We start from the raw sequence: 57,671 nt of genomic DNA on the forward strand, positions 1-57,671 counted from the left end.
ATGGTCGGGTCTTCGGCGTGCGCGGCGCTGCGTCAGGCTCGGTGAGGGTTGCGCTCATGGCTGCTCCTCGAATGTGTCGCGGGGGGAATCGCGGAGATGACTGATGGTACGTCTCGGGCACGGCGGCGGTGGCGTGCCGGAGGGAGTCGTGGAAGCGGGGGCGGAGCTGTGTGGGACTCCGCCCCCGCGGGTCTCAACGGGCTAGCTGTTGAGGATCTCCTCGATCTGCGCGTCGAGGTCGGCTGCGATCGACGCCACGTCGCCACCCTGGGCGATCTTCACGAGCGCCTCCTGGATGATCTGCGCGGCCTCGACCTCGGCCCACTTCGGCGTCGTCGGGGTGACCTTCGAGTTCTCGAGCGCGACGGCCTGGGCCTTCGCGATCTCGGTGTCGGGCAGCGAAGCCGCCGCCGCCGTGAGGCCCGGGGTCAGGCCGCCCTCGGCGAGAAGCGTCTGGTAGCCCTCGCCCGCCATGATGTCGAGCGCGGCGCGAGCCTGCTCGGGGTTGGCGCTCTTCGTCGCGACGGCGACGTTCGAGCCGCCGGCGAAGATCGGCGCGGTCTCGCCGGCTTCGAGGCCCGGCAGCGCGAAGGCGCGCAGGTCGGAGCCGTAGGTGTCGGGGCAACCCGGCGCCTCGGCGTCGGCCGGAGCCGTGATCGACCACTGCACCCACGCGGGAGCCGAGAGGAAGACGTCTTCACCGGCGCAGAAGGGAACCTGCGGGTCGGTCTCGTCGCCGTCCTTGGCCGCGTTGGAGGCGTTCAGGTAGACGTCCTGCAGCTGCGTCAGGCCCTCGACGCCGCCCTCGCTCGAGAAGCCGGCCTTCCACTCGTCGCCCTCCTGCTCGGCGATGAAGCCGCCGTACGCCCAGACGTAGGGCAGCGCGTTGTACCAGTCGCGACCCGGCGCCCAGATGCCCGAGCGGGTGTCGGTCCTCAGCGCCGTGCCCGTCGCCACGTACTCGTCGAGCGTGGTCGGAACCGGCGTCGCGCCGAGGATCTGCTCGCTGTAGAACACGATGCGGCCGCCGGCGTAGTACGGCGCGGCGTAGAGCTCGCCGTCGTACGTGGCGGATTCGACGAGGCCGGGCAGGTAGTCATCGGCCGGGAAGTCGGAGAGCGGCAGGAACAGGCCCTGGTCCGCGAAGCTCGCGGTCTGGGTGTTGCCGACCTCGACCACGTCGGGCGAGTCGTTCGACTGGAGCGCAGCTGCATAGGTGTCGCTCACGTCGGCCCAGGTCTTCTCCTCGACGGTGAGGGTCCAACCTTCGTTCTCCTCCTCGAAGGTGTCCTTGAGGTACGCGCGGGCGGTGTCGGGGGTGTCGCTGCCGACGACCCAGACGGTGATCTTGCCACCGTCGGCCGACTCGTTGCCACCACCGGCGCTACAACCGGCGAGGGTCAGGGCAGCAGCGGCGCCGAGCGCCACAATGCCGAGTTTCCTCATTTGTCGTTTCCTTTCATGGGGTGGGGGCGGCAGCGGGGGTTCGCTGTCACCCTTGGTGCGTGGAGTCCCTCACGAGACTCCGAGTTGTCCGGATAGGACCATGACGGCCGCGCCGCGCAAGACGATGTCCTGCGCCTGCTCGGTCATCCGGAGCCTCAGATCACGGTTGTGTTCCGCCATCGTCCGGGTCCGGAGCGTGTCGACGGTGGCCTCGTGCAGAGGTCCGTCAAGCAGTTCTGCCGGGCCGCTCAGCACGACCTCGGAGAGGTTCAGCGCACCGACCACGGGAGCGAGCACGATGCCGAGACGCCGGCCCGCCTCGCGGAGGATGTCGTCGCGAGCGGATGCCGCGCCGTCGTGATGCTCGTCGCGCTCGTCGAGCTCGTCGAGCTCGTCGAGCTGAGCGGTCAGCCGCGGAACCGCGAGCCAGGCTTCGAGGCATCCGTCTTTGCCGCAGGCGCAGCGGGGGCCGCCGTCGGTGCCGACGACGACGTGCCCGATCTCACCGGCGGCGAAGCCGCCGCCGATCACGGGCCGGCCGCCGATGATGAGGCCCGCGCCGACACCGTGACCGATCTTGATCAGGAGCAGGTCGTCGTGGTGGGAGGAGCCGTGCTCGGCGAGCACGCCGACGTTCGCGTCGTTGGCGACGTGCACGGGCAGCGCGAACCTCGTGGCGATGCGCTCCTGCAGCGCGATGTCGCTCCAGCCGAGGTTGGGGGCCGATCGTACGACGCCGTGCGGGTCGACGACGCCGGGCGAACCGATGCCGATGCCGAGCACGGGGGTCGTGGTGCGGTCGAGGAGCTTCGCGACGAGGCGCTCGACGAGCACGACCGCGGCCTCGCCAGTGGCGCCGTCGCGGGCGATCTCGTCACGGTCGAGGATCTGACCGTCGAGGTCGACGACTGCGCCCCGGAAGACCTCGTGCTCGGAGAGGTCGACGCCGATGATGTGGAAGGCCTCGCGGTCGACGTCGATGAGGGTCGCCGGCTTGCCGGGGCGGGCGTCTTCGCGCTGCCCGAGCTCGACGACGAGCCCTTCGGCGATGAGCGCGGCGACGAGGTCGGAGACCGTGACCCTCGTGAGCCCGGTCTCGCGGGCGACATCCGCCCGGCTCTGCGCGCCTTCCGTGTAGAGGGTCTGCAGCACGAGTGCGCGGTTGTGCGTGCGGGCGTGCTCCGGCAGCACCTTGCCGGTCGGGCGGAGGGCTCGGGAGCGGCCGAAGATGACTGCGCCGGATGCGGCGGCCGGCAACGATGCGGATGCCACCGTCGAAGCGGCAGACGTCACCGTCGAAACGCCGGATGCCACCGTCGAAGCGGCAGACGCCACCGTCGAGGTGGGGGGCGTCGGCTCCGTCGTGACCGGGCCTCGCTGCGCATCCGTTGCAGTCACGTTTGTTAGTAAACCTTACGAACAAACCTGCCGCAAGGGATCGATCGCACTTCGCGCGGACGTTACCGAGTTGTGACCGGGCACTCCGCCCGGTGCATCCGTCGTCTCAGCCGGTCGTCGCCGTCACCCGCTCGACCGAGGCTGACGCAGGCGACGAGGCCCCCGCGTCGAGACGACCGCCGATCGCGCGGAGCGCCGCGAGGATCGTGACGAGGTCGACCACCTCCTGCAACAGCGCGCCCACCGTCGCCGGGATCACCCCGAACGCCGCGACGAGCATCAGCCCGACGCTCACGACGATGCCGAGCCAGATGCTCTGCAGCGCGATGCGCACGGTGTCGCGGCCGATCTCGACCGCCTTCGCCGTGCGCGAGATGTCATCGACCAGGATCACGGCCGAGGCCGACTCGCTCGCCGCTGTGGCGCCCCTCGCCCCCATCGCGATGCCCACCTCTGCGGCCGCGAGCACCGGCGCGTCGTTCACCCCGTCGCCGACCATGATCACCGGTCGCTCGGCGATGCCGGCGACCTCCTGCACCTTGTCGGCCGGAAGGCAGTCGGCGCGCACCCTGGTGATGCCGAGTTCGGCGGCGATGTGACCGGCGGTCGCCGCGGCGTCGCCCGTGAGCATCATGGTGTGGTGCACGCCGAGTTCGTCGAGACGCTCGAGCGTCGCCTTCGCGTTCTCGCGCAGCCGGTCGCTCGCGAGCAGCGCCCCCGCGAAGCGGCCGTCGACGGCGACGTAGATCGCCAGCTCCCCCGGCGCGATCTCGGTTCGCTTCGCCTCGGGCGCATGCTCGCGCACGAACGCGAACTTGCCGACGACGACCTCGCGCCCGCCGACCTTCGCGGTCACGCCGTTCGTCGCCGCCTCGCGCGCCCACTCGGCCTCGGTCAGCGGCAGCCCGCGGTCCTTCGCCGCTTGGATCATCGAGGTCGCGAGCACGTGCGAGGAGTACTGCTCTGCCGAGGCGACGACCCCGAGCAGCTCGGTCTCATCGAAGCCGTGCTCGGGCCGGATCGCGACGAGCGTCGGCGAGCCGTGCGTGAGCGTGCCGGTCTTGTCGAACACGGCCGTCTTGGCGGCGGAGAGCTGCTCGAGCACTCCCCCGCCCTTGACGATGACGCCGTTCTTCGCGGCTCGGCTCATGCCCCCGATGAAGGCCACCGGGGCGGCGATGAGCAGCGGGCACGGGGTTGCGAGCACGAGCACCTCGGCGAACCGCACGGGGTCGCCCGAGATCCACCAGGCCACCGCGGCGAGCGCGAGCGAGAACACCGTGAACGGCACGGCGTAGCGGTCGGCCAGGCGAACGACGGGCGCCTTCGACGCGGCCGCCTCGGTGACGAGCGCCACGATCTGCTGGTACTGGCTGTTCGCCGCGGATGCCTCGGCGACGACCTCGACCGCCGCCTGGCCGTTGACCGAACCGCTCAGCACCCGGTCGCCGGCGCGCTTCTCGACCGGCACCGACTCCCCCGTGATCGACGACTCGTCCATCGTCGTCTCGCGGGAGCGCAGGGTCGCGTCGACCGGCACGATCTCGCTCGGTCGCACGAGCAGCACGTCGCCGATCTTCACCTGGTCGGCCGTGACCTCGACGATCTCGTCGCCGTCGATGCGGTGCGCGTGTTGCGGCGAGCGGGTGAGCAGGGCATCGAGTTCGCGCTTGGCGCGGCGGTTCGCGTAGTCCTCGAGCGCGGCCCCGCCCGTGAGCATGAGCACCACGACGAGCGCGGCGATGTACTCGCCGACGAGCACGGTCGCGACGATGGCGGTGACCGCGAGGATGTCGAGCCCCCAGTGCCCGCGCAGGATGTCGCGCACCATGCCGACCGCCTGCCAGGCCGCCACGGCGAGGGCGTAGCCGCTGAAGATCCACTGCACGGCGGCGCCCGCTCCGCTGAGGGCGAGCACGATGCCGAGCAGCCCGATGCCGATCGTGAGCGTGACGAGCCAGTACCTGCGAGCGAGCTTCAGGACGCGTGCCATGCCCCCATCCTCCCGCGTGGAGCGAGATTCAGGAGGTATTCGCGCCGGCCGAATCCGCTGGCGACCGCAGGTGCGAACGGCGGAGACGAACGGCGGAGACGAACGGCGGAGACGAACGAGGGGCGGATGCCGCAGCATCCGCCCCTCGACTACACGACGCCGACTAGGCCAGGCGCGTCTTCAGGTTGTCGGCCAGGGTCGCGAGGAACTCCTCGGTCGTCTGGTAGCCCTGCTCGGGGCCGACGAGGAGTGCGAGGTCCTTCGTCATGGCGCCCGACTCGACGGTCGTGATCACGACGTCTTCGAGCGTTGCGGCGAAGTCGATGAGCGCCTGGTTGTCGTCGAGCTTGCCGCGGTGCGCGAGGCCGCGCGTCCAGGCGAAGATCGAGGCGATCGGGTTCGTCGAGGTCGGCTTGCCGGCCTGGTGCTGACGGTAGTGCCGGGTCACGGTGCCGTGCGCCGCCTCGGCCTCGACGACCTTGCCGTCGGGAGTGGCGAGCACCGAGGTCATCAGGCCGAGCGAGCCGAAGCCCTGCGCGACGGTGTCGGACTGCACGTCGCCGTCGTAGTTCTTGCAGGCCCAGACGTAGCCGCCCTCCCACTTCATGGCCGAGGCGACCATGTCGTCGATGAGGCGGTGCTCGTAGGTGAGGCCTGCCTCGTCGAACGCTGCCTTGAACTCGGTGTCGAAGATCTCCTGGAAGATGTCCTTGAAGCGGCCGTCGTAGGCCTTCAGGATCGTGTTCTTCGTCGAGAGGTAGACGGGGTAGTTGCGCGAGAGGCCGTAGTTCAGCGAAGCGCGGGCGAAGTCGCGGATCGAGGCGTCGAGGTTGTACTGCACCTGCGCGATGCCGTCGCCCGGCGACTGGTAGACCTCGAACTGCTGCGGCTCGCCGCCGTCTTTCGGAGTGAACGAGACCGAGAGGGTGCCCTCGCCCTTGAAGAGGAAGTCGGTGGCGCGGTACTGGTCGCCGAAGGCGTGACGGCCGATGATGATGGGCTTGTTCCAGCCCGGCACGAGACGCGGGATGTTCGAGATGATGATGGGCTCGCGGAAGATGACGCCGCCGAGGATGTTGCGGATCGTGCCGTTCGGCGACTTCCACATCTTCTTCAGGCCGAACTCCTCGACGCGCGCCTCGTCGGGCGTGATCGTCGCGCACTTGACGCCGACGCCGTGCTTCTGGATCGCGTGGGCCGCGTCGATCGTGATCTGATCGTCGGTCTCGTCGCGCTTCTGGATCGAGAGGTCGTAGTACTCGAGGTTCACGTCGAGGTACGGGTGGATCAGCGTGTCTTTAATGGCCTGCCAGATGATGCGCGTCATCTCGTCGCCGTCGAGCTCGACGACGGTACCGGCAACCTTGATCTTCGACAAAGTGGATGTCTCCTTGATTGTGTGGGGGAAACGGGGAGCTTTCGGGGCGGTCGGACACGCCGCCTGCCAGCTTACCGTCTCGACCGAATATCTCGACATCGAGACAAACTGGCCGACGGGATGTGGCGGCTCGGCTATCGACACGGCCGCCGCACGGGTTAGCCTTGGCAGCATGGCTGAGCTCAGACTGGAAGACCTGTCGGCGTCGAACATCGTGGCGGCGAACTCGCTGTCGCTCAAGCCGGGCCAAGAGCAGTTCATCGCCCCGGTCACCTACTCCGCCGAGTCCTCGGTCGTCGATCCGGCCACCGCATGGCAGCGCGTCGCCCTCCTCGACGACCGCGTCGTCGGGTTCATCCACGGCAACTTCGATCCCGAGAACGAGCACGAGGAGTTCCGGGCGTGCATCTGGCGCATCAACGTCGACGCCGAGGTGCAGGGCAAGGGTGTCGGCCGATTCCTCGCCACGGCCCTCGCCGAAGAGGCCAAGCGCCGCGGCTTCGACCGCATCACCGTGCTGTGGGAGCCGGGCGAAGAGGGCCCTGAGGCGTTCTTCCACCGCATCGGCTTCACCGATATCGGCGAGACCGCGTACGGCGATGTCATCGGCGCGCTCGCGCTCTGACCCGGGTCATCCGATCGTCGATCGCGCCGGGCGGATGCCGCAGGGGCCCGCCGACGGCTTCGTCGAGGCCGTGCTCGTGGTGGTCGCCGACATCCCGCCCGGTCGGGTCGCCACCTACGGCGACATCGCGGCGCTGCTCGGCTCGCGCGGCGCGCGCGCGGTCGGGCAGGTGATGGCACGCTACGGGGCGGACTCCCCGTGGTGGCGAGTCGTGCGGGCGGGCGGGCGGCCGCCCGCCGGGCATGCGGAGCGCGCTCGACAGCACTACGACGCCGAGGGCACTCCGCTCCGTGCGAGCGCCGACGAAGACGGGTACCGCATCGAGCTCGCCGCCTGCCGCTGGCGGGCCTGAGCGCCCTCGCGAGACCGGGCTCACGACAGCTCCTGCCGCACGGGTCAGTGCGCCGCGAGGCCACCGAGCGGAATGCACACGGTGATCGTCGTGCCGGCGCCGGCCGGGCTCACCACGACCACCCGCCCGCCCACGGCGTCGACCCGGTCGACGAGGCCGAGCATGCCGGTGCCGGCGTCGACGGAAGCGCCGCCGACGCCGTTGTCGCGGATGACGAGCTCGAGTTCGCCGTCGACGACGCGCGCGCGCACCCAACCGCGGGTCGCCTGCGCATGCTTCGCGATGTTCGCGAGCGCCTCGGAGACGACGAAGTACGCCGTCGACTCGACGACCTCCGAGAGCCGGCCCTCGGGCTGCACCTCGATCTCGATCGGCACCGGGCACCGGCCGGCGAGCTCGGGCACCGCGAGTGCGAGCCCGCCCGACGAGAGCAGCGACGGGTGGATGCCGTGCGCGAGTTCGCGCAATTCTCTGAGCGCCTGGTTCAGCACTGCGATCGTGCCGTCGAGTTCGGCCTCGAGCGGCTCGACGCCGCGATCCCGGGCCTGGTTCGCCGCGAGCCGCAGGCGCATGCCGAGCGAGACGAGCTGCTGCTGGGCGCCGTCGTGCAGGTCGCGCTCGATGCGGCGCCTCGCCTCGTCGCCGGCCTCGACGATGCGGCTGCGCGACTGGCGAACCTGTTCGAGGGTGCGCTCGATCTCCGACCGCAGCCGTCCGTTGTCGACCGAGAGCCGCAACGCGCTCGAGACGCCGTCGAGCAGGCGCATGTTGTCGGTGAGCACCCGGTCGTGCCGGATGACCGCGATGGGCATGCCGGTGGGCGAGGTGACCGGGAGCAGCCCGTGATCGCCGTGCCGGTCGGGGGGATCCTGGTCGAGCGGCTCCCCCGCGGCATCCGCATACCTGCCCCGCTCCTCGTCCCACCAGAAGACGCGCACCGAGGCGTCGCGGAGCGTCCGTGCGAGCGACTCCGCCCACAGCCCGCGGTCGGCGCCCTCACGGGTGATGCGCATCAGGTCGGCGACCCGGGCGCGCATGTTGCGCGCGTGCGAGATGCCCGCGACGAAGCTGACGGGGATCGAGGCGATCGCCACGAGCGAGACGGTGTCGAGCACGAGGCCGGCCCTGCCCGAGACGGCGTAGGCCGCCGCCTGGGCCGCGAGCGTGACCACCCAGGCGAACAGGGCGACCGGCATGAGGAAGGCCACGGCGCGTGCCGGAACGCTGCCGCGGATCCAGCGCACGAGCAGGCGGCCGGCGATGACGAGCGCGAGCACGACGCCGACGAGGCGGTACCCGACGTCGATCACCGCGAACAGCCCGGGGGCGTCGGCGACGCGGTACGGATTCGGCGCGCAGTCGCAGACCCCCGGTGCCGGCTGGCCGAGCAGGAGCACGCTCACCAGGTAGCCGATCGAGGCGACGAACGCGATGCCGGCGATCCAGCGGTCGACCGTGTCGACGAGCCAGCCGCGCGGGTAGACGAGCACGAGGATGCCGGTGAGCACCGCCCACCACAGGTGGAGGCCGTAGACGAACGGCCAGAGCCAGGCGACGTCCTCGATGACGCGGAGGAACGAGAGCGGAATCCATACCAAGGGGAAGGCGACCATGAGCCGCGCCGGCACCCGCGACGGCCCGATCGCCCACGCCACGCCCGCGCACGCCGCGAACACGAGCGGCACGATCGCATGCATGGTCGTCCACGACATCTCGGGGCGCGCAGCCTCGGGGGTCGCGAGGTATCCCGTCACCTCCATCACGAGGCTCGCCGCCACGACCAGGGCGACGACGATGCTGCGTCTGATGATCCGGCCCTTGCGGCCGGGGGCCATCACCTCGCGCCGAGGAGCGTCAGCACCGCGAGCACCCTCCGGTGATGCTCCGGCGACTCCTCGAGGTCGAGCTTCTGCAGGATGGAGCGCACGTGCGTCTCGACGGTCTTCAGGCCGAGGAAGAGGGCCTGTGCGATGCCGCCGTTGGAGTAACCCTGCGCCATGAGCTCGAGCACCGAGCGCTCACGCTCGGTCAGGCGCGAGAGCGGGTCGTCGGCGCGCGTGCGCTGCACGAGCTGCTCCACGACCTCGGGGTCGACGACCGAACCTCCGGAGGCGACCGTCTCGACGGCGCGGACGAGGGTCTGCGGCTCGGAGACGCGCTCCTTCAGCAGGTAGCCGGTGCCGCTGCCGGTGCCCATGACCCGCAGGGCGTACTCGGGCGTCGCGTACATCGACAGCAGCAGCACCCCGATCGTCGAACCCTGCGCGCGCATCTCCTCGAGCGCGAGGATGCCCTCGTCGCGATAGCTCGGCGGCATGCGGATGTCGAGGACGGCCGCGTCGATGTCACCGCGGGCGGCGATCTCGACCAGTTCGGCGCCGGTGCCGACCGAGGCGACGAGCTCGAGGCCGCCGTCGACGAGCACCTTCGCGATGCCCTCGCGCAGGAGCAGGGCATCATCGGCGATCGCCACGCGCAGGGGACGCGGGTCCGTCTCCATCGCTCCTCCATTTCGAGGGCAGGCGCAACAGCACGGTCCGCCCGCTTGGCCGAGCGTAGCGCGAGATGGGAGTCGCCCGCGCGCCCCGTTCAGGGGGTACCCCGTTGCGTCCGACGGCCCGAACCGTCAAGCTGGACGATTCGGATGCCCCGGGCCGAGTGGTCGGCACGGGGCATCCGGGCGGCGCGCCTGCATCGTCGGGAGCGGCGCGTCCGCGTCGTCGGGTCAGACGAGCGAGTCCCGCCACGCGGCGTGCAGGGCGGCGAAGTGCCCGGTGCCGGCGATGAGCTCTGCCGGCGAGCCGTCTTCGACGATGCGCCCGTGCTCCATCACGAGCACGCGGTCGGCGATCGCGACCGTCGACAGCCGGTGCGCGATGATCACCGCGGTGCGGTCGGCGAGGAGTTTCGTGAGTCCCTCTTGCACGAGCCGCTCGCTCGGGATGTCGAGCGAGGAGGTCGCCTCGTCGAGGATCAGCACCGCCGGGTTCGCGAGGAACGCCCTGGCGAACGAGATCAGCTGCCGTTGACCGGCGCTGACCCGGCCGCCGCGCTTGTTCACGTCGGTGTCGTAGCCGTTCGGCAGCCCCTCGATGAACTCGTGCGCGCCGACCGCCATGGCCGCCCGCACGATCTCGTCGAACGACGCGTCGGGCTTGCCGAGGGCGATGTTGTCGGCCACGGAACCAGAGAAGAGGTACGCCTCCTGGGTGACCATGACGATCGCCCGCCGCAGGTCCTTCGGGTGCAGGTCGGCGAGCGAGATGTCGTCGAGCGTCACGACCCCGTCGCTCGGGTCGTAGAAGCGCGCGATGAGCTTGGCGAGCGTCGACTTGCCGGCGCCCGTCGACCCGACGAGGGCGATCGTCTGCCCCGCCGGGATCTCGAGGTCGAAGCGCGGCAGGATGACCCGGTCCTTCGTGTAGGCGAACTCGACGCTGTCGAAGCGCACGTGTCCTTCGGCGTTCCACAGGTCGACGGGCTTCACCGGGTCGGGCACGCTCGGCTCCTCTTCGAGCACGCCCGAGATCTTCTCGAGCGCGGAGGACGCGGACTGGTACCCGTTGTAGAACATCGCCATGTCCTCCATCGGGTCGAAGAAGCGCTTCGTGTAGAGCACGGCGGCCAGCAGCACGCCGACCCCGAGACTGCCGTCGACGACGCGGAACCCGCCGAGCACGAGCGTGACCGCGACCGCGGTGTTGCCGATGAGCGCCATGCCCGGGTTGTACACCGCGAACAGGCCGAGCACCTTCGCGTTGACGTCGCGGTAGTCCTCGACGAGGTCGCCGAACTCCGCCTCGTTGCGCTTCTGCTTGCGGAACGCCTGCACCGCGCGGATGCCCGTCATGGTCTCGACGAACTGCACGATGAGCTTCGCCGAGGCGACGCGCGAGCGCCGGAACAGCGACTGCGAGCGCACCTGGAACCACCGGGTGAGGATGCCGAGCGGCACGAGCGAGGCGAGCAGCACGAGCCCGGACGGAGCATCGACGATCACGAGCATGACCCCCGTGAACACCATGTACATGAGACCGCGCACGAGCATCGTCAGCCCCTCGTCCATGAGCTCGCGGATGGCATCGAGGTCGCTCGTCTGCCGCGAGATGATGCGGCCCGACGTGTACGACTCGTGGAACTCGAGCGAGAGCTTCTGCGTGTGCAGGAAGACCCGGGTGCGCAGGTCGATGAGCACGGCCTGGCTGATGCGGGCCGACAGGCGGATGTAGGCGGCGATGAGGAACGCGCCCGCGAGGCCCGTGAGCAGGTATGCGATACCCGCGAACGCCACCGGGAACCAGTCCTGCTTCATCAGCGCGGGGATGCCCTGGTCGATGCCGTACGCGATGAGCGCGGGCCCCGCGACCTGCGCGGCCGACGAGAGCACGATGGCCACCGCCGTGAGCCAGAGCTTCGGCTTGAGCGGGGAGAGCAGCGACCCGAGGAGTCGCCGCGACCGGGCGCGGATCTGCGCCGATTCGGCCTTCGAGTAGTCCTGGCGTTCTTCGCCCTGTACGCCGCTGACGCTCATGATGCCGCCTCCTCTCGGATCGTGGTCTCGACGTCGACGGCATCGACGCCGGTGTTCCTGCGCTCTTCGTCTTCGAGGCTCGTGATGACGAATCGGTAGTGCTCGCTCTCGCGCAGCAGCTGGGAGTGGGTGCCGACCGCGGTCACGCGGCCGTTCTCGAGCAGCGCGACCCGGTCGGCGAGCATGACCGTCGAGGGCCGGTGCGCGACGATGAGCGCCGTGGTCGAGGCGAGCACCGAGCGGAGCTCGGCCTCCACCCGCGCCTCGGTCGCGACGTCGAGCGCCGAGAGCGGGTCGTCGAGCACGAGCACGGCCGGCTTGGCCGCGACGGCACGCGCGAGCGCGAGACGTTGCCGCTGGCCGCCGGAGAGGCTCATGCCCTCTTCGCCGACCTTCGTGTCGAGCCCGTCGGGAAGCTCGTAGGCGAACCCCGCCTGGGCGATGCGCAGGGCCTCGTCGAGAACCCGATCGGCCTCGGCCCGCATCGCCGGGTCGCCGCCGGTGAGCTCGGGCCGGCCGAGCAGCACGTTGTCGCGCACCGAGGCGCTGAAGAGGGTCGCGTCTTCGAAGGCCATGGCGATGTGCGTGCGCAACTCGTCGCGGCTGAACGCGCGCACGTCGACGCCGTCGAGCGTGACCGATCCGCCGGTGACGTCGTAGAGACGCGTGGTGAGGGCCGTCATCGTGGTCTTGCCGCACCCGGTCAGTCCCACGAGCGCCATGGTCTCGCCGGGCTCGAGCACGAGGTCGACGCCGTCGAGCAGGTCTCCGAACCGCGCCGGCGAGTCCTGGTAGCGGAAGTGCACGTCGCTGAACGCGAGTTCGCCGCGCGGGCGTTCGAGGGTGCGCGGTTCGTCGGGGTCGACGATCGTGTTCTCGCTGTCGAGGATGTCGAAGAACCGGTCGGTCGCGGTGCGAGCGTCGAGCGCGAAGGCGAGCATGAAGCCGATCGACTCGATCGGCCACGCGAGCACCGTCGCGGTCGCGAAGAACGCGACGAGCTCGCCCACCGTGAGCTGGCCCTGCGACGCGAGCCACACGCCGACCACGAGGCAGAGCGAGAGGGCGACGGCCGGCACGACCATGATCCACACCCAGATGTTGGCATCGAGGCGCGCCTTCTCGATCTCGGTGCTGCGCAACGACTCGGCCTGCGCGCGGAAGGTCGACAGCGCGTGCTTGCCCCGGCCGAACGCCTTGAGCACGCGGATGCCGTGCACCGATTCCTCGACCGCGGTCGCGAGGTCGCCCGCTTGGTCTTGGCTGAGCCGCGACATCTCGGAGTATCGGCCCTCGAAGCGCCAGCCCGCCCACCAGAGCGGCAGCGAGCAGACGAGGAAGATGAGCCCGAGGAGCCAGTTCATCGACATCAGGATGCCGACGCCCACCACGATGATGACGACGTTCGCGCCGGTCAGCACCAGGCCGAACGAGAGCCACCGGCGGATCAGGCCGAGGTCGCTCACCGCTCGAGAGAGCAGCTGGCCGCTCGGCCAGCGGTCGTGGAAGCTCACCGGCAGGTCTTGCAACTTCGCGTAGAGCGCGTTGCGCATGCGCGCCTCGACCCGGGTGCCCGGTCCGACGACGAGCCAGCGACGGATCGCGTAGAGGATCGCCTCGGCGGCGCCGAGCACGAAGACGAGCACTGCGAGCGGGATCACGGCATCGGGTTCGCGCTGCGCGAGCGGACCGTCGACGATCTGCTGCAGCACCTGCGGGATAGCCAGTGCGATCAGCTGGGCCACGAGTGCGGCGGCCATGCTTCCGGCGAATGCCGGCATCGCCGGTCCGGCGTACTCGCGAAGGCGCCAGAGTGCGCGGGGGGTGCTCAGCCGCTGGGTCGGGGTCGACTGCTCGGGGGCGTCGGGCGCAGGCGGAGTTTGGAGGGGAGCGGACACAGCCGGTTCCTATCAGGATCGAGGCGCCGAACGCCCGGAAGCGGGCCGGAACGGCGAATGGGGAAGATTCGAGTGACGCGGACCACGACGATGCGTGTCTGCGCAGGCAGGCTGAGCCTGCGGGAGGGCGAGGTGGTCTACCCGGCGAAGCCGAACGCGAGGGAGACCGGGCGCACAGCGCCGGAGACCGCGATCGTGCGGGCGTCGGTGTCTGTCTGCATGGTGTCCTCCTGCGTCGTCGTCTCGAACCCTCGAGGCCGGTCGGAACTCAGCCCCCGGCCAGCCCTACAGACTATGGGGTTCTCGCTGCGACGCGCAAGAGTCGAAGCCCGGTGACGGGCGGTGCGCTCAGCGCACCTGCACCGACAGGCACGTGACGCAGCCCTCGAGCTTCTCGAACTCGCCGATGTCGATGGTCACGACCCGGTAGCCGAGGCTCGCGATCATCGCGGCGGTCTCGGGCGCCGACGACGACATCAGCAGCGATCGGCGCGACAGCTCGAGCACTGCGACGCCCTCGGGCTCGGTCACGGGCAGGAACCGCGGGAAGAGGCTCGCGACGTCGAGCAGGGCCGGGTCGCCGATGATCGTGCCGTCGGGCAGCGCGGTCGCGGCGCTCTTCAGGTGCAGCGCCTTCGTGATCGGCACTGCGACGACCGTGTAGCGGTGCGGAGTGAGCAGGGCGCGCAACTGCCGGATGCCCTCGGCGTTCGTGCGCTCCGACGCGCCCACGTAGACCGTGGAGCCGACCTTCAGCACGTCGCCGCCGTCGAGCGTGCCCGGCAACGCGATGCGGGCGACCGTGAGGCCCGGCACGCTGCGCACGGCACGCTCGACCGCCTCGACCTCGGGCCGGCGCGACTCGGCGCCGGGGCTCGCGAGCACCGCGAGATCGCCGAACATCACGACCGTGTCCTCGACGAAGACGGAATCGGCGAGCTCGGGCGCCGCGTCGACCTCGATCGTCTCCCAGCCCTCGGCGACGAGGGCGGCGCAGTAGTTGTCCCATTGCTGGTCGGCGAGCGCCAGGTCGACGGGCTGCCGCTCGCGGTGCGTCACCAGGGCCTCGTCGAGATTCGACGCGGGGATGCGCACGAGTGCGAGGCGACGGTCGGCGGCGGGCGGCGCGTATTCGAGGATGCCGCGCAAGACCCGCGGGGCGAGCAGGATCTCGCCGACGACGATCGCGATGATGAAGATGAGGTTCAGGCTCACGAGCGAGCCGACCACGAAGAGGAGGATCGCGCCCGAGAACGGGTTGCCCGCGGCGCTGGCCGACGCGAACGTCGCAAGCAGCGCCGCGAGGCATCCCGATGCGAACCCCGTGATGAGCGTGAGGTACCACGCGCGGGTCGCGCCGACGGCGTTCGTCACCGAGAGCAGCACCCACGCGATGAAGGCGGCGAGCGCGAAGTGCCCGAACACCTGGCCGAGCACCTGCGGCGACTGCCCGCTGCCGATGAAGAACGCCAGGAGCGAGACCAGCATCGCCGCCGTCGCGACCGAGGCCGAGGAGGCGAGCACCGCAGCCACCCGCCGCCCCGGGGTGATCGCCGGGGTGAACCGGGCCGGGGCGGACGGCTGCATGGCGGGGGACGTCATGGCACGAGCCTACTGGCCGTACCGATGTCTCAACCGGCGGCGTCGAGTCGCGCTCGGGCGAGGCGCTCGGCGGATTCGAGCGTCGTCATGCCGTGGTCGCAGGCACTGCGCAGCACGGATGCCACGGTGTCGCCGATGCCCGCGATGCGGTCGTCGAGCGCCGCCTGGTCGACACCGGGTGCGCTCGCGACGTCGAGGTAGATGACCCCGCCCGCGTTGACCACGAAGTCGGGTGCCCAGACGACGCCGCGCTCCTGCAGAAGGGCCGCGACGTCTCGCGAGGCGAGCTGGTTGTTCGCGGCGCCGACGACGGCGCGCACGCGAAGCTCGCGCACCACCTCCGGGGTGAGCACGCCGCCGAGTCCGCACGGCACGAAGACGTCGGCCTCGACGAGGTGGGCGTCGGCGGGGTCGACCCAGGCCGCGCCGAGTTCGTCGGCCAGGGCGCGCTTGGCCTCCGCGACATCCGTCACGGTGAGCCGGGCACCCGATGACGCGAGGCTCCGAGCCAGGCGACCGCCGACCTGCCCGAGGCCCGCGATGACGAGGTGCCGTCCGGCCGGATCGTTCGAGCCGAAGACCTCGCCGAGCGTCGCGAGAATGGAGGCGTGCACGCCCGCGGCCGTGGCATCCGCCGGCTCGCCGACGCCGCCCTGCTCGGGCGGGAGCCCGCAGACGTGCTCGGTGCGCTCGTGCACGACGGCCATGAGCTCGGCGCTCGTGCCGACGTCTTCGGCGGTCATGTAGGCGCCGCCGAGCGACTCGACGGCATCGCCGAGATCGAGCATCGCGTCGTGGGTGGCGGCCGCGTCGAGAGTCGTGCCGACCGGGATCGCGATCACCGACTTGCCGCCGCCGCGGGCGAGCCCGGCTGCGGCGTTCTTCATGGTCATCGCCTGCGAGAGCCGCAGGGCGTCGGCGAGGGCGTCGGTCCAGTGCTCGTAGTGCCAGAGGCGAGCGCCGCCGAGTGCCTGGCCGAGTCGGGTGGAATGCACCGCCACGATGATCGTGAGCCCGGAACGGGCGCCGCGGGTGATGAGCACCCGTTCGTGGTCGGGGGCTTCTGCCGGCAGTGCCGCGCTGACGCCGGCTGCCGAGGTCGCCGGGGCGCGGGCCGCCGGCGGGTGGGTGATCGTCATCGATCGTTCTCCTTGAATCATCCGCTTCGTGGGCGGAACCTGGCCCCGCACCTCATGAGCGCGGGTCGATTCAAGGGTACCGCCGCTGCGCTCGAACGGGCGCCGCATCATCCGCCGCCCTGCGCCTGCGCCTGCGCCTTCTTTGCCCCTGCCCCGTCCTTCGGATTCGGGAGGCGGTGCGAGTCAGTGGAAGAAGTGGCGCTCGCCCGTGAAGTACATCGTGACGCCCGCTTCGCGCGCGGCCGCGACGACCTCTTCGTCGCGAACCGACCCGCCCGGCTGCACGACCGCGCGCACGCCCGCGTCGAGGAGGATCTGCAGGCCGTCGGCGAAGGGGAAGAAGGCATCGGATGCCGCGACCGAACCGGTGGCCCGCTCCCCCGCACGCTCGACCGCGAGCTTGCAGGAGTCGACCCGGTTGACCTGGCCCATGCCCACGCCCACCGAGGCACCGCCCGAGGCGAGCAGGATCGCGTTCGACTTCACGGCACGGCAGGCGGTCCACGCGAACTCGAGGTCGGCGAGGGTCGCCGCGTCGGCGGCGTCGCCCGCGGCGAGCGTCCACTCCGAGGCCGGCAGGAAGTGACGGTCGGCCTGCTGCAGCAGCAGCCCGCCCGAGACCTGGCGCAGCTCCACGGCCGTCGGCGTGAAGCCCTCGGGCAGCGTCAGCAGGCGGATGTTCTTCTTCTTCGCGAGGAGTTCGAGCGCCTCGCCCTCGAACGCCGGAGCGATGAGCACCTCGGTGAAGACGCCCGACACCGTCTCGGCCATCTCGAGGGTCACGATGCGGTTGGCGGCGATCACGCCGCCGAAGGCCGAGACCGGGTCGCACTCGTGGGCGCGGCGATGGGCGTCGGCGATGGGGTCGGATGCCCCGGCGGAGGCGACGGCGATGCCGCACGGGTTCGCGTGCTTGATGATCGCCACGGCCGGCTCGTCGAAATCGAACGCGGCGCGCACAGCGGAGTCGGCGTCGACGTAGTTGTTGTACGACATCTCTTTGCCGTGCAGCTGCACGGCCTGCGCGATGCCGGGGCGACCGCCCTGCGAGGAGTAGAGCGCCGCCTTCTGGTGCGAGTTCTCGCCGTAGCGCAGGTCGGCGTCTTTGGTCCACGTGCCGCCCACCCACGCGGGGAACGGCGACTCCTCTGCCGGCTGGTCGGGAGCCACGACGCTGCCGAGCCACGAGGCGACGGCGACGTCGTACGACGCCGTGTGCCGGAACGCCTCACGAGCCAGCGCGGCGCGCTGGACGAGCGTCGTGCCGCCCGCGGCGACCGCGGCGGCGATCTCGTCGTAGCGCTCGGGCGAGACCACCACGGCGACGTTCGCGTGGTTCTTGGCCGAGGCACGCACCATGGCGGGTCCGCCGATGTCGATCTGCTCGATGACGGCGTCGGCCGCCGCGCCCGCGGCGACGGTCTCGGCGAAGGGGTAGAGATTCACGACGACGAGCTCGTACGGCTCGATGCCGAGGCCCGCGAGCTCGGCCTCGTGGTGCTCGAGGCGCAGGTCGGCGAGGAGGCCCGAGTGCACGGCCGGGTGCAGGGTGCGCACCCGCCCGTCGAGGTGCTCGGGGTAGCCCGTGACCTCGGACACCTGGGTGACCGGCAGGCCCGCGGCGGCGATGGCCGCGCCCGTGCCACCCGTCGAGACGATCTCGACCCCCGCGCCGACGAGCGCGGTGGCCAGCTCGACGAGGCCCCGCTTGTCGCTCACGGCGATGAGCGCACGCTTCACTGGCACGACATCGCGGTCGCGGTAGAGGCTCGGGTCGTGCGTGGCGCCGCTCATGATCGTGCGAGCTCCTTCAGGTCGAGGTGCGAGTTGGCGATGTCGAGCACGGCCTGGATGAGCAGGCGTCGTTCGACGGGCTTGATGCGGTCGTGCAGGCTCGACTCGGTGTCGCCCGGCAGCACCGGAATGCGCTCCTGCGCGATGATCGGGCCGCCGTCGACCGAGTTGTCGACGACGATGAGGCTCGCACCGGTCTGAGTCACGCCCGCGGCGATCGCGTCGCGCACGCCGTGCGCACCGGGGAACTCGGGCAGGTACGCGGGGTGCGTGTTGATCAGGTTCGGCGAGAATGCATCGACCACGGCCGGCGGCACGAGCCGCATGAGGCCGGAGAGCACGACCACGTCGGGCTCCCACCGGCGCACCTCATCGATGAGGGCGTCGCCCCAGCTGTCGCGGTCGGGATACGCCGTGAAGGGCACGGAGAAGGTCGGCACGCCGTACTCCTCGCCGAGGGCGAGCCCGTCGGCGTCGCGGTCGGCGCCGATGGCGACGACCCGAGCGGGGAACTCCGCATCGGCGGAGGCGTCGAGCAGGGCACGGAGGTTCGAACCAGCGCCCGAGATCAGGACGACGAGCTTCAGCACCCTCCGAGCCTACCGGCCGGCGGAGGTTCGAAGCTGCGCCGCCGTCACGCCCGAGACCAGGACGACGAGCTTCAGCACCCTCCGAGCCCACCGGCCGCGGAGGTTCGAAGCTGCGCCGGCGTCGCGCCGCTCACCCCACGCCCCCGTCGACCGAGCGGATGATCTTCTGCTCCTCTTCGGGCACGAGCACCTCGGTCTCGCGGTTCAGCGACTCGCCGCGGAAGAACGGCCGCGAATCCGCGAAGAACGACCACACGACCATGAGCACCGCGCCGAGCGCGAGCGAGCCGACTCCGACGACGAACACGCCGCCGACGCCGAAGAGCACCGTGTAGCCGTAGTCGGGGTCGAGCATGTCGATCGCCGAGTAGACGAAGGCCCCGGTCAGCAGCAGCGCGCCGACGAGCGGGAACACCAGCCGGTTCCAGAAGTTGCGCCACGACGTGAACAGCGTGGAGCGGAAGTACCACACGCAGGCGAAGCCCGTGATCGAGTAGTAGAACGCGATCGCGAGCCCCAGCGAGAGGATCGTGTCCTGCAGGATGTTGTCGCTGACGAGGGTCATGCCGACGTAGAACACGATGGCCACGAACCCCATGAGCAGCGTCGAGAACGACGGCGTGCGGTACCGCGGATGCACCGTGGCGAATCGCTTCGGCAGGGCCTTGTACACCGCCATCGCGAGGGTACCGCGCGCGGTCGGCAGGATGGTGGTCTGCGTCGACGACACCGCCGAGATCATCACGGCGACGACGAGGAGCCAGGCCCACGGGCCGAACACCGCGTCCTTCAGCGCGAAGAACACGTCGTCGGCGTTGCCCTCGTTGCCGAGCCCCACCCCGGTGCCACCGAGCCCGGCGTACGACATCGCGGCGACCGCCACGCCCACGTAGGTCACGAGCAGGATCAGGGTCGTCAGCACCGCCGCGCGTCCGGGGATGCGCTTCGGGTCGCGCGTCTCCTCGTTGAGCGCGAGGCACGTGTCCCAGCCCCAGTAGATGAAGAGGGCGAGCAGTACCGACTCGACGAAGGCGTCGAGCGACTCGAAGGCGAACGGGTTGAACCAGTCCGCGCTCGGCATCGTGGATCCCTCGGGTGCGGTGCCGGTGATCACCGCCGCCGACGCGAACACCACGAAGAGCACGAGTGCGAGGTACTGCACGCCGAGCAGCACGTTCTGCAACCGCTCGCCGATCTCGAGCCCGCGCCAGCTGATCCAGCTCATGAGCGCGATGAACACGACGCCGGTGGCCGTGACGAGCGGCACGTTCTCGGCGAGGTCCGGCGAGACCAGCAGCCAGAAGTAGATGCCGCCGATCTGGGCGAGGTTCGCGAGCACGACGGTGCCGGCGACCGCGACCCCCCACCCGCCGAGCCAGCCGACCCACGGGCCGAAGGCCTTCGTCGCCCACGTGAACGTCGTTCCGCAGTCGGGCACCGCCCGGTTCAGCTCGCGGTATGCGAAGGCGATGAGCAGCATCGGCACGAACGCGATGATGAACGCCACGGGCGCCTGGGCCCCCACCGCGAGCACGACGAAGCCGAGTGTCGCGGCGAGCGAGTACACGGGCGCCGTCGAGGCGAGGCCGATGACGGTCGAACCCCAGAGACCCAGAGTTCCGGCGGCGAGCCCCTTGCCCTCGGCGTGGGGCGACGCGATCTGATTCGGCACCGACATGGATCCTCCTCGATCATGCGGTCACGCGCAGAGTAGCACCGGCACCACGGTGCCGGCAGCCCCCCGAACTCAGCGGGGCTCGCTCCCCGCACCGGCCCGACTGAAGACCGAGCCCGGCTCGTCGTCGCGGCGGCCGTTCGCACGCGCCGCGTACCCACCCGTCACGGCCCCGATGCCGACGGTGGCGGCTGTGACGAGCGCGACCGCCCAGGGGTTCGGTCCGACGTCGGCGAGTCGGCCCGGACCGGCCGCACCGCCCGACCACCAGGCCAGCAGCCCGAGCACGAGCCCGGCCACTCCGGCCGCACCCGCGCCGGTCGCAAGCGGAAGCCACCATGCATCCGGGCGCCGTCTGGCGCCGAGATCGCCGGGTCTCGCGGCGTTGCCGCCGATCGCCGGGGAACGCATCGACCCGGCCACGAGCCACGTGCCGACGAAACCGAGCAGCACGGGCACGATGAGCCAGAGGGCACCGAACGCCTGCGCCTCGGTCGGCAGCGCACCGAGCAACGGCAGCCCCGGCACCGGTCCGAGGAGTGTGCCGCCCGGGGAGACCGAGGTGCCCGCGCCGAGCGCGAAGCCGGGTCCGAGCAGCCACGAGGCCGCCCACACGATGACGTTGGGGATCAGGGCGAGCTCGGCGACGGTCAGCGCGATGCCGCCGTCGATGCCGGTGCCGAGCGACTGGTAGAGGCCGGCGATCGTCGCGTAGTCGGCCGCGATGAGCCAGGCGACGAGCAATCCGGCCACGGCGAGCACTCCCGACGCCGCCCCGGCGCCGATTCGCACGACGGATCGTACGGTGGCGACGAACGCCACGGGCAGCGCCTCGACACGACGGCGCACGAAGCCGCCCGCGGCATCCGCGACCGGATCGCCCCGCAGCGACTCGCCGACCGCCCCGACGACGACGCCGACCGCCATCGTGAACGCCGGAAGCAACGTCGCCTGCCAGAGCGAGGAACGCGCCCCGTCGACTCCCGCGGTCACGGCGAGCAGGAATCCGACGACCGCGTAGACGACGATCGCCGCCACGCTGCCGGTGAACGAATGCCCCTCGGCGGCCGATCGACGGCCGATCCGACGGCCGAAGGCCGCCGAGACGACGGCGAACCCGAGCAGGGCGATCGTGACCGGGAACGGATCGCCGGCGCCCGGCAGCCCGGATCGGGCGGCGGTCACCGCATCGATCTGCAGTTCGAGGTCGACGCCGTGGCCGAGCAGCCACACGTCGGCCGCCGCCCTGAAGAAGAACGCGGCATCGACGGCGAGGCCGAAATGCACCGCCCAGAGCAGCATGAGCGGCACGAGCGCGATGCCGAGGCCGATGAGGGCGGCGACGGATGCCTCGAGGCCGGCGAGCAGGGCGATCGTCGTGCGTCTCATTCCACCGGGAGCTTATCCCGGCAGGCGCCGCTCAGCGGGCAGGACCTGCGGTGTCGGGCGGAGTCGGCGTTTCGACGTCGGGCCCCGTGAGCTCTTCGGCGAAGGCATCACCGCTCGTTCGCTCGACGTCGGCGACGACGACCACGACGTCAGGGTCGGCGTCTGGTTCGGCGTCGGCGTCGGCCGCTGCTGCGGCGAGGAGCTCGTCGGCCTCCACCTCTGCCGCCGGTCGCCGGAGCAGCTCGACGATGAGCAGGGCGAGCAGGGCGAGCAGCACGGTCGCGATGACGGTGCCCGTCGTGACCGGGCGCGAGAACAACACCACGAGCGCTGCGATGACCGCGATGGCGACGTAGACGACGACGCGCCAGCGATCGAGGCCGATGCCGAAGCGCCCCGTCGTGATGCCGTGTTTCGCAGCGGTGCTGCGCAGCGCGGCGAATCCCGACCCGGCGAATCCGCGCAGCGCCCGAGCCGGGCGCCACGGTCCCGCGAACCAGGCGACCACGGCGACGAGCAGGCCGAGCACGAGGAGGGCGATGATCGTCGACATCATGATCTCGACGAGCCCGGAGTAGATGGACTCGGCGGCGCCGGACGGCATGATCGACGGGCTCACCGCGCCTACGAAGTACCACCGCCCGATGCCGATGCCGCTCGCGAGGATCGCCATCGCGAGCGCGAAGCCGCCGGCGGTCCACAGGAGGGCCCGGTTGCGGCTCTTCGCCACGGCGACGCCGATGACGAGGAACGCCAGCGTGATCCACGGCAGCCAGGTGCCGACCCCCACCGCGAGCGCGTAGATCGTGCGCACGAGCACGAAGGCGTCGTCCTGCGCGACGACGACACTGCGATCCACCTCCGGGATCGCCTCGGCGAAGCCGACTCCCTGCTCGATGAGGCGTTGCTTGACCGCCTCGACGATCGGGCCGAGCTGCACCGAGATCGACCCGTCACCGCCGATGGCGAGCGCCGCATCGGGATCGCCCTGCATCGCGCCGACGAACTGACGATGCGTGATGCGCAGCGTCGACGCCCACACATCGGCGAACGCCGGCGACGCGATCACCCGGTCGACCACGTCGGTGACGAGCGACTGGATGCCCTGCGCGGCAGGCGCCTCGAGCAGCCCCAGCGCGGCATCGGCGCGCGGCGGCAGGCCGAGAGAGCGGATGCCGTCGAACACCTCGGCGGTGAGCGCCGGGATGTCGATCTGCTCCTCGATGGCGGCCACCACTTCGTCACTCAGGTACGCCTGCACCTCGGGATCCTCGGCGAGCGGGCCGAAGGTCGCGACGAACCGGTCGGTGTCGGCGAGCTCGAGCCTCGCCCACGCGCTGATCACCGCGACCGGTGCGAGCAGCAGGCCCACCACGACGAGCACGACGGCCGTGAGCGTGCGCCCCCAGCCGCGATGGGAGCGCCGTGGTGCGACGGATGCCGCGGCATCCACCCCGCCCTCGGCAACTTGCACGATGCCGGCGCGAAGCGCCGCGTTCTCGGCTTCGAGCGCCGCGATGCGCGCTTCGAGTCCAGTTCCGTCAGTGTCGGTCATGAGACACCCCTGCAACGACCATAGCGCTCGCGGTGCTCGAGCACACCGGTCAGTGGATGAGGGCCTTCATCAGGATCATCGCCAACCCGAACGCAGCGGTGCCGACGGCCCCGGCGAGCCGAATCGGCCACGGCGAACCGCGGCGCGCAAAGGCGATCCAGCCGAGCACGGCGAGCACTATGACCCCGACCCAGAGAGCGATCCACATGGCGACGGAGTCGTCGACGGCTTTCGTGGCCCCGAGCAGCAGGATGAACGACGGGATCAACGCCGAGGCCACCAGTCCCAGCGAGCGCTTGAACGACCCGAGGAACGCCTCGCGGATCCCGATGACGCGGCCGTGCTCGACCCCGTGGCGGGCGACGGTGCCGGCGTAGACGTGGGCGAGCCAGAACACGACGACGGTGAGGATGACCTGCCAGAAGACCTGCCACGAGCTCGCTCCATGGCTGCCGGCCACCACGATCATGCCCGAGACGAGGATGACGCCGTAGATGGACTCCTCGGTGACGAAGGTGGTGCGCACCAACCTGCTCGCGAGCGACGGCTGCGTATGCAGCGGCGCCGCCGAACCGGCATCCGATGACTCGCTCATGACACTCACCTTCTCACGTCCGCCGCATCCATGGGGCTGACGCAGGAGGGCCCCGTCGGCGACGCCGACGGGGCCCTCGAGTGAGCTGAAGCTCTACGCGCTCAGTGCGGCGTAGACCTCGCGGAGGAGCTGCGCCGTCTCGCTCGGCGTCTTGCCGACCTTGACGCCGGCGGCCTCGAGGGCCTCCTTCTTCGCCTGGGCGGTACCGGCCGAGCCGGAGACGATGGCGCCGGCGTGGCCCATGGTCTTGCCCTCGGGAGCGGTGAAGCCCGCGACGTAGCCGACGACCGGCTTCGTGACGTTCGCCTTGATGAAGTCGGCCGCGCGCTCTTCGGCGTCGCCGCCGATCTCGCCGATCATCACGATCGCCTTGGTCTCGGGGTCGGCCTCGAACGCGGCGAGCGCGTCGATGTGCGTCGTGCCGATGATCGGGTCGCCGCCGATGCCGATGGCCGTCGAGAAGCCGAGGTCGCGCAGCTCGTACATCATCTGGTACGTGAGCGTGCCCGACTTCGAGACGAGGCCGATCGGGCCCTTGCCGGTGATGTTCGCCGGGGTGATGCCGACGAGCGACTCACCGGGGCTGATGATGCCGGGGCAGTTCGGCCCGATGATGCGGGTCTTGTCGCCCTGCTCCTTGGCGTAGGCCCAGAACTCGGCGGAGTCCTGCACGGGCACGCCCTCGGTGATGATGACGAGGAGGGGGATCTCGGCGTCGATGGCCTCGACCACGGCGTCTTTCGTGAAGGCCGGCGGGACGAAGGCGATGGAGACATCCGCGCCGGTCTGCTCGATGGCCTCGGCGACCGAGGCGAAGACCGGCAGCTCGACGGCGTTGCCGTCTTTGTCGGTGTGCAGCACGGTCGTGCCGGCCTTGCGGGCGTTCACGCCGCCGACCACCTGGGTGCCCGCCGCGAGCATGCGCGCCGTGTGCTTGGAGCCCTCGCCGCCGGTGATGCCCTGGACGATGACCTTGGAGTCCGAGTTGAGGAAGATCGTCATGTCTGAATCCCTTTGCTTACGCGGCGTTCGCCAGCTCGGCGGCCTTGTCGGCGCCCTGGTCCATGTTCTCGGCGAGGGTGACGAGCGGGTGCGCCGCCTCCTCGAGGATGCGGCGGCCCTCGACGACGTTGTTGCCGTCGAGCCGCACGACGAGCGGCTTGTTCGCGGTCGAGCCGAGCTCCGCGAGTGCGCCGACGATGCCCTTCGCGACCTGGTCGCAGGCGGTGATGCCGCCGAAGACGTTCACGAAGACGCTCTTGACCTGCGGGTCGCCGAGGATGATGCCGAGGCCGTTGGCCATGACCTCCGCCGAGGCGCCGCCGCCGATGTCGAGGAAGTTGGCGGGCTTGACGCCGCCGTGGTTCTCGCCGGCGTACGCGACGACGTCGAGCGTCGACATGACGAGGCCCGCGCCGTTGCCGATGATGCCGACCTCGCCGTCGAGCTTGACGTAGTTGAGGTCGAGTGCCTTGGCCGCGGCCTCGAGCGGGTCGGCGGCGTCTTTGTCTTCGAGCAGCGCGTGTCCGGCGTGGCGGAACTCGGCGTTCTCGTCGAGCGTGACCTTGCCGTCGAGGGCGATGATGTTGCCGTCTTCGTCGAGGATGAGCGGGTTGACCTCGACGAGCGTCGCGTCTTCGCTCTTGTAGACGTCATACAGCTTCACGAAGACGTCGGCGACCTTGTCGACGAGTTCGGCCGGGAAGTTCGCGGCGACCGCGATCTCGCGAGCGGTCGTCGGGGTGATGCCGGTGATCGGGTCGACCTCGATGCGTGCGAGGGCCTCGGGCTTCTCGACGGCGAGCTGCTCGATCTCCATGCCGCCCTCGACGCTCGTGAGCGAGAGGTACGAGCGGTTCGCCCGGTCGAGGAGCACCGAGAAGTAGAACTCCTGCGCGATGCGCGCGCCGCCGGCGACCATGACGCGCTTGACGACGTGGCCCTTGATGTCGAGGCCGAGGATCGTCTTCGCCGCCTCGTACGCTTCGTCGGCGTTCTTCGCGACCTTGACGCCGCCGGCCTTGCCGCGGCCGCCCGTCTTCACCTGCGCTTTGACGACCACGACGCCGCCGAGCTTCTCGGCGGCCGCACGCACCTCATCGGGGGTGTCGGCGACGATGCCCGGAAGCACCGGGACCCCGTACTGCTCGAACAGGTCTCTGGCCTGGTACTCGTAAAGATCCACGCTCTACTTCCAATCGATCCGCACGCGCGAGAGCGCACAGGGGCTGGTGGGTGTCGGCCCGACGCGCCGAAGAATCTCGACGTCAAGATAAGTGGGCCAGCTTCCATGCTACTCCTCCCGTTCGACGCGTCCGTACCGTCGCCGGGCCCGTGCGTCCGGTCACCCAGACACGGAACGCACTCATGATCGCGCCCAAGCGCACGCTCACGCTCACGCAGAAGCCGGGACCGAGATCAGCCGATGCGGCCGAGGGCTGCCGCAGCATAGAAGAGTGCGGCGACGGTCTCGCCATCGGTGATCTCGCCGCTGCGCACCATCTGCACGGCCTCGCTCCACGGCACCGCCCGAACCGAGCTGATGCCCTCTTCGGCCTGCCCCTCCGCCCCGGATGCCACGTGGCGCAAGCCGGTCGCGAGGTAGACGATCTCGGCGGCACGGCAGATGCCGTTCAGCGCCGACATCCGCCCGATCTCGCGCCACTCGCTCGCCTCGTGGCCGGTCTCCTCGAGCAGCTCGCGGCGGGCCGCGACGATCGGTTCCTCACCGTCGGTGCCGCCCGCCGGCACCTCGATCGATTCGCCGACGGTGTGCCGGTCGACCGTGACGAGGAGCACCTCGTCGTCGTCGGTCATCGCGACGATGAACACGGCGTCGTTGCGGAGCTCGACGACGCCGTAGATGCCGTCATGCCCGTCGGGCCGCACGACCTCGTCTTCGGTCACGGTGATCCACTGGTTCTCGTACACGGTGCGCCGGGCACGCGTCGGCCAGTTCATGGTTCCTCCATCGGCCGGATGCTCGGCGTTGCGGCGGTCGGCGGCGGCATCGGCACGTGCTCGACGAAGCGCCGCGCGAGGAGCACTGCGGCGACGCCGATGATCGCCCCGACGACGGTCTCGACCAGGCGGTCGCCGAGCAGCGCAGGCAGCGGCGTCGGCGCTGCGAGGTGTGCGACCGTGAGCGCGAGCGGCGTCACGAACACGAGGGCGGCGCCGTAGTGTCGCCCGACGAGGAGCTCGGCGGCGAACTGGCAGATCGCGATCACGAGCACGAGGGCCCACACGGGCGGCTCCGGCCACAGCACGAGCCCGGTGAGGCCGACCCCGATGGCCGTGCCGATCACCCGATGCACGGCGCGCTGGGCGGTGTGGGCGGCGCGAGCCGGCGGAATCACGGCGATCGCGGCCACGACGGCCCAGTACGGGTGGCCGATGCCGAGCCCCAGCGCGATGCCGCCGGCGGCGAGCGCCGCGAGCACGTTCTGCACGACGTTCAGCCACACCCGCGGGTCGATCGCGGCGAGCGGCCTCAGGGGCGCCTGACGCGGAAGCGGCTTGAAGATCGCCGCCTCGCGTGCGCGCACCGCGTGGCGCAGCAGCCAGCCCGACATCGCGAGCAGCCAGGCGAACGCCGCGGCCATGCCGGCGATGCCCCAGCGCATCCAGCCGCTGCCGTCGTCGACCGGCTGCGCTGCGCAGACGAGCACCGCGAAGACCGCGAAGAGCGGCCCCGACGGGGTGACGCCGAGCGTGTTGAAGACGACGATCACGACCGCGATCACGACGCCGAGCGAGATCGCCTCGACGGCGAGCGGCGCCTGGGTGACGGAGAGCAGGATGCCGAGGCCGACCGCGCCGAACTGCACGGCGCCGGCGGTGCCGACCGTGCGCATCCGGATGCGGTAGGGCTCGCTGCGCCCGAAGATCGCGGCCATGCCGCCGAATGCGGCGTACGACGCGAGATCGACGCGGCCGAGGGCGACGAGCACGGCGAGCGGCACGGCGGCCGCGACCGCCGCGCGCATGGCCACCTCGACGTCGAGCGCGCGCAGCGATCGAAGTCGCGCGACGAGCCCCTCGGGTCGGCGCGCCTCAGGCGATTCGGGCATCGCTCAGAGCTTCTCGATCGGCGCGATCTTGATGAGGAGCTTCTTCTGCCCGGCTGTGTCGAAACCGACGTGGGCGATGCGCTTCGTGCCCTCGCCGGTCACCTGGGTGACGGTGCCCTCGCCGAAGTCGGTGTGCCGGATGCGGTCGCCGGCCTCGAGTGTGAGGTCGCCGTTGTCGCGCACCGTGCCGGTGACCCGATTGGCCCACTCCGTCTTCGGCTTGTCGGACCTCGTCACGCTGAACCGCTCGAGGTCGCGGTCTCGCGTACCCCACGCGCCGCCCGGCGCGCCGCGACGGGCGTTGAGCGCGCGCGGCTGCGTGCCGCCGCGCGACGTCGCCATGCCCGGCGACTGGCGCCAGTCGATGAGCCCCTCGGGGATCTCCTGCAGGTAGCGCGACGGCATCGCCACGGCGACCTCGCCGAACTGCGCGCGGCTCATCGCGAGCGAGAGGTAGAGACGCTTGCGGGCCCGTGTGATGCCGACGTAGAACAGCCGCCGCTCTTCGGCCGGGCCACCCGGCTCGGACGCCGACATCTGGTGCGGCAGCAGCCCCTCTTCGATGCCGGTGAGGAACACCGCGTGGTACTCGAGTCCCTTCGCGGTGTGCAGGGTCATGAGCGAGACGGTGCCCGAGGCGTCGTCGAGCTCATCGGCCGCCGCCACGAGCGAGACCTGGGTGAGGAAGTCGACGAGCGTCGCGCCGGGGTTCTCACGGTCGAAGTCGCGCGTCTGTGCCACGAGCTCTTCGACGTTCTCGGCGCGGGTCTCGTCTTGCGGGTCGCGGCTGTTGCGGAGCGCGTCGAGCAGGCCCGAGCGCTCCATGAGGAACACGAGCACGTCGGAGACCTTCGCGGCACCCGCGTTGGTGCCGGCCTCGATGCCCTCGGCCGAGGGCACGAGCATCGCCGCGGCCTCGTCGAGCACGTTCGCGAGCGCCGAGATCGCGCCCGTCACCTTCGGCCCGAGGCCGAGCCCGTCGACCGCGCGCATCGCCTGCCGGAAGGTGAGCTCGTTCTGCTCGGCGAACGAGGCCAGGGCCGTCTCGGTGGCCGGGCCGATGCCGCGCTTCGGCGTGTTCAGGATGCGCCGCAACGCCAGCTCGTCTGCCGGGTTCGCGACGGCGATGAGATAGGCCATCGCGTCTTTGATCTCTGCGCGCTCGTAGAACTTCGTGCCGCCGACGACCCGGTAGGGCAGGGCCGAGCGCACGAAGATCTCCTCGAGCGCTCGGGTCTGCGCGTTGGTGCGGTAGAAGACCGCGATGTCGCGGTAGGCGACGCCGGCACGATGCAGCGCCTCGATCTCGTCGGCGATGAACTGGGCCTCGTCGTGCGCGGTGTACCCGGTGTAGCCAGTGATCTTGTCGCCATCGCCGTCGGCCGTCCAGAGTTTCTTCTCTTTACGGTCGAAGTTGTTGGCGATGACGGCGTTCGCCGCCGAGAGGATGTTCTGCGTCGAGCGGTAGTTCTGTTCGAGCAGCACGACCTTCGCGCCGGGGAAGTCGCGTTCGAACTCCGAGATGTTGCGGATGTCGGCACCGCGGAAGGCGTAGATCGACTGATCGGAGTCGCCGACGACCGTGAGGCTCGCGCCGGGGATCGCCCCCGAGGCATCCGTGAGCCCTCGCACCAGGATGCCGTGCTCGTCGAGTTCGGCGACGATCTCTCGCGGCACCGGCCGCGTCAGCTCGTGGATGAGCGAGTACTGCGCGTGGTTCGTGTCTTGGTACTCGTCGACGAGGATGTGCCGGAAGCGGCGCTGGTAGAGCGCCGCGACCTTCGGGAAGGCACGGAAGAGGTAGACCGTCTCGGCGATGAGGTCGTCGAAATCGAGGGCGCTCGCCGCTCGCAGGCGCCGGGTGTACTGGCGGAAGATCTCGAGGAACATGACCTCTTGCGGGTCGTTCGTGTTCGCGTTGCGCGCGTGCGTCTCGACGTCGGTGAGCTCGTTCTTCAGCTTCGAGATCTTCGACTGCGCGCTCGCGGGGGTGAACCCCATGGTGTCGGCGTCGAGTTCTTTGATGATGCGCTTCAGGATCGTGCGCTGGTCGGCGGAGTCGTAGATCGTGAACGTCGACGACAGGCCGATCGACTCGGCTTCACGACGCAGGATGCGCACGCACGCCGAGTGGAACGTCGAGATCCACATGCCGGATGCCCCTTCGCCGAGCAGCGCCTCGACGCGCTCGCGCATCTCGGCCGCCGCCTTGTTGGTGAAGGTGATCGCGAGGATCTGGCTCGGCCATGCCTCGCGGCTCTCGATGAGGCTCGCGATGCGGTGCGTGAGCACGCGCGTCTTGCCCGACCCCGCCCCCGCGACGATGAGGAGCGCGGGCCCGCGGTACTCGACCGCCTCGCGCTGTTCGGGGTTGAGCCCGTCGGTGAGCCTGGAGCCGGAGTGGTCTGCAGAGACGGCGGGCGCCTCGCGCCAGCCGGCCGGGTCGTCGGGGTCGAGGATCAGCGTCATGTCCCTCCAAGTCTAGGCGCGGCCGCCGACACCGGCCCCGATCCGCCGCTGCCCCGACCGGCGTTCCCGACGCCTCAGCCGGTCACCGATCGGCGCGCGTCGACGCCGAGGTCGGGGTGATCGAGGAAGACCCCGTCGACGCCCATGCCGATGATCTCGCTGAACTCTCCGAGCCACTCGCCGTAGGCCGCCCGTCCGGTGCCGCGCCGGAACGGCGCTGAGAGCGACCGGTTCTCGGGGCGGAGCGTCCAGGTGTAGATCTCGAGGTTCGCCGCGTGCGCCGCATCGACGAGGTCGGCACCCGTGAGCGGCGGGCCCGCGGCATCCGCGGCTCGCCTCGTCTTCGCCCCGCCGACGAGCCGCGCCTTGCCCACGCTCACCCCGTCGAAGCGGCCGGCGAGGCCGAGCAGGCCCTCTTCGGTCATGAACGAGTCGTAGCGCGGCGCCGTGCGCGCACCGGTGAGCACGAGGTCCCACGGCGCACCGGTGCCCTCGATCAGGAACACCCGCTTGCCCCGGATGCCTCGCGCGCCGAGCCGATCGAGCAGGGTGGGCTCGAACGCCTCCATGATGAGCCGCTCGTCGCCCCGGCCCCAGCCGGCTGCTTCGAGTTCGGCGTGGAAGAGCTCGTCGAGCGGCAGCCCCAGCGCGTCGAAATGCGCGGCGTGCTTGAACTCGGCCACTATGCGCAGGAGCCGGCGTTGTTCGCCCCCCGCGATGTCGATGATCTCGAAGAGCTCCCGCAGCCGGATGATCGGATAGCGTCCGTCGAAGCTCGCACTCGCCTGCCGGATCGAGCCGAGGCGCTCGCGCGCCCGCAGTGTCGCGAGCTCCGCCCACGTGAAGTCCTCGGTGAACCAGCCGGTGAGGGCGGTGCCGTCGACTTCGCGCGTGGTGCGGCGACCGGCGAACTCGGGGCGGCTCGCGACATCCGTGGTGCCCGAGATCTCGTTCTCGTGACGCAGCACGAGCACGCCGTCGCGGGTCGCGACGATGTCGGGCTCGACCGCATCGGCGCCGAGCGCGAAGGCGAGCTCGTACGACGATCGCGTGTGCTCGGGGCGGTACCCGGGCGCACCCCGGTGCCCGATCACGAGCGGGCGCGGGGGGTCGTCGTGGAGCATGGCCCCAGCGTAGTCAGCGCGGGCTGGCGTCGCGGGGGAATTCCGTGAGAACTCAAGGCGTTGTCATGGAGAACTCCGATAGGTTGGTTGTGGCAGCGGATGCCGCATGCCCGCCGCCGTTCCGAGCCCCCGACCACAGCCGAAAGCAGAGGAACCCCATGGCTCTCGACAACCCCGCATTCTCGCGGAACTCCGCGTTCTCCGCGCAGGGGGGCGCGGCCGCAGCGCACGACATCTCGGCTCAGCAGCTGCAGCAGATGTACAACCAGCCCGCCACCCCGCCCGCCGGCGAGACCATGGCGGTCGAGACGACGATCCAGAAGGCCGCCGTGTCGTTCGGGCTCCTGCTCGTCGGTGCCGCCCTCGGCTGGCTCACGACCGAGTCGCTGCCGTTCCTCTGGATCGGCGCCGGCATCGTCGGCTTCGTGCTCGTGCTCGTCAACACCTTCAAGCGCGAGCCCTCCCCCGCGCTGATCCTCGCCTACTCGGCCGTGCAGGGCGTCTTCGTCGGCGGCATCTCGGCCTGGTACGAGTCGATCAACCCCGGCATCGTCGCGCAGGCCGTCATCGCGACCCTCGTGGTCGTCGGCGTGACGCTCGCGCTCTTCGCCTCGGGCAAGATCCGCGCCTCGAAGAAGGCGACGAAGATCTTCCTCATCGCGATGGTGGGCTACCTCGTGTTCTCGCTCGTGAACCTGGGCATCATGCTCTTCGGCGGAGCCGAGGGCAACCCGTGGGGCCTTCGCGGCAGCTTCGAGATCATGGGCATCCCGCTCGGCGTGATCCTCGGCGTTTTCGTCGTCATCATGGCGGCGTACTCGCTCGTGCTCGACTTCGACTTCATCCAGCAGGGCGTGCGCAACCGCGCCCCGAAGAAGTACGAGTGGTCGGGTGTCTTCGGCATCATGGTCACGGTCATCTGGCTGTACCTCGAGATCCTGCGCATGCTCGCGATCGCGCAGTCGAGCGACTGACCCTCGCCAGCCTCGTCGAACGGCCGCCTTCGGGCGGCCGTTCGTGTTTCGGCGGCCCTGCGCCGGCGCCCCCCGGGTTCAGAGCCCGAGCGTCGCGACCGAGGCGCGAATCGCATCGGCCGACGCCGCGAGCAGGCGTTCCTCCTCGGCCGAGAAGGGCGTCTCGTCGACCGGCACGGCACCGTCGCCGCCGACGACGCTCGGCAGCGACAGGGCGACTCCGTCGAGATTCCGGATGCCGCTGAGCACCGTCGAGACCGGCAGCACCGCTCGTTCGTCGCTCAGCACCGCCTCGACGATGCGCGCCCCCGCCAGGCCGATGGCGTAGTTCGTCGCGCCCTTGCCGCGGATCACCGTGTACGCGGCATCCCGAACCTCGCGGGCGATCTCGTCGAGCTCGCCCGCCGTGAACGGTTCGGCGCCGCGCCACTCGAGGATCGGCACCGGCCCGATGCGGGCGTTGGACCACAGCGGGAACTCGGTGTCGCCGTGTTCGCCGACGATGTCGGCGTGCACGCTCCTGATGGTCACGCCGGCCCGCTTCGCGAGCAGCCAGCGCAGCCGCGAGGTGTCGAGCACGGTGCCCGAGCCGAAGATGCGGTGCGGCGGCAGGCCCGTGATGCGCTGCGCCGCGACCGTGAGCACGTCGACGGGGTTCGTGACGAGCACGATCACGGCGTCGGGCGCCCGCTCGAGCAGGGCCGGCAGCAGCTCTTCGAGGATGCGCACGTTCGTGCCGGCGAGATCGAGCCGGGACTGCCCGGGTTGCTGCTTCGCGCCGGCGGTGACCACGATGACGTGCGAACCCGCCACCACGGCGAGATCGGCGCCGCCGTTCACCGATGAGCCGGTGAACTGCGTGCCGTGCGCGAGGTCGAGCACCTCGGCCTCGACCTTCTCGCGCGCGATGTCGTACAACGCCACCTCGTTCGCGGCACCCCGGATCAACGCCGCATAGGCGAGGCTCGTGCCCACGCTGCCTGCCCCGACCACCGTCAACTTCGAGTTCTCGACGACCCCCATGCGCCAAGTCTGGCAGCATGGGCCGTCTCCCTGCACCTCAACGGATCGCCCGCACCTGGCACGACGAAGGCCGGCACCCGTCGGGGTGCCGGCCTTCGTCAGCGGTCGAGCGGAAGCGGGCGGGCCGCCTCCGCGGCCGAACTCACTCCCATTCGATGGTGCCCGGCGGCTTCGACGTGACGTCGAGCACGACCCGATTGACCTCGGGAACCTCGTTCGTGATGCGGTTCGAGATCTTCGCCAGCACGTCGTAGGGCAGGCGCGTCCAGTCGGCGGTCATCGCGTCTTCCGACGAGACGGGGCGCAGCACGATGGGGTGTCCGTAGGTGCGGCCGTCGCCTTGCACGCCGACCGAGCGCACGTCGGCGAGCAGCACGACGGGGCACTGCCAGATCTCGTGGTCGAGGCCCGCGTTCGTCAGCTCTTCACGCGCGATCGCATCGGCCTCGCGGAGCAGCTCGAGGCGCTCACGGGTGACCTCGCCGACGATGCGGATGCCGAGGCCCGGCCCTGGGAAGGGCTGGCGGCCGACGATCGTCTCGGGCAACCCGAGCTCGCGGCCGATCGCGCGCACCTCGTCTTTGAACAGGGTGCGCAGCGGCTCGACGAGCTCGAACTGCAGGTCTTCGGGCAGGCCGCCGACGTTGTGATGGCTCTTGATGTTGGCCGTGCCCGCGCCGCCGCCCGACTCGACGACGTCGGGGTAGAGCGTGCCCTGCACGAGGAACTTGATCGGCTGTCCGTCGGCGGCCGCCTCGGCGACGAGGTCGCGCTCGGCCTGCTCGAAGGCGCGGATGAACTCCCGGCCGATGATCTTGCGCTTCTCCTCGGGGTCGGTGACCCCGGCGAGCGCATCGAGGAAGATGTCGGCCACGTCGACCGTGATGAGGCGCACGCCCGTGGCGGCGACATAGTCCTGCTGCACCTGCTCGCGCTCCCCCTTGCGGAGCAGCCCGTGGTCGACGAAGACCGCGGTCAGCTGGTCGCCGACGGCCTGCTGCACGAGGGCGGTCGACACCGCGGAGTCGACGCCGCCCGACAGTGCCGAGATGACGCGGGCCGAGCCGACCTGGGCGCGGATGCGCTCGACCTGCTCGGCGATGACATTGCCCGAGTTCCAGTCGGCGGGAATGCCGGCGGCACGGTGCAGGAAGTTCTCGATGATGCGCTGGCCGAACTCGGAGTGCTTGACCTCGGGGTGCCACTGCACGCCGTAGAAGCGCTTCTCGTCGTTGGCGAACGCGGCCACGGGCGTCGACGCCGTCGAGGCGAGCACCTCGAAGCCCTCGGGCGCGCGCGAGACCGAGTCGCCGTGGCTCATCCACACGGTCTGGTCGACCGGCTGCCCCTCGAGCAGGGCGTTGCCCGAGGCATCCGTCACCGTCGCGGCCGTGGCGCCGTACTCGCGGAGCCCGGTGTGCGCGACCTCGCCGCCGAGCTGCTTCGCCATCACCTGGAAGCCGTAGCAGATGCCGAGCGTCGGCACGCCGAGCTGGAGGATGCCCTCGTCGAGCTTCGGGGCCCCGTCTTCGTAGACCGACGACGGCCCGCCCGAGAGCACGATGCCGATCGGGTTCTTCGCCGCGACCTCTGCCGCGGTGATCGTGTGCGGCACGATCTCTGAGTAGACGGATGCCTCGCGCACCCGCCGCGCGATGAGCTGTGCGTACTGGGCGCCGAAGTCGACGACGAGAACCGGCCGCTGCTGGGTGGGCTGATCGGTCACTGCTGGGCCTCCACGGTGTCGGAAGAGTCGGTGCGGTCTGAAGTCGCGGCTCCGTCGGCCTCGCGGTGGTCGACGTAGTCGCGCACCTCTCGTCCGATGCGAGCTTCGAGGAAGAACGAGAGGAACGGCACGATGCCGCCGAGCGCGATGATGATGAACCGGCTGAAGGGCCAGCGCATGAGGCTCCAGAGCCGGAAGTCGCTGAAGAGGTACACGACGTAGAACCAGCCGTGCGCGATGAGGATGCCGGTCGAGAGGTTGGCACCCGTGCCCGTGGACTCGAGCCCCGCGGCGGTCTCGATCACGGGGGCGAATGCGAGCACGCCCTGGTCGCCGAACGCGAAGAGCTCGAGATGGAACGCGTACTTCATGATCATCTCGGCACACAGCAGGAGCAGCATCACGCCCGTGATGACCGAGGCCACCTGATAGAGCTTGAGCGCCCCGCGAATGCGCGGCAGATCGGCGGATTTCGGCTCGAGGGGCATGGGAACAGTCTACGTGGCGTCGAGCGGGTGCACGGCGGTCCGCATCGACGACGTCAGTCGGCGGGTGGGGCCCCGACCGCGGCCTCGCGGGAGGCGGATGCCTCGGCCTCCTCCTGCTCCTCGCGCTCGCGCTCGCGCTCGACCGCATCGCGCACGAGGCGGTACCAGAGGTAGATCGCGAACCCGGCGAAGACTGCCCACTCGATGGCGTAGAAGACGTTGAGCCAGTCGAGCTGCGCCTCCTCCTCGGGCGGCGGCGAAGCGATCGCATCGAGTCCTGCCGGCGGTTCGGCCGCGGTGACGTACCCGAAGTAGACGGGCCGGTCGTCGAAATCGGCCCACACGTTGATGAGCTGCGCCACCGCCACCGTCTGCATCGAGAACGGGTCGGCATCGTCGGCAGGGGCCATCGGCGCCTCGCTCGGCAGGAATCGACCGACGAGCGTGACGGGAGCGGCCGGGTCGACGGAGGCTTCGAACCGTTCGGCGGCCTCGCGCGCAGTCTCTTCGTCGGGCGCCCAGCCGAGCGCGACCGGCAGCCCTCCCGGCGTGCCATCCGTCACCTCGAGGTGCACGACCGGCCAGTACCCGGCGACGCCGTCGTTCAGCCGGCCCTCGACGATGACCGTGTCGCCCGGCACGACGGTGCCCGTCACCTCGACGAGCTGCGCGGTCGCGGCCTGCTCGGTCGGCCGGTCGGGTTCGGCGACGCCTGCGAACGGGCGCACCTCCTCAGTGGGCCGCTCCACCACCACCGATTGCTCGACGGCTCGCTCGAGCTGCCACTGGCCGAGCAACGCGAACGCCGCCGCGATGCCGAGGGCGAGCAGCAGTGCGAGCACCCATCGAGGGCGCAACATCATCTTGAGCATCAGCCGCCGACGCTTCCGCCAAAGACCCGACGGACATCACCCATGCGTCCCAGTCTATGGCGCCGGTCAGCCGACGACCGGCTAGTCCGCTTCGACGATGATCGATCGCGGACGCACACACCGGAGAGCTGGTGCACGGGTTCTTCGAGCGCTCGGCTCGCCGTCGAGTCCAGTGTTTCCGTACTGTTCATGAAGGCCGAATCGGTGGTTCTCGACGCATCGACGCCGAGGATCATTTCCGCCGCAGGGACTTCTCCATCGATGGACGGCATCGTCGAGCGGGCAGATCCCGCGCCCCGCGGAAAGATGCCGCAACGCCGCCCAAGGCTGGAGCGCGACAAGCGCAGCGACCGGCACCTACAGCCTTGCGCGACGTTTCAATGGTCTCCGCGCCTCTGGCATGCGTCCAGCCGGCCCTCATACCCTCACGGTTATGTTCAGCGAATCCGATCACGGCGATGAGGCGAATCCGACTGTGAGGACGTCCGGTGCGAAGCCCACCGCTGCCGTCTGGTGGAGCGCGTTCGGGGGCGGCCACGCACAGGACCCGTGGGCCGCTGCCAATAGACTGGAGCCCTCAAAGACCTGGAACGGTGGGGGAAGTAGCGCATGGGCAAGAAAGTCGTCGTCGTCGGGCAGGGGTATGTCGGGCTTCCAGTCGCGATGCGAGCGGTCGAGGTCGGATACGACGTCGTAGGTGTCGACCTTGACGACGCGCGTGTCGCTGCGTTACGAGATGGGATCTCCTTCGTCGACGACGTTTCCGAGGCCACGCTGCAATCAGCGCTCGCGTCTGGCCGTTATATGCCGACGAACGACTATTCAGACAGCGCAGAGTTCGACATCGCCGTGATCACCGTGCCGACGCCGCTGCACGAGACACTTCCCGATCTGAGTTTCATCGAATCGTCAGCAGCTTCACTCGCAGCGAACCTCCGTGCAGGAGCTGTCGTCATCCTGGAGTCGACAACGTACCCGGGTACCACCGAGGAGTTGCTCGTCCCGATCCTCGAGAGCGGTTCCGGCCTCACTGCCGGCAAGGATTTCTACGCCGGCTACAGCCCGGAGCGCATCGACCCGGGCAACCCGGTCTGGGGCTTCGTCAACACCCCCAAGGTCGTCTCCGGAATCGACGCTCCTTCCCTCGAGGTCGTGCAAGGGTTCTACGATTCGCTCGTCGACCGTACGGTGCCAGTGAGCTCGCCGAAAGAGGCTGAGCTGACGAAGCTGCTGGAGAACACCTTCCGTCATGTGAATATCGCTCTCGTGAACGAGCTTGCCATCTTCGGACACCAGCTCGGGGTCAACGTCTGGGAGGCGATCGACGCCGCCTCGACGAAGCCATTCGGGTACATGCGTTTCACGCCCGGTCCCGGCGTCGGCGGACACTGCCTGCCGGTGGACCCGAGCTACTTGTCGTGGCAGGTGAAACGCAAACTCGGCCAGAACTTCCGGTTCGTCGAGCTCGCGAATGATGTGAACGACCACATGCCCGACTACGTCTTGCAGCGCGCCATGCGCATGCTGAACGACTTGGGCTCTGCGATTCGCGACTCCCGTGTGCTGCTCGTCGGGCTCGCGTACAAGCGAGACACCGGAGACATCCGCGAGTCGCCCTCGCTTCGACTCATCGAGCTGCTGCTCGAGTGCGGCGCCCTGGTGAAGGGTGCCGACGGTCACGTCGAAGCCCACCGCTGGCCCGCGCACGTGGAGCAAGCCGAACTCACCTCCGAGACGATCGATTCGGCCGATCTGGTGATCCTGCTGACCGACCACACAGATTTCGACCTCGAGCTGCTCGGACGCTCTTCGACGCCTGTGCTGGACACGCGCAACCGCCTTCGCGGTCCGAACGTCGTGCGACTCTAGGGATCGCATCACCTCTGTGCGTCTTCTCCGGATCGTCCTCACGACGGTAGCGGCGGCCGTCGCCGCAATCGGCATGCAAATCGTCGCGCTCATCTCCCTGGATGCCGCCTCCTTCGGATACTTCTCGATCATCTATCTGGTTGGGGCGTTCGCGCTCTCCGTCTCACTCTCGGCCGTCAGCGAGGCCTGGGTACGATCGGAACTCGCGGGAACCCTTTCAGATTGGCGATCCTACGCGTCGGTCACGATCTACTTCAGCGGAATTGCAGCACTCGTAGCCTCGGCGGTCGCCTTGCTGATACCGCCACTCGCGCCGTCATGGTGGCTGGCGGCGCTTGCGGTGTTCGGCACGGTGTATCGCGCGAGTGCCCGATTCCACAGCATGCGCTCGGGCCAATGGGGCGGCGTCATTGCCGGAGATGTCGTCGGAATGCTCGCCGTGGTGGGCGCACTCATCCTGATCCTCACGTACGCGCGAGGGAGCCTCGAAGCAGTCATGAGTGCTTGGGCTCTCGCGTCGATGTCGAGCGCGCTCTGCTCACGCATCGCGGTGCCGATGCCACCAACGGTCATCGGCACTTGGGTGCGCCGCAATCGTCATGCGATATCGCCGCTGCTTCGTGATTCCCTCGTCATGGATACCGCAGCCATCGGTACCCCATACGTGCTGGCGCCGATCTTGGGGGTCGCGAATTTCGGCATCTACCGCGCGGTGTCGAACGTCGCAGCACCGGTGCGCCTCCTTCTGAATCCGATCCGCCCCAAGCTGTCGACGTTGCCTCTGTCGAAACTGGTCAACCGATCGACCTTGATCGGTCTGCTCGGGCTGTCTCTTGCCGTGGGCGGTATCGCTTCAGGCGCTCTGCTGTTACTGAATGCGCTAGATCTCGACCTCGGCGCACTCAACGACTTGACGCCGTTCGCTCTTCCGACCGGACTCTTCGTCGCGGGAAACATGCTTGGCCACAGTTACTACCTCATCGCGCGTCAGCATGCGACTGCCGAACGGATCGTCCGTGCACGTCTCGTGCAGACGCTGCTCGCAGTGGTACTGCCCATCTCGGGCGCGATATTCGCAGGTCTTCTTGGTGCGATCTGGGCGTACACGATCGCTACCTGCTCGTCCGCCGCGTTCTGGGCGGTCTCAGCTCATCGCTCCTGACGCGACGTGCAGATTCAGTCTGGAATCGTCACTCGACATCCATCGCCCTGCACCACTCGCCTTGCCACGCTCGGAAGCTGTAATGCGCTTCGATCGCGCGGCGACCTGCGACCCCGCGCGCCGCTCGAGCCGTCGCGCTTTCATTGATGACCGTTTCGAGCACGTCGACCCAATCGGACTCCGTTTCGGGGGCCAGACCTTCGGACAGCGAGAGCACCTCGCGATTCGCCCCAACCGGGCTCCCGATCATCGGCAGACCAGAAGCCCCATACTGCAGGAGCTTGTAGGCACACTTGCCTCGGCTCCAGGGGTCATCCGGTAGCGGCATCACGCCGAAGTCCGCGGACGCAAGAACGTTCGCGAAAGTCCCGATGTCCCATCCGACGCGGTCCACCATTGCATCAAGTGCCCCGAGCGGCGCTTCCCCGGCACTGACTATCGTCAGTCGCAGCCCGTGCGTTCGATGTGCGTGCAAGAGCTCCGCGGAAATCGCTTGGAGAAATCGTTCGGTACTGGGAGACCCGATCCAGATGGCGCGAGGGGTCTCGCTCAGATGAAAGTCGGTCTTCATCCGATACTCATTCGGATTGACACAGCTGGGAATCACGACGGTGTTGCGATTGAGCTGACTCGCCTGATCCGCCAAGACCGAGTTGCCCGCGATGACGGTGTCAGCCGCCTCCACAGCACGGCGCCAGATCCTCTCCTTCGGGAACAGCCGTCCTGTGAGCGAAGCTGTCGGCAGGTACAGTGCATCGTCGAAGTCGTAGACGCCAAGGCTCGCAGCAGCCAGAAGATCCCGCTCAAGCGCGCCACTGCTCAACGGACTTGCTTGACGGGAGAGAAGGAGTCGTCGTCCTCTCATCTCCGATCTCAACCTGCGGAGTCCGGTCTCGGCGACAGCAACCTCCTTCGGATGCCGCAGCAATGAGCTCGGGGCGTTCGAAGACCCACCCATGTACGTCGCGGAGCGCGCGTCGAGCTCCAACCAATCGAGCCAATCGAACACTCGCACTCTCGCGCTGCCGGCGGCTCTCCCGTACGACGTAACCGTGACAAGTTCGCTCACCGGAGCAACCTCCATCGCTTGAGCGTTGCCGATGCGTCTGGCCGCATCGACGACGCAATCATCAGTAGCGCCGCGGAAAGGTACACGGTGCTGTTCATCCTGGTCAGGCTCGTCGGGCCCGTAGGTTGCGCAGAAACGACTCGGTCTGCATCCAGACCACGTCTCGGGCGTAGCTGGCAACAACGAGCTCACGTCCCGCTTGTCCCATCGCTTTCGCGCGCTCTGGATTCGTCAGCAAGCGCGCGAGCTCTGCCGCCAGGGAGACTGGATCGCCGACACGCGCGATGCTCCCCGTGACATCGTCGACCACGGAATCGACAGCACCTGTCGCATCGGTCGTCACGACCGGTACTCCGCTTGCAGATGCCTCGAGGACGACGTTGGGAAAGCCTTCACGAAATGTCGGGAGGCAGAGGACATCCATCAGGGCATAGTAGGGCGCGGTGTCTGGAACGTGCCCCAGCACGACCGGAGGGTACCCGCCGGCGCCCAGTTGATCGAGCACCAGGCGCGACTCGGCTTCCTCGACGTCGCCGATGACGAGGAGCTGATGATCGACACCGTCGTCTGCAAGACGCTTGCAGGCTTCGGCAAGAACCTCGAGGCCCTTGTCCCGCGTCAACCGACCGACGAAACCGACCGTAGGAACCCCCGCGAGTCCGATCCGTGCACGTTCGGCGCCGGCGTCGCGGAGAGCTGACGGGTCGGCAGGTCGGAATCTCTTGGTATCGACACCATTCGAACTTCCGCGCCCCAGCACCACGACTTGATCGCCCTGGGCTAGGCGCAGATCAATCAGGCGGTCGCGAAGACTCGAACTGACCGCTATCGCGGTCGTCGACGTTGCGAAGGCGATTCGTTCGAGCAGCGTGTACACGCGACGCGCCAGCCCACGCGTGGTCTCAAGCCGAAGGCCGCGCACATGGTAGACGCGCACTGGAACCCGCGTGAGCACGGCGGCGACCAATCCGAGAAGGCCCGCCTTCGGTGTGCCCACCATCACGACGTCCGGCCGAATCCGCCGAAGAAGTCGCACCCACGAAACGAGCGACGATGCATCGGCGAACGGCGCCGGCTCACGAGCCATCTTGAGGGCGTGCGTTGTCACCTCACCCGATGTTCCAAGCTCCGTGAGCCGTGGACCGGTCGAAGACACGACATGTACCTTCCACCCGTGCGCGCTGAGATACTCCGGGAAGCCGCGCATCAACGACAGCGATACGTCAGCGGTCACTCCGAGTACAACGACGCGACGATCGCCGGTCATCAGGCCTGGCCGCGCTGTCTCTTGAACCAATCGACGGTTGTCGCGACCCCCGCCGCCAGCGGCACCGGTGCGATCTGCGGGAAGTACTCCCTGATTCGAAGCCCATCCGCCTGCGATGCGCGCACATCCCCGACACGGCTCTCGGTGTGCTCCACAGCCACCTTGAATCCGAGTTCGGCTTCAAGGACTTCGATCAGTTCCAGCAAGGTCGTGTTCGTACCGAACGCGAGGTTGACTGGATCCGGGGCGACGATTCGATCCACTGATGCTGTGAAAAGAGCCGCACAGACGCTTTCGACGTGCGTGAAGTCTCGCGACTGAAGCCCATCTCCATGCACGACGAGCGGCCTGCCATCAAGCGCTGCATCGACGAATCGAGGGATCACCGCGGCATATGCATGATCAGCGGGCTGGAGCGGCCCGTAGACGTTGAAGAATCTGAAGGCAAGCGTCTCCAGGCCGTACGCGAACTGATATGCCAGCGTGTACCCTTCGGCGCCGAGCTTGGTCACAGCGTACGGACTCATCGGGCGGGTCCAGTCGAATTCGGACTTCGGGAGCTTCAGGTTCGCTCCATAGACCGAGCTCGACGATGCGAAAACCACGTACGCACCGACGGATCGTGCTGCTTCCAGGACTGTGAGGGTTCCAGTCAGATTCGCGACATGACTTGCCATCGGGTCGTTGATCGAGCGCGGCACGCTCCCGAGCGCTCCAAGATGGACGATCGCGTCGACATCTTCAACCGCCGATCGCATTGCATCAGCGTCAGCGACCGAAGCGACGCGGATATCGACATCGAGACCATCGAGATTGGTCATGCGACCCGTGCTCAGATCGTCAATCACGCGGATATCGACTGATGGGTCGTGCAGGGCGAAATAACGGGCGAGGTTCGAACCGATGAACCCTGCACCGCCGGTAATCAGTACTCTCAAGACTTAGCGCCTCCGATCTGGGGTTTGCGATGTACTCTGCGGCTCCGGTACCGGAGCTGCAGCAGGCTGTTGTGGCCGTGCGGGGACCCCGATGACCGTCTGGCCGACCGCAACATCGCGGGTGACGCAAGCGACTGCACCGACGACGGCATCTGCGCCGATCGTCAGTCCCTGCAGAATCGCGGCAGTCGTTCCGACGAGTACTCGGTCGCCGATGACGACGTCCCCGGATATTGCGCATCCGGGGTTGAGCGAGACGTAATCGCCCAACATGGAATCGTGCCCGACTGAGACGTTCGGATTCACGTGAACGTGATCGCCTGACGAGATATTCGTCGTCATGCTCACGCCTGCGCACACGACAGATCCCGCTCCGAGGGTGACACGGCTACCGAAGTTTGCCTTGGGGTGCACGATCGGGTCGATCGGGCTGAGCCTGTCGCCGATCTTCATCACGACCCGAGCTCGGATCTGTGGAGCGCCGATTCCAATCACATAGCGGGCCGCGCCGCCTCGCGCGAGATACTCATCCAGAGAACCGAGGTACCGATAACCGCGATCAGCGAGCCGGCTCAGATTCAACTCGCTCGGCGAATCGTCGATCACTCCGTCCACGACGTACCGCGCGGCCGGGCTGCCTTCGTTCAGAGCCTCAAGAACATCGAGTACTTCCCGACCGAACCCGCCCGCGCCGACCACCACGACATGAAGCATCTCGGCCACCTATCCGCCGTGCCCGGATGGCGTCTGAGTCGACCCGCCGAATTCGGGCATCGTCACGTGCCCCTCTGCTGCGACACCGTCTCGTCGAAGCACCGAATGGATCGTCCGCCACAGAATGTGCGCATCGAGCATCAAACTCCGTCGATCGACATACTCGACATCGAGTTCGAATCTGTCATCCCACCCAACGGCGTTGCGACCGCTCACCTGTGCGAGTCCCGTGATGCCCGGACGCACCTCGTGCCGACGTGCCTGCTCAGGCGAATAACGACCCAGGTACGACATGAGCAGAGGTCTCGGCCCGACGAAGCTCATTTCTCCACGAAGGACGTTCCACAGTTCGGGAAGCTCGTCGAGGCTTGTCGAGCGCAACGTACGCCCGAAATCGGTCAGCCGATCCGCGTCGGAATGGATGCCGTTCCGATGGTCTGCATCGAGCATGCTTCGGAACTTGATGAGGCGAAAGGGTCTTCCATCACGACCGGGTCGCTCCTGAACGAACAAGACAGGCCGACCCATCTTGCACGCCACCGCGATCGAGATGGCGAGCAGCAATGGCGAGAGCACCACGAGGCCGGCGCCGGCGCCGACGGCATCGATGACCCGCTTGATACGGTCGTACGGCCGGGTTGCGCTCACCGCCGAGCCTCCAGGAACTTCCCGATGCGCTCGTCGACTCGGCGCACCTGGTCGGGGGTGAGCGCCGAACCGCTCGGCAACGTCAGCCCAGTGCGGAAGAGCGCTTCGGATGACCCGTTCAATGCTGCACGGTGATCGGCGAACACCGGCTGCATGTGCATCGGTTTCCAGAGCGGCCGTGATTCGATGGCTTCCTCACCGAGCCAGTCGCCGAGATCCGACGGTTCCCAGCCTGCGACGGTGGGGTCGACCACGATCGCCGTCAACCAGAAGTTGTCATGCTGATCATCAGCTGCACCGAAGATCTCGACTCCTGGCACGTCTGCGAAGAGCGCCTTGTAACGCTCGCGATGAAGGCGGCGCCTCGCGATCATCTCATCGAGACGCGACAGCTGCGCTCGGCCCAACGCCGCGAGCAGATTGCTCATGCGGTAGTTGAAGCCGATCTCGGTGTGCTCGTAGTGCACCGCGGGTTGACGGGCCTGCGTCGAGAGGTATCGCACCTGCGACGCGAACGCCTCGTCGTCGGTGAGCAGCATGCCCCCGCCTGACGTCGTCATGATCTTGTTGCCGTTGAACGAGAGGATCGAGGCACGCCCGAACGACCCGGCCGCACGACCCCGGTGGTTCGCGCCAAGAGATTCGGCGGCATCGGCGAGCAGCGGCACGCCATACTCCGTCGCGATCCGCTCGATCGAGGTGTAGTCGACGCACTTGCCGAGGAGGTCGACCGGCACGATCGCGGCCACGTGCTCTCCGGCCGCACTCAACTCGGCCAGCGCCTGGGCGAGCAGCGCGGGATCCATTTCGCCGGTCACGGGATCGCAGTCGACGAAGTACGGCTCCGCACCGGTGTACATGATCGCATTCGCCGTAGCGACGAAGGTCATCGTCGATGTGAGCACGATGTCGCCCGAACCGACTCCCAGTGTGACGAGCCCCAGGTGCAGAGCTGCCGTGCCTGACGACAACGCCACAGCGTGTCCGACTCCGGCGCGAGACGCGACCTCTGCTTCGAACGCATCGACGTGCGGGCCGAGCGGTGCGACCCAACCCGAACGCAGCGCGTCGACGACGAATTGCTCCTCGAGCACGCCGACATCGGGCGAAGACATGTAGATGCGCTCAGTCACGCTGCGAATCCTCTGCGTTGCGGACGAGGGCCCCATCGCCGAGGCCGAGCACCGCCGCTTCGTTGGTCCGACGCGCGCTCCGTATCCTCGCCTCCCAGCCGGCTTTGTCCAATCGCTCCGGAGAGATGCTGTTGACGCGCGCATGCGAGATCTTCGGGTGAAGCGGCCGGTCGGTCGATTCCGATGCGCCGACGAGTTCCTCGTGCAGCTTCTCGCCCTCACGCAGACCCGTGAAGACGATCTCGATGTCTTTGCCCGACATTTCGATCATCCGCTCCGCGACATCCAGGATGCGAACGGGCTCGCCCATGTCGAGAATCAACACCTCTGCAGGCTTACCGATCCCGCCGGCCTGAACGACGAGTTGGCAGGCTTCCGGAATCGTCATGAAGAACCGCGTGACTTCTGGGTGAGTGACCGTGATCGGCCCACCGGCTTTGATGAGCGCCGAGAACGTCGGCAGCATCGATCCCCGGCTTCCGATCACATTGCCGAAGCGCACCGACAGGTAACGCAACCCGGTTTCAGTCGCCATCCACGCGGTCAACTTCTCGGCAACCCGCTTCGAGTGCCCGAGCACGCTGGTCGGATTCGCGGCTTTGTCGGTGGAGATGTTGACGAAGGTGTCGACACCGACCTCGCGTGCCGCATTCAGCACGTTGAGCGTGCCCATCACGTTCGTCTTCCACGCTTCGTCGGGGTACTGCTCGAGCATCGGGAGGTGTTTCAGCGCCGCGGCGTGGAAGACCACCTCGGGGCGCCGCTCCTCGAACACCGCCTGCAGTGCTGGCACGTCGCGGATATCTGCGAGAACGACGTCACGCGTATCAAGCAGTCCATGACCAGCAGTGCCGAGCTGCGCCATCTGCAAGCCGGTCTCATCACGGTCGAGCATGATGAGCTCAGCCGGACCGTACTGGACGATCTGACGGCAGAGTTCGGACCCGATGGATCCGCCCGCACCCGTCACGAGCACGCGCTTGCCGGCGAGATATCCGGCGATCGAACCGACGTCGGTATCCACGGGATGCCGGCCGATGAGATCTTCGATCGAGATGTCTCGAAGGTCGGACGGCTGCTTCTCACCGGAGAGGATCTCGTCGAGTCGCGGCAGCACCTTGACGTGGAGTCCCAATCGTTCGCCCTCGTCATTCACCCGACGGAGGAAGCTCGCGTCTGCGCTGGCGATCGCGACGACGATCGCAGACGCGTCGGTCTCCGACGCGATACGTTCGAGGTCGCTGAGCGTGCCGCGCACGGCGACACCGCTGTGCCGCACATTCCGATATGCAGGTTGGTCGTCGATCAATGCCACCGGCAGATACGGCGAGTCCGGGTCCGTCATCATGCGGCGGATGAGCGTCGCACCCAGATACCCGGCCCCGTACACCAGAACACGCTGGGCATCGAGTCCAGGCCGTACTCTGCGCTCGACATACAGCCGCTTCATGTAGCGCGCCGCGCACATGAACAGCAAGCCGATCGGCAGGGCGATGAGGATGGTGCTGCGGGGGATGCTGAGACTCGTGCCGAAGAGGACAGTCGGCACGCAGAGAACGACGGCGACGACGACGACCGCAGCAGAGAGCGCTCTGACTTCTTCGAAGGTGCCGTAGGTGAATCGACCCCGATACAGGTGGAAGGTCCATCCGATCGCCAGCTGGAGCACGACCGCGGAGGCGATCAGCAACAACATCGGCACGACAGCGACCTGGGAGAGATCGAACTCGTACCTGAACACCTCGGCGAGAACGATTGCAAGCGCCCACGCTCCCGCGTCGAGCCCGAACTGTGTGCTGAGACGCACCGGCCGGGCCGCACGGAACCCGCGTTCCAGGATCCGCTCGGGACTGTCAGTCTTTGCCATGGGGCATCTCCATCATTCGAAAGGTTGGGGATGTTGAAGATCCACGTCCGAATCGATTCGCTTCCGTCGCTCGGCCAGATGAAGGCATCCGCGCAGAGCTGCGTCGATTCGGCTGCCGCGAGTGCGGCGATTCATCGGCTCGAGAATGCTCGCGTGCTGGCGTCACAGCCACGACACTCCCCCGTCTTCAGATCGGCCGAGGGCATCGCCCGCCCACAGCCATGTTGCGCCGCCGACAACCGAGTCCACGGCGACCTCGCCTGCACCGACCGTCGCTGCGAGGCACGCGCCCGCGGCACCGGGCACGAGTCCGGCGTCGCCGGCGGTGAGCTCGACGAGCTGGGCGCCGACGCATCCGTTCTGATCGACCACCGCGACCCGGTACGCGGTGCCGTTGGTACCGATCGCCGCAGCGCCGACCACCGGGGCCGCTGAACGCCAGCTCGCCCCCGCGTCGCTCGTCGCGTGCACGGAGCCGTCTTCGCACAGCACGGCCGCTGCGTTCGCATCGATCACCGCGAGCTGTACCACGACGCCGCACGGTGCGGACAGGTCGCCGGCGGGTGCGTGAACGCCTGCCCGGTTCGACGGATCGACGAACCACGATGCGTCGAGCTCTTCGGGCACCGGCTGCCAGGCATCGCCCGAGGTGAACGAGCGTTCGTAGGCCGGCGCGCAGCCCTCGACGCCGAGGCCGATCAGGTCGACGAACGCGTCGTCGCCGGCGGCCACGCGCTGTACCTCGGAGACCGGGGCCGGTTCTGCCGTCTCCCACGTCGCTCCGCCGTCGGAGGTGACCTCGATCGTCGTGGGCTCAGGGCAGGCGGTCGCGCCCGCGCGCACCGCCGAGCTCGCGTCGATCGCGGCGATCAGACGGCCGGGCACCGCGAGCGGCCTCGCCACCGGCGCCGGCGTGGCGGATGGCGGCTCGCTTCTGGTCGCTTCAGGTGTCGCTGAGGGCGAGCTGCCCGGCGTCGTGCCGGCGCCGGGCACCGAACGATTCTGGGTGAGCGCGACGAACGTGAGGGCGAGCACGACGACGGCGAGTGCGATGAGACCAGCGCCCGCCCACAGTCTGTTGTTGCGGCGAGACCTCCCTGCTCGTCGCGGCGCTGTCATCGGTGCGCCTGCGTGAGCTGTGCGGCGCGCGCGAGCAGCGACACCGTGGCTTGCAGGGCGGGCACCAGCTGCGCGGTCGACTCCTCGTAGACGGCGACGGGTTGACCATACGGGTCGATGACATCCGCATCGTCAGGCGATTCGAGCGGCTCGACCACGCCGCGCAGCGACGCTGCGGCCTGCACCGCGATCTTCAGGTTCGAGGCGATGCGGGCGGCGGAGCTGAGACCGGCTTCGACGGGCCCAGCGAACGGCGAGACCGAGGCATCGAGGTCGGCATCGGTGACGGATGCCGCAAGGCGACCGAACTCGCGCAACGTGAACGTGTGACGGGTCGCCGCCGGCACGAGCTCGACGACGGCTCGACGGTGCTCGCGGGCGAGGCCGAGCACGAGATCGGACTCTGCGATGAATTGCTCGGTGAGGAGGCGGGCCACGTGCGCCGAGGCATCCGTCGCCCCCAGGCGCGTCGAGATCGTCTGGGCCTCCGGCGTCATGCCGTGGCCGACGAGCGCGACGGTGCCCGCACTGGCGACCGTGACGCCCTCGATGCCGGCGAGCTCACGGCGCAGCAGTTGCTCGGCCAGCGGCGAGCGGCAGATGTTGCCCGTGCAGACCGTCAGGATGCGGAAGCTCATGAGCGAGCGCCCCGCGGTCGCTCACGGGTCGCGTCGACGTCGAAGGTGCCCTCGAGATCGTGCGACATGCCGTAGGTGTAGGTGCCGTACCCGTAGCTGCCAGGCCCCTTCGTCGGCAGCATCGTGACGATGATGCCGAGCAGACGGCTGCCGATCGCGTCGAGCGCGCGCACAGCACCCGCGAGCTCTTGCTTCTTCGTCGAGCCCGAGGCGGCCACGAGAATCGCACCGCTGGTGAGCTTCGAGACGACCGCGGCATCGGTCACGAGGAGCAGCGGCGGGGAGTCGATGAGCACGTAGTCGAACTGCGAGGTGAGCGTTTCGAGCACTCGGGCCATCGCGGCCGAGCCGAGCAGCTCGCTGGGGTTCGGCGGGATGCGCCCGGCTGGCAGCACGTAGAGGTGGTTGCGGCTCCATTTCTGCAGCACGTCGACGAGCTCGGCACGGCCGATGAGCACATCGGTGAGCCCCACGCCGCCCTCGATGCCCATGTAGTCGGCGATCTTCGGCAGGCGCAGGTCGCCGTCGATGAGGGCGACCTTGGCGCCGGTCTCGGCGAGCGAGATGGCGAGGTTCGCGGTGGTGGTCGACTTGCCCTCACCCGGGCCGGCACTCGCGATCACGAAACTGCGCGGCCCGCCGTCGAGGTTCACGAACTGCAGGTTCGTGCGCAGGCTGCGGAACGACTCCGTGCGCGGATTGCGCGGGTCGGCGTGCACGATCAGGGGGCGCTTCTTCGCATCCGGGTCGAGTGCGATGCCGCCGAGCATCGGCTTGTCGGTGATCTGCCCGATGTCGTGCAGGGAGTGGATGCGGGTGTCGAGCACCGAGCGAAGCACGGCGATGCCGATGCCGACCGCGAGGCCGATCAGCGCACCGAGCACGAGATTGAGCGGCACGTTCGGGCTCGACGGAGCGCTGGGAACTGTGGCCGGCTGAATCGTCTCGATCTTGACGAGGCTCGCACCACCGCCCTCGGGCTTCTCGAGGTCGTTGACCACGATGTCGGCGAAGTTGCGCCCGGTGGAGTTCGCGATCTCGGCTGCGAGCCCCGGGTCGTGGTCGGTCACCGTGATGTCGATCAGCACGGAGTTGACCGGCGAGCTCGCGACGATCTGCCCGCTGAGCGCCGCGGTCGACGTGTCGAGTTCCAGGTCTTCGATGACCCGGTCGAGCACGATCGCGCTGTCGACCACGTCGACGTAGCTCGTCACCGCTTGACGGGCGAAGGTCGTTCCCTGCACGAGGTCACCGGTCACCGCGGTGTCGCCGGCCCGCACGGAGACGTACAGCTCGGTGGTGGCCACGTACTTCGGTGCGACGAGGATCGAGTAGACCGCTGCGAGGCCGATACCGGTCAGCAGACAGGCCAAGATCAGGAGCCAACTCTTATGAAGGATCCTCACATAGTCGCGCAGCTCCACGAATCATCCTCTCCCCAATGGCGCAACTCCCCCGCGCGACCCAAGACAGTCTCCCATCCCGTTGCAGCTCATTACGGCAACGTTGCGTCCCATGTCGCTCCCCTGGCCGAGGGCGCGGTCGATCGTCTGCACACGATCGGTGTGCTCGTGCTCGGCGTGACGAGAATCACGCCGACGGCGACCTCAGCGCGGGATTCCGCGACGTGTCCTTCGAGCTCAGCACCGCGCGACTGATGGGCGGGGAGCCCTCCTACCGGACCCCGCCTGACTGAACGTTCGCTGCTGAGAGCTCAGTCCACCTTCACGATGTCGGGGGCTTCGAGACGTGCGCGATCCGCCGACTCGTCGTCGGGCTGCTCCTGCGAGGCGCGCTCGGCTGCGACGCGTTCCAGGTAGCGCTCGACCTCGAGGCTCTGGCGCGCGGCATCCCAGCCGAGCACACCGCCCATGAGCCTCGCGGCGACCGGCGCGGCGGAGACCCCTCGGTCCCACGCCTCGATCGAGATGCGGGTGCGGCGGGCGAGCACGTCGTCGAGATGCAGGGCGCCCTCGTGCGATGCCGCGTAGACGACCTCGGCGCCGAGGTAGTCGTCGGCACCCGGCAGCGGTTCGCCGAGCGACGCGTCTTCGCGAATCAGGTCGAGCAGCTCGTCGGTCATCGTGCCGTAGCGATTCAAGAGGTGCTCGATGCGCACCTCGTGCACGCCGAAGGCCCGGGCGATCTTGCCGCGCTTGTTCCACGCCGCCTGGTATCCCTCTGCGCCGAGCAGCGGGATGTCCTGCGTCGTCGACTTCGGCACCTTGCCGTCGAGCGCGTCGGCGGCCGCATCGATCGCGTCCTTCGCCATCACCCGGTACGTGGTCCACTTGCCGCCCGCGACGACGACGAGTCCGGGCACGGTGTGCGCCACGATGTGCTCGCGCGAGAGCTTCGAGGTCTGGTCGCTCTCGCCCGCCAGCAGAGGTCGCAGGCCCGCGTAGACGCCCTCGACGTCTTCTCGCGTGAGCGGGATGCCGAGCACGCCGTTGACGTGCTCGAGCAGGTAGTCGATGTCGGCGGCGGTCGCAGCGGGGTGCGCCTTGTCGAGGTTCCAGTCGGTGTCCGTCGTGCCGATCAGCCAGTGCCGCCCCCAGGGGATCACGAACAGCACGCTCTTCTCGGTGCGGAAGATCATGCCCATGGCCGACTGGATGCGGTCGCGTGGCACGACGAGGTGGATGCCCTTCGAGGCGCGCACCTTGAACGTGCCGCGTTCGCCGACCATGCGCTGCGTGTCGTCCGTCCATACGCCGGTCGCGTTGACGACCTGCTTCGCGCGGATCTCGAAGTGCTCGCCGGTCTGCAGGTCGTGCGCCTTCACGCCGACGACGCGCTCGCCGACCTTCACGAAGCCCTCGACCTTGACCCGGCTCGCGACGTGTGCGCCGTAGAACGACGCGGTGCGGGCGAGAGAAGCCACATACCGGGCGTCGTCGACCTGCGCGTCGTAATAGGTGAGCCCGCCGACGAGCGCATCGTTCGAGAGCGACGGGATCGCCCGCATCACCTGGCGCTTGGAGAGGTGGCGGTGGTGCGGCACTCCAGGCGGCCGGCCGCCGGTGTAGCTGAAGATGTCGTAGAGCATCATGCCCGCGCCCACGTAGAACCGCTCGAAGATGCGGGTCTTCAGCGGGTAGAGGAACCGCACGGGCTTCACGAGGTGCGGCGCGATGCGCTGCAGCAGCAGGCCCCGCTCGATGAGCGCCTCGCGCACGAGCCGGAAATCGAGCTGCTCGAGATAGCGGATGCCGCCGTGCACGAGCTTCGACGATCGACTCGAGGTGCCCGAGGCCCAGTCGCGGGCTTCGAGCAGACCGGTCGAGAGTCCCCGGGTCACGGCGTCGAGTGCGGCACCGGTGCCGACGATTCCTCCGCCCACCACGAGGATGTCGAGTTCCTTCTCCTTCAGCCGCGCGATCGCGGCCTCACGCTCTTCGGGTCCGAGCTTCGTCGAACGTGTCACGGACTTGAGTCTCGCCATCGTGGTACCCCATCCCCGCGGCCTCACGGCGAGGCCGCGCGATCCGTTTCCACGCTACCCGAGCGCCCGCCTGCGCGCTACGGAACCGGCACTCTGGACCGCGCCGCGCAGGACGACTGGTACGGGGCGACGACCTCGATCACGACTGCGCCGCTCAGGTGGACCGCGCCGCTCAGGACGACTGGTACGGGGCGACGACGACGTCGACCCGCTGGAACTCCTTGAGGTCGGAGTAGCCGGTGGTCGCCATCGAGCGCTTCAGCGCCCCGATGAGGTTCGTGACGCCGTCGGCCGAGGGCGCCGGGCCGTAGAGCACCTCTTCGAGCGGAGCGACCTGGCCGACGTGCACGCGCTGGCCGCGCGGGAGCTTCGGGTGGTGCGCATCGGCGCCCCAGTGGTAGCCGCCGCCCGGGGCATCCGTCGCCCGCGCGAGGGCCGCACCGAGCATGACCGCGTCGGCGCCGCACGCGATCGCCTTCACGATGTCGCCCGACTTGCCGACTCCGCCGTCGGCGATGACGTGCACGTAGCGGCCGCCCGACTCGTCGAGGTAGTCGCGGCGCGCGCCCGCGACATCGGCGACCGCCGTGGCCATGGGAGCGTGGATGCCGAGCGTGGCCCGCGTCGTCGACGCCGCTCCCCCGCCGAAGCCGACGAGCACGCCCGCGGCGCCGGTGCGCATGAGGTGCAGGGCCGCGGTGTACGTCGCGGCGCCGCCGACGATGACGGGCACGTCGAGTTCGTAGATGAACTTCTTGAGGTTCAGCGGCTCCTGGTTCTTCGAGACGTGCTCGGCAGACACCGTGGTGCCACGGATCACGAACAGGTCGACGCCCGCGGCGACGACGGTCTCGTAGAGCTCTTGGGTGCGCTGCGGCGAGAGCGCGCCCGCGACGGTGACGCCGGCAGCGCGGATCTCGGCGAGTCGCTCCGTCACGAGTTCGGGCTTGATCGGCTCGGAGTAGAGCTGCTGCATGCGTGCCGTGGCGTGCTCGGGGTGGAGGTTGCGAATCTCGGCGAGCACGGGCTCGGGGTCTTCGTACCGGGTCCAGAGGCCCTCGAGGTCGAGCACCCCGAGTCCGCCGAGCTGGCCCATCATGATCGCGGTCTGCGGCGAGACGACGGAGTCCATGGGCGCGGCGAGGAACGGGATGTCGAACTGGTACGCGTCGATCGACCAGCCGACGGAGACGTCTTCGGGGTCGCGGGTGCGCCGGCTCGGCACGATGGCGATGTCATCGAATGCGTAGACGCGCTGGCCCCGCTTGGAGCGGCCGATCTCGATCTCCTGGGTCACCACTCAACCCTACCGGCCCGCCCCCGTGACCGCCTGCGGCGTCGGGGGCGGCGCGCCTCAGCGGGCGCGCGCCACCCGCGCCTCGTCCCACACCGGGGCATCCGACTCGTAGACCTCGCCCTCGCCGCCGAACACCAGGAACCGGTCGAAGCCACGTGCGAACCAGCGGTCGTGGGTGACCGCGAGCACCGTGCCGTCGAACCGCGAGAGGCCCTCCTCGAGGGCTTCGGCGCTGACGAGGTCGAGGTTGTCGGTGGGTTCGTCGAGCAGCAGCAGCGTCGCGCCCGAGAGCTCGAGCAGGAGGATCTGCAGCCGCGCCTGCTGGCCGCCCGAGAGCGACTCGAAGGCCTGCTGCGCGGATGCCGCGAGCCCGTACCGGTCGAGGGCGGAACTCGCCGCCTCGCGCGCCATGCCGTCGCGATTCGCGTCGCCGCGATGCAGGATGTCGAGCAGGGTGCGGCCGCGGTACTCGGGGTGCTCGTGGTTCTGCGCGGACCAGCCGGGCACGACCCGGGCACCGAGCACCGCCCGGCCGGTGTGCGGCACCCGCGCGAGCGACTCCCCCACGGTCGTGATGTGCCCGAGGGTGCGGTCGGGTTCGGTGCCGCCGCCCGCGAGCAGGCGGAGGAAGTGCGACTTGCCCGAGCCGTTCGAGCCGAGCACGGCGACCCGGTCGCCGTACCAGACCTCGAGATCGAAGGGCTTCATGAGGCCGGTGAGCTCGAGCCGTTCGCCGACGACCGCGCGCTTGCCCGTGCGCGAGCCCCGGAGCCGCATCGACACTGCCTGGGCCGGCGGGCGCTCCTCGGGCGGCCCGGCCTCTTCGAACTTGCGCAGCCGTGTCACCGCCGCCTGGTAGCGCGAGGCCATCCCGTCGTTGTACGTCGCCTTGACCTTGAGCGTCGCCACGAGCGTCTTCAGTGCCGCGTGCTGCTCGTCCCAGCGACGGCGCAGCTCGTCGAGGCGCTCGAAGCGCTCCTCCCTGGCCCGGTGGTAGCCCTCGAAGCTGCCGCCGTGCACCCACGCCGTGTTGCCCGCCGCGCCGAGTTCGATGGTCACGATGCGGTCGGCCGCTCGGGCGAGGAGTTCCCGGTCGTGCGAGACGAGCAGCACCGTCTTCGGCGTGGCGCGCAATTGCGACTCGAGCCAGCGCTTGCCCGGCACGTCGAGGGAGTTGTCGGGCTCGTCGAGCAGCAGCACCTGCTCGGGGCCGCGGAACAGGGCCTCGAGCGCGAGCCGTTTCTGCTCGCCGCCCGAGAGCGTTGCGAGCTCACGCCACTTCGCGCGCTCGAACGGGATGCCGAGCGCCGCGATCGTGCAGTGATCCCAGACGACCTCCTGCTCGTACCCGCCGGCTTCGGCGTATTCGGCGAGCGCGGTGGCGTAGCGCATCTGCGCGGCGGTGTCGTCGAGTTCGATGAGCGCATTCTCGGAGGCCTCGAGCTCGATCGCCGCCGCGCGCACCCGGGTCGGCGCGACCGAGATGAGCAGGCCCGCGACCGTCTCGGCGGCGCCCTCCACCGTCTGCCCGGTGCCGACGAACTGGTCCATCACGCCGAGGCCGCCGTCGAGCTGCACGCTGCCCTCGTCGGGGCGGAGCTCGCCGCGGACGATGCGCAGCAGCGTCGATTTGCCGGCGCCGTTCGCGCCGATGAGCGCGGTGGTCGCGCCATCCGTCACCCGGAAGGCCAGGTCGGCCAGGAGCGGCCGGCCGTCGGGGAGTGAGAAGGAGACGCCGTTGACGTCGATGAAACCCATGGGGAGATCCGTTCGGTCCGCGGCCGGGGCGAACGCACCCGGACCGCACCGCCCGGCGGGCAGCCGACCAGACTACCCCGGTCGGCGACCCCCTGCCACCGGCGCCCGTTCTGCGGCAAGCTGGAGCCATGCAACGCATCACAGCCGAGCCGATCGACGCCCTCCGTGCTCGAACGAGCGCGAAGTGGCGCGCGTATCCGGCCGACGTGCTGCCGCTGCCGATCGCCGAGATGGACTATCCGCTCGCCGAGCCGATCGCCGCGGCACTGCGCGCCGCGATCGAACGCTCCGACACCGGGTACTCCTCGGGAAGCCGTCAGGTCGCCGAGGCCTTCCAGGGCTTCGCCGCGGCCCGGCTCGGCTGGGAGGTCGACCCGGCACGCGTGACCTGCACCGCCGACGTGAGCCTCGGCATCGTCGAGGTGCTGCGCCGGGTCACCGCACCCGGCGACGGTGTCGTGATCACCCCGCCGATCTATCCGCCGTTCTTCGACCTCGTCACCGAGGCATCCACTCGGGTCGTCGACGTGCCGATGCTCGGCGGCATCGACGAGGGCTGGTCGCTCGACCTCGACGGCATCGACGCGGCCTTCGCGGCCGGCGCCCGGGCGATGGTGCTCTGCAATCCGCACAACCCGATCGGCCTGGTTCCGGATGCCGCGCAGCTGGCCGCCCTCGCCGAGATCGCGGCCCGGCACGACGTCACGATCGTCTCCGACGAGGTGCACGGACCGCTCGTGCAGCCGGGCGTCGACTACTCGCCGTTCCTCACCGTGTCCGACGCAGCCCGCGAGCACGGCGTCGCCGTCACCGCGGCGTCGAAGGCCTTCAACATCCCGGGCCTCAAGGCGGCGCTCATCCTGACCGCGAGCGACCGCGGCGACGGGGTGCGCGCCGCGCTTCCCTACGAGGTCGAGTGGCGCATGAGCCAGTTCGGGTCGATCGCGTCGGTCGCGGCCTTCCGCGACGGGGGCCCGTGGCTCGACGGCGTGCTCGCGAGCCTCGACGACAATCGACGCCTGCTCGCCGAGCTCCTCGCCGACGAACTCCCGGGCGTGCGCTACCGCGTGCCCGATGCGACGTACGTCGCCTGGCTCGACCTCACCGCGCTCGGCTGGGGCGACGACCCGGCCGCCTACGCACTCGAGCACGCGAAGGTCGCCCTCGCCAACGGGCCGGCGTTCGGTGCGAGCGTCGGCCGCGGGCACGCCAGGCTCAACTTCGCGTGCACGCCCGAGGTGCTCGCCGAGGCGATCACTCGCCTGGCAGACGCCCAGTGACCTGACCCGCTGTCGAAAACAGGCGGACACGCCGCGGCAAACTCGGAAACAGGCACGCTCGCGGCGAGTCGCCCGAGCGTGCCTGTTTCCGATTCGGGAGAACTACCTCGTGTAGTTCGGCGCCTCGACCACGATCTGCACGTCGTGCGGGTGGGACTCCTTGAGCCCCGCCGGCGTGATGCGCACGAACCGGCCCTTGGTCTTCAGCTCGGCGATCGTGCGCGCCCCGACGTAGAACATCGACTGGCGCAGGCCCCCGATGAGCTGGTATGCCACGGCCGACAACGGCCCGCGGTAGGGCACCTGCCCCTCGATGCCCTCGGGGATCAGCTTGTCGTCAGACGGGACATCCGCCTGGAAGTAGCGGTCTTTCGAGTACGAGGTCTTCTGGCCGCGCGTCTGCAGGGCGCCGAGCGAGCCCATGCCGCGGTACGCCTTGAACTGCTTGCCGTTCTGGAAGACGAGCTCGCCCGGGCTCTCGGCGGTGCCGGCGAGCAGCGAGCCGAGCATGACCGTGTCGGCGCCGGCGACGAGGGCCTTCGCGATGTCGCCCGAGTACTGCAGGCCGCCGTCGGCGATGAGCGGAACCCCGGCGGGCTTCGTCGCCTTGGACGCCTCGTAGACGGCGGTGATCTGGGGCACGCCGACTCCGGCGACGACGCGCGTGGTGCAGATGGAACCGGGCCCGACGCCGACCTTCACGGCGTCGGCGCCCGCGTCGACGAGCGCCTGGGCGCCCTCGCGGGTCGCGACGTTGC

47 protein-coding genes (2 of these 47 cut by a window edge) are annotated in these 57,671 nt (G+C 69.2%); 6 read left to right on the forward strand and 41 right to left on the reverse strand.

What is annotated here, in order from left to right:
* The 5 genes from DCE93_RS11060 to DCE93_RS11080 all read right to left on the reverse strand — a co-directional run.
* Positions 1-58 carry the 5' portion of a carbohydrate ABC transporter permease gene (locus DCE93_RS11060; RefSeq protein ID WP_108595924.1) on the reverse strand. It extends 929 nt beyond the left edge of the window, so the window shows 58 of its 987 coding nt (coding positions 1-58); it begins with the start codon at positions 56-58; its stop codon lies beyond the left edge, outside the window.
* A 143-nt stretch (positions 59-201) separates the two neighbouring features.
* The gene (locus DCE93_RS11065; protein WP_108595925.1) at positions 202-1,446 is read right to left on the reverse strand and encodes an extracellular solute-binding protein; all 1,245 of its coding nucleotides are present in this window, start codon (positions 1,444-1,446) and stop codon (positions 202-204) included.
* A 69-nt stretch (positions 1,447-1,515) separates the two neighbouring features.
* Positions 1,516-2,718, reverse strand: coding sequence for an ROK family transcriptional regulator (locus DCE93_RS11070; RefSeq protein WP_420836977.1), 1,203 nt, complete (start codon positions 2,716-2,718; stop codon positions 1,516-1,518).
* Between the two features lie 232 nt (positions 2,719-2,950).
* Complete coding sequence (locus DCE93_RS11075; protein WP_108595926.1) at positions 2,951-4,837, reverse strand: heavy metal translocating P-type ATPase; 1,887 nt, start codon at positions 4,835-4,837, stop codon at positions 2,951-2,953.
* Between the two features lie 163 nt (positions 4,838-5,000).
* Positions 5,001-6,215 (reverse strand): NADP-dependent isocitrate dehydrogenase, encoded by a 1,215-nt coding sequence (locus DCE93_RS11080; RefSeq protein WP_108595927.1) that lies wholly within the window; start codon positions 6,213-6,215, stop codon positions 5,001-5,003.
* A gap of 172 nt (positions 6,216-6,387) precedes the next feature.
* Here DCE93_RS11080 and DCE93_RS11085 point away from each other — a divergent pair, with 172 nt between their 5' ends.
* Together DCE93_RS11085 and DCE93_RS11090 are read left to right on the forward strand one after the other, a co-directional pair.
* Positions 6,388-6,840: a GNAT family N-acetyltransferase gene (locus tag DCE93_RS11085; protein ID WP_108595928.1), complete on the forward strand. Its 453-nt coding sequence runs from the start codon at positions 6,388-6,390 to the stop codon at positions 6,838-6,840.
* A gap of 34 nt (positions 6,841-6,874) precedes the next feature.
* Positions 6,875-7,192, forward strand: a complete 318-nt coding sequence (locus DCE93_RS11090) for an MGMT family protein (protein WP_108595929.1) — start codon at positions 6,875-6,877, stop codon at positions 7,190-7,192.
* Between the two features lie 44 nt (positions 7,193-7,236).
* Here the strand turns inward: DCE93_RS11090 and DCE93_RS11095 are convergent, their stop codons facing one another.
* The 18 genes from DCE93_RS11095 to DCE93_RS11180 form a co-directional block, all read right to left on the reverse strand.
* The gene (locus DCE93_RS11095; RefSeq protein WP_108595930.1) at positions 7,237-9,027 is read right to left on the reverse strand and encodes a sensor histidine kinase; all 1,791 of its coding nucleotides are present in this window, start codon (positions 9,025-9,027) and stop codon (positions 7,237-7,239) included.
* On the reverse strand, positions 9,027-9,692 hold the full coding sequence (locus DCE93_RS11100) for a response regulator transcription factor (RefSeq protein ID WP_108595931.1): 666 nt from the start codon (positions 9,690-9,692) through the stop codon (positions 9,027-9,029). The genes DCE93_RS11095 and DCE93_RS11100 overlap by 1 nt, the downstream gene beginning before the upstream one ends.
* A 225-nt stretch (positions 9,693-9,917) precedes the next feature.
* Positions 9,918-11,723, reverse strand: a complete 1,806-nt coding sequence (locus tag DCE93_RS11105) for an ABC transporter ATP-binding protein (protein ID WP_108595932.1) — start codon at positions 11,721-11,723, stop codon at positions 9,918-9,920.
* A complete protein-coding gene (locus DCE93_RS11110) occupies positions 11,720-13,504 on the reverse strand; it encodes an ABC transporter ATP-binding protein (protein ID WP_108595933.1) in 1,785 nt (594 codons plus the stop codon). Before DCE93_RS11110 ends, DCE93_RS11105 begins: the two co-directional genes overlap by 4 nt.
* A 465-nt stretch (positions 13,505-13,969) precedes the next feature.
* Complete coding sequence (ddaH, locus tag DCE93_RS14915) at positions 13,970-15,223, reverse strand: dimethylargininase (RefSeq protein ID WP_276329502.1); 1,254 nt, start codon at positions 15,221-15,223, stop codon at positions 13,970-13,972.
* A 29-nt stretch (positions 15,224-15,252) separates the two neighbouring features.
* Positions 15,253-16,362 (reverse strand): Glu/Leu/Phe/Val dehydrogenase family protein, encoded by a 1,110-nt coding sequence (locus DCE93_RS11120; RefSeq protein ID WP_108595934.1) that lies wholly within the window; start codon positions 16,360-16,362, stop codon positions 15,253-15,255.
* A 183-nt stretch (positions 16,363-16,545) separates the two neighbouring features.
* Positions 16,546-18,156 carry a bifunctional phosphoribosylaminoimidazolecarboxamide formyltransferase/IMP cyclohydrolase gene (purH, locus tag DCE93_RS11125; protein ID WP_108595935.1) on the reverse strand — a complete coding sequence of 537 codons (1,611 nt, stop codon included), beginning with the start codon at positions 18,154-18,156 and terminating at the stop codon, positions 16,546-16,548.
* Positions 18,153-18,746 carry a phosphoribosylglycinamide formyltransferase gene (purN, locus tag DCE93_RS11130; RefSeq protein WP_108595936.1) on the reverse strand — a complete coding sequence of 198 codons (594 nt, stop codon included), beginning with the start codon at positions 18,744-18,746 and terminating at the stop codon, positions 18,153-18,155. Before purN ends, purH begins: the two co-directional genes overlap by 4 nt.
* A 130-nt stretch (positions 18,747-18,876) precedes the next feature.
* Positions 18,877-20,424: an APC family permease gene (locus tag DCE93_RS11135; protein WP_108595937.1), complete on the reverse strand. Its 1,548-nt coding sequence runs from the start codon at positions 20,422-20,424 to the stop codon at positions 18,877-18,879.
* Between the two features lie 69 nt (positions 20,425-20,493).
* Entirely contained in the window at positions 20,494-21,810 is a 1,317-nt protein-coding gene (locus DCE93_RS11140; RefSeq protein WP_205647425.1) for a cell division protein PerM, read from the reverse strand.
* A gap of 31 nt (positions 21,811-21,841) precedes the next feature.
* Positions 21,842-23,365 (reverse strand): hypothetical protein, encoded by a 1,524-nt coding sequence (locus DCE93_RS11145; protein ID WP_205647426.1) that lies wholly within the window; start codon positions 23,363-23,365, stop codon positions 21,842-21,844.
* Positions 23,366-23,414: 49 nt separating this feature from the next.
* Positions 23,415-23,960, reverse strand: coding sequence for a hypothetical protein (locus DCE93_RS11150; protein WP_108595938.1), 546 nt, complete (start codon positions 23,958-23,960; stop codon positions 23,415-23,417).
* Positions 23,961-24,053: 93 nt separating this feature from the next.
* A complete protein-coding gene (gene sucD / locus DCE93_RS11155; protein WP_108595939.1) occupies positions 24,054-24,962 on the reverse strand; it encodes a succinate--CoA ligase subunit alpha in 909 nt (302 codons plus the stop codon).
* 16 nt (positions 24,963-24,978) lie between these two features.
* Positions 24,979-26,145, reverse strand: a complete 1,167-nt coding sequence (sucC, locus tag DCE93_RS11160) for an ADP-forming succinate--CoA ligase subunit beta (protein WP_108595940.1) — start codon at positions 26,143-26,145, stop codon at positions 24,979-24,981.
* A 233-nt stretch (positions 26,146-26,378) separates the two neighbouring features.
* On the reverse strand, positions 26,379-26,921 hold the full coding sequence (locus DCE93_RS11165; RefSeq protein WP_108595941.1) for an NUDIX domain-containing protein: 543 nt from the start codon (positions 26,919-26,921) through the stop codon (positions 26,379-26,381).
* Positions 26,918-28,033, reverse strand: coding sequence for an FUSC family protein (locus DCE93_RS11170; RefSeq protein ID WP_108595942.1), 1,116 nt, complete (start codon positions 28,031-28,033; stop codon positions 26,918-26,920). The genes DCE93_RS11165 and DCE93_RS11170 overlap by 4 nt, the downstream gene beginning before the upstream one ends.
* Positions 28,034-28,036: 3 nt before the next feature.
* On the reverse strand, positions 28,037-30,502 hold the full coding sequence (locus DCE93_RS11175; protein ID WP_108595943.1) for an ATP-dependent helicase: 2,466 nt from the start codon (positions 30,500-30,502) through the stop codon (positions 28,037-28,039).
* Positions 30,503-30,576: 74 nt separating this feature from the next.
* Positions 30,577-31,626, reverse strand: coding sequence for a glycerophosphodiester phosphodiesterase family protein (locus DCE93_RS11180; protein WP_108595944.1), 1,050 nt, complete (start codon positions 31,624-31,626; stop codon positions 30,577-30,579).
* Positions 31,627-31,784: 158 nt separating this feature from the next.
* Between DCE93_RS11180 and DCE93_RS11185 the strand changes: the two genes are divergently transcribed.
* The gene (locus tag DCE93_RS11185; protein WP_108595945.1) at positions 31,785-32,600 is read left to right on the forward strand and encodes a Bax inhibitor-1/YccA family protein; all 816 of its coding nucleotides are present in this window, start codon (positions 31,785-31,787) and stop codon (positions 32,598-32,600) included.
* A gap of 78 nt (positions 32,601-32,678) precedes the next feature.
* On the opposite strand, the gene DCE93_RS11190 is transcribed toward DCE93_RS11185, so the two are convergent.
* From DCE93_RS11190 to DCE93_RS11205, 4 genes are all read right to left on the reverse strand, one after another.
* Positions 32,679-33,623 (reverse strand): L-lactate dehydrogenase, encoded by a 945-nt coding sequence (locus tag DCE93_RS11190; RefSeq protein ID WP_108595946.1) that lies wholly within the window; start codon positions 33,621-33,623, stop codon positions 32,679-32,681.
* Positions 33,624-33,765: 142 nt separating this feature from the next.
* Positions 33,766-35,349: a glutamine-hydrolyzing GMP synthase gene (guaA, locus tag DCE93_RS11195; RefSeq protein ID WP_108595947.1), complete on the reverse strand. Its 1,584-nt coding sequence runs from the start codon at positions 35,347-35,349 to the stop codon at positions 33,766-33,768.
* Entirely contained in the window at positions 35,346-35,837 is a 492-nt protein-coding gene (locus tag DCE93_RS11200) for a DUF3817 domain-containing protein (protein ID WP_108595948.1), read from the reverse strand. Before DCE93_RS11200 ends, guaA begins: the two co-directional genes overlap by 4 nt.
* Positions 35,838-35,890: 53 nt before the next feature.
* Positions 35,891-36,709, reverse strand: a complete 819-nt coding sequence (locus DCE93_RS11205) for an SURF1 family protein (RefSeq protein WP_108595949.1) — start codon at positions 36,707-36,709, stop codon at positions 35,891-35,893.
* Between the two features lie 609 nt (positions 36,710-37,318).
* Here DCE93_RS11205 and DCE93_RS11210 point away from each other — a divergent pair.
* The gene (locus tag DCE93_RS11210) at positions 37,319-38,578 is read left to right on the forward strand and encodes a nucleotide sugar dehydrogenase (RefSeq protein ID WP_108595950.1); all 1,260 of its coding nucleotides are present in this window, start codon (positions 37,319-37,321) and stop codon (positions 38,576-38,578) included.
* Between the two features lie 16 nt (positions 38,579-38,594).
* Positions 38,595-39,740 carry an MATE family efflux transporter gene (locus DCE93_RS11215; protein WP_108595951.1) on the forward strand — a complete coding sequence of 382 codons (1,146 nt, stop codon included), beginning with the start codon at positions 38,595-38,597 and terminating at the stop codon, positions 39,738-39,740.
* A gap of 28 nt (positions 39,741-39,768) precedes the next feature.
* Here DCE93_RS11215 and DCE93_RS11220 read toward each other — a convergent pair whose 3' ends face one another.
* The 13 genes from DCE93_RS11220 to DCE93_RS11280 all read right to left on the reverse strand — a co-directional run bounded on the left by DCE93_RS11220 (position 39,769) and on the right by DCE93_RS11280 (position 55,633).
* Positions 39,769-40,563 (reverse strand): glycosyltransferase, encoded by a 795-nt coding sequence (locus DCE93_RS11220; RefSeq protein ID WP_168186210.1) that lies wholly within the window; start codon positions 40,561-40,563, stop codon positions 39,769-39,771.
* A 349-nt stretch (positions 40,564-40,912) separates the two neighbouring features.
* Positions 40,913-42,076, reverse strand: coding sequence for a glycosyltransferase family 4 protein (locus DCE93_RS11225; RefSeq protein WP_108595953.1), 1,164 nt, complete (start codon positions 42,074-42,076; stop codon positions 40,913-40,915).
* The gene (locus tag DCE93_RS11230) at positions 42,076-43,014 is read right to left on the reverse strand and encodes an NAD-dependent epimerase/dehydratase family protein (protein WP_108595954.1); all 939 of its coding nucleotides are present in this window, start codon (positions 43,012-43,014) and stop codon (positions 42,076-42,078) included. Before DCE93_RS11230 ends, DCE93_RS11225 begins: the two co-directional genes overlap by 1 nt.
* A gap of 3 nt (positions 43,015-43,017) precedes the next feature.
* Positions 43,018-43,728, reverse strand: coding sequence for an acetyltransferase (locus DCE93_RS11235; RefSeq protein ID WP_108596742.1), 711 nt, complete (start codon positions 43,726-43,728; stop codon positions 43,018-43,020).
* 9 nt (positions 43,729-43,737) lie between these two features.
* Positions 43,738-44,376, reverse strand: coding sequence for a sugar transferase (locus DCE93_RS11240; protein ID WP_108595955.1), 639 nt, complete (start codon positions 44,374-44,376; stop codon positions 43,738-43,740).
* Positions 44,373-45,509 (reverse strand): DegT/DnrJ/EryC1/StrS family aminotransferase, encoded by a 1,137-nt coding sequence (locus tag DCE93_RS11245; RefSeq protein WP_205647427.1) that lies wholly within the window; start codon positions 45,507-45,509, stop codon positions 44,373-44,375. Before DCE93_RS11245 ends, DCE93_RS11240 begins: the two co-directional genes overlap by 4 nt.
* Positions 45,502-47,376 (reverse strand): polysaccharide biosynthesis protein, encoded by a 1,875-nt coding sequence (locus DCE93_RS11250; RefSeq protein ID WP_108595957.1) that lies wholly within the window; start codon positions 47,374-47,376, stop codon positions 45,502-45,504. Before DCE93_RS11250 ends, DCE93_RS11245 begins: the two co-directional genes overlap by 8 nt.
* A 162-nt stretch (positions 47,377-47,538) precedes the next feature.
* On the reverse strand, positions 47,539-48,495 hold the full coding sequence (locus DCE93_RS11255; RefSeq protein ID WP_146184983.1) for a hypothetical protein: 957 nt from the start codon (positions 48,493-48,495) through the stop codon (positions 47,539-47,541).
* Positions 48,492-49,133, reverse strand: a complete 642-nt coding sequence (locus DCE93_RS11260) for an arsenate reductase/protein-tyrosine-phosphatase family protein (protein ID WP_108595959.1) — start codon at positions 49,131-49,133, stop codon at positions 48,492-48,494. The genes DCE93_RS11255 and DCE93_RS11260 overlap by 4 nt, the downstream gene beginning before the upstream one ends.
* The gene (locus DCE93_RS11265) at positions 49,130-50,557 is read right to left on the reverse strand and encodes a tyrosine-protein kinase domain-containing protein (protein ID WP_108595960.1); all 1,428 of its coding nucleotides are present in this window, start codon (positions 50,555-50,557) and stop codon (positions 49,130-49,132) included. Before DCE93_RS11265 ends, DCE93_RS11260 begins: the two co-directional genes overlap by 4 nt.
* A gap of 290 nt (positions 50,558-50,847) precedes the next feature.
* Positions 50,848-52,578 carry a glycerol-3-phosphate dehydrogenase/oxidase gene (locus DCE93_RS11270; RefSeq protein WP_205647428.1) on the reverse strand — a complete coding sequence of 577 codons (1,731 nt, stop codon included), beginning with the start codon at positions 52,576-52,578 and terminating at the stop codon, positions 50,848-50,850.
* Between the two features lie 172 nt (positions 52,579-52,750).
* Positions 52,751-53,875 carry a GuaB3 family IMP dehydrogenase-related protein gene (locus DCE93_RS11275; protein ID WP_108595961.1) on the reverse strand — a complete coding sequence of 375 codons (1,125 nt, stop codon included), beginning with the start codon at positions 53,873-53,875 and terminating at the stop codon, positions 52,751-52,753.
* 57 nt (positions 53,876-53,932) lie between these two features.
* Positions 53,933-55,633: an ABC-F family ATP-binding cassette domain-containing protein gene (locus DCE93_RS11280; RefSeq protein ID WP_108595962.1), complete on the reverse strand. Its 1,701-nt coding sequence runs from the start codon at positions 55,631-55,633 to the stop codon at positions 53,933-53,935.
* Between the two features lie 128 nt (positions 55,634-55,761).
* Here DCE93_RS11280 and DCE93_RS11285 point away from each other — a divergent pair, with 128 nt between their 5' ends.
* Positions 55,762-56,913 carry a MalY/PatB family protein gene (locus DCE93_RS11285; protein WP_108595963.1) on the forward strand — a complete coding sequence of 384 codons (1,152 nt, stop codon included), beginning with the start codon at positions 55,762-55,764 and terminating at the stop codon, positions 56,911-56,913.
* Between the two features lie 102 nt (positions 56,914-57,015).
* Here DCE93_RS11285 and guaB read toward each other — a convergent pair whose 3' ends face one another.
* Positions 57,016-57,671, reverse strand: the final stretch of a protein-coding gene (gene guaB, locus DCE93_RS11290; RefSeq protein WP_108595964.1) for an IMP dehydrogenase. The gene runs 847 nt beyond the window's last position; the window shows 656 of its 1,503 coding nt (coding positions 848-1,503); the start codon falls outside the window, past its right edge — the gene reads right to left on this strand; it ends in the stop codon at positions 57,016-57,018.

Origin of the sequence: Agromyces badenianii (assembly GCF_003070885.1) — a bacterium.
Classification (GTDB): Bacteria; Actinomycetota; Actinomycetes; order Actinomycetales; family Microbacteriaceae; genus Agromyces; species Agromyces badenianii.

Coding starts and splice junctions, on each gene's coding strand:
- DCE93_RS11065 (WP_108595925.1), bottom strand. CDS start 1,446: ATGAGGAAACTCGGCATTGTGGCGCTCGGCGCCGCTGCTGCCCTGACC.
- DCE93_RS11075 (WP_108595926.1), bottom strand. CDS start 4,837: ATGGCACGCGTCCTGAAGCTCGCTCGCAGGTACTGGCTCGTCACGCTC.
- DCE93_RS11085 (WP_108595928.1), top strand. CDS start 6,388: ATGGCTGAGCTCAGACTGGAAGACCTGTCGGCGTCGAACATCGTGGCG.
- DCE93_RS11090 (WP_108595929.1), top strand. CDS start 6,875: ATGCCGCAGGGGCCCGCCGACGGCTTCGTCGAGGCCGTGCTCGTGGTG.
- DCE93_RS11095 (WP_108595930.1), bottom strand. CDS start 9,027: ATGGCCCCCGGCCGCAAGGGCCGGATCATCAGACGCAGCATCGTCGTC.
- DCE93_RS11100 (WP_108595931.1), bottom strand. CDS start 9,692: ATGGAGACGGACCCGCGTCCCCTGCGCGTGGCGATCGCCGATGATGCC.
- DCE93_RS11105 (WP_108595932.1), bottom strand. CDS start 11,723: ATGAGCGTCAGCGGCGTACAGGGCGAAGAACGCCAGGACTACTCGAAG.
- DCE93_RS11110 (WP_108595933.1), bottom strand. CDS start 13,504: ATGCCGGCATTCGCCGGAAGCATGGCCGCCGCACTCGTGGCCCAGCTG.
- ddaH (WP_276329502.1), bottom strand. CDS start 15,223: ATGACGTCCCCCGCCATGCAGCCGTCCGCCCCGGCCCGGTTCACCCCG.
- DCE93_RS11120 (WP_108595934.1), bottom strand. CDS start 16,362: ATGACGATCACCCACCCGCCGGCGGCCCGCGCCCCGGCGACCTCGGCA.
- purH (WP_108595935.1), bottom strand. CDS start 18,156: ATGAGCGGCGCCACGCACGACCCGAGCCTCTACCGCGACCGCGATGTC.
- DCE93_RS11135 (WP_108595937.1), bottom strand. CDS start 20,424: ATGTCGGTGCCGAATCAGATCGCGTCGCCCCACGCCGAGGGCAAGGGG.
- DCE93_RS11140 (WP_205647425.1), bottom strand. CDS start 21,810: ATGAGACGCACGACGATCGCCCTGCTCGCCGGCCTCGAGGCATCCGTC.
- DCE93_RS11145 (WP_205647426.1), bottom strand. CDS start 23,365: ATGACCGACACTGACGGAACTGGACTCGAAGCGCGCATCGCGGCGCTC.
- DCE93_RS11150 (WP_108595938.1), bottom strand. CDS start 23,960: ATGAGCGAGTCATCGGATGCCGGTTCGGCGGCGCCGCTGCATACGCAG.
- sucD (WP_108595939.1), bottom strand. CDS start 24,962: ATGACGATCTTCCTCAACTCGGACTCCAAGGTCATCGTCCAGGGCATC.
- DCE93_RS11165 (WP_108595941.1), bottom strand. CDS start 26,921: ATGAACTGGCCGACGCGTGCCCGGCGCACCGTGTACGAGAACCAGTGG.
- DCE93_RS11170 (WP_108595942.1), bottom strand. CDS start 28,033: ATGCCCGAATCGCCTGAGGCGCGCCGACCCGAGGGGCTCGTCGCGCGA.
- DCE93_RS11175 (WP_108595943.1), bottom strand. CDS start 30,502: ATGACGCTGATCCTCGACCCCGACGACCCGGCCGGCTGGCGCGAGGCG.
- DCE93_RS11180 (WP_108595944.1), bottom strand. CDS start 31,626: ATGCTCCACGACGACCCCCCGCGCCCGCTCGTGATCGGGCACCGGGGT.
- DCE93_RS11185 (WP_108595945.1), top strand. CDS start 31,785: ATGGCTCTCGACAACCCCGCATTCTCGCGGAACTCCGCGTTCTCCGCG.
- DCE93_RS11190 (WP_108595946.1), bottom strand. CDS start 33,623: ATGGGGGTCGTCGAGAACTCGAAGTTGACGGTGGTCGGGGCAGGCAGC.
- DCE93_RS11200 (WP_108595948.1), bottom strand. CDS start 35,837: ATGCCCCTCGAGCCGAAATCCGCCGATCTGCCGCGCATTCGCGGGGCG.
- DCE93_RS11205 (WP_108595949.1), bottom strand. CDS start 36,709: ATGCTCAAGATGATGTTGCGCCCTCGATGGGTGCTCGCACTGCTGCTC.
- DCE93_RS11210 (WP_108595950.1), top strand. CDS start 37,319: ATGGGCAAGAAAGTCGTCGTCGTCGGGCAGGGGTATGTCGGGCTTCCA.
- DCE93_RS11225 (WP_108595953.1), bottom strand. CDS start 42,076: ATGACCGGCGATCGTCGCGTCGTTGTACTCGGAGTGACCGCTGACGTA.
- DCE93_RS11235 (WP_108596742.1), bottom strand. CDS start 43,728: ATGCTTCATGTCGTGGTGGTCGGCGCGGGCGGGTTCGGTCGGGAAGTA.
- DCE93_RS11250 (WP_108595957.1), bottom strand. CDS start 47,376: ATGGCAAAGACTGACAGTCCCGAGCGGATCCTGGAACGCGGGTTCCGT.
- DCE93_RS11255 (WP_146184983.1), bottom strand. CDS start 48,495: ATGACAGCGCCGCGACGAGCAGGGAGGTCTCGCCGCAACAACAGACTG.
- DCE93_RS11260 (WP_108595959.1), bottom strand. CDS start 49,133: ATGAGCTTCCGCATCCTGACGGTCTGCACGGGCAACATCTGCCGCTCG.
- DCE93_RS11270 (WP_205647428.1), bottom strand. CDS start 52,578: ATGGCGAGACTCAAGTCCGTGACACGTTCGACGAAGCTCGGACCCGAA.
- DCE93_RS11280 (WP_108595962.1), bottom strand. CDS start 55,633: ATGGGTTTCATCGACGTCAACGGCGTCTCCTTCTCACTCCCCGACGGC.
- DCE93_RS11285 (WP_108595963.1), top strand. CDS start 55,762: ATGCAACGCATCACAGCCGAGCCGATCGACGCCCTCCGTGCTCGAACG.